This window comes from Dyella agri, from assembly GCF_044904705.1.
Taxonomy (GTDB): Bacteria; Pseudomonadota; Gammaproteobacteria; order Xanthomonadales; family Rhodanobacteraceae; genus Rhodanobacter_A; species Rhodanobacter_A agri.
On sequence record NZ_JADIKL010000016.1, the window covers coordinates 1 to 44,884 of the forward strand.

33 protein-coding genes and 2 pseudogenes are annotated in these 44,884 nt (G+C 62.3%); 14 read left to right on the top strand and 21 right to left on the bottom strand.

All coding sequences use genetic code 11. The features are described from left to right. Positions 1-946 precede the first annotated feature (946 nt). The 6 genes and pseudogenes from ISP14_RS18075 to ISP14_RS18100 form a co-directional block, all read right to left on the bottom strand. Complete coding sequence (locus ISP14_RS18075; RefSeq protein ID WP_404542630.1) at positions 947-2,221, bottom strand: hypothetical protein; 1,275 nt, start codon at positions 2,219-2,221, stop codon at positions 947-949. Then, the gene (locus ISP14_RS18080; RefSeq protein ID WP_404542632.1) at positions 2,218-2,568 is read right to left on the bottom strand and encodes a hypothetical protein; all 351 of its coding nucleotides are present in this window, start codon (positions 2,566-2,568) and stop codon (positions 2,218-2,220) included. Before ISP14_RS18080 ends, ISP14_RS18075 begins: the two co-directional genes overlap by 4 nt. After that, positions 2,568-3,134, bottom strand: a complete 567-nt coding sequence (locus ISP14_RS18085) for a hypothetical protein (RefSeq protein WP_404542634.1) — start codon at positions 3,132-3,134, stop codon at positions 2,568-2,570. Before ISP14_RS18085 ends, ISP14_RS18080 begins: the two co-directional genes overlap by 1 nt. A 744-nt stretch (positions 3,135-3,878) precedes the next feature. Then, positions 3,879-4,183: pseudogene (locus ISP14_RS18090) on the bottom strand (transposase); the annotation flags it as partial. 242 nt (positions 4,184-4,425) lie between these two features. After that, positions 4,426-4,881, bottom strand: coding sequence for a fasciclin domain-containing protein (locus tag ISP14_RS18095; protein ID WP_404542637.1), 456 nt, complete (start codon positions 4,879-4,881; stop codon positions 4,426-4,428). 223 nt (positions 4,882-5,104) lie between these two features. Further along, positions 5,105-5,320, bottom strand: a complete 216-nt coding sequence (locus ISP14_RS18100) for a hypothetical protein (RefSeq protein ID WP_404542638.1) — start codon at positions 5,318-5,320, stop codon at positions 5,105-5,107. Between the two features lie 357 nt (positions 5,321-5,677). Here ISP14_RS18100 and ISP14_RS18105 point away from each other — a divergent pair, with 357 nt between their 5' ends. Together ISP14_RS18105 and ISP14_RS18110 are read left to right on the top strand one after the other, a co-directional pair. Further along, positions 5,678-5,959 (top strand): hypothetical protein, encoded by a 282-nt coding sequence (locus ISP14_RS18105; RefSeq protein ID WP_404542640.1) that lies wholly within the window; start codon positions 5,678-5,680, stop codon positions 5,957-5,959. A gap of 200 nt (positions 5,960-6,159) precedes the next feature. After that, the gene (locus tag ISP14_RS18110) at positions 6,160-6,381 is read left to right on the top strand and encodes a TonB-dependent receptor (RefSeq protein WP_404542642.1); all 222 of its coding nucleotides are present in this window, start codon (positions 6,160-6,162) and stop codon (positions 6,379-6,381) included. Between the two features lie 471 nt (positions 6,382-6,852). Here the strand turns inward: ISP14_RS18110 and ISP14_RS18115 are convergent, their stop codons facing one another. Next, positions 6,853-7,569 (bottom strand): Crp/Fnr family transcriptional regulator, encoded by a 717-nt coding sequence (locus tag ISP14_RS18115; RefSeq protein ID WP_404542643.1) that lies wholly within the window; start codon positions 7,567-7,569, stop codon positions 6,853-6,855. Positions 7,570-8,048: 479 nt separating this feature from the next. On the opposite strand from ISP14_RS18115, the gene ISP14_RS18120 reads away from it, so the two are divergent. After that, positions 8,049-8,225 carry a CsbD family protein gene (locus ISP14_RS18120; RefSeq protein ID WP_404542645.1) on the top strand — a complete coding sequence of 59 codons (177 nt, stop codon included), beginning with the start codon at positions 8,049-8,051 and terminating at the stop codon, positions 8,223-8,225. Positions 8,226-8,314: 89 nt separating this feature from the next. On the opposite strand, the gene ISP14_RS18125 is transcribed toward ISP14_RS18120, so the two are convergent. After that, positions 8,315-9,628 (bottom strand): cation:proton antiporter, encoded by a 1,314-nt coding sequence (locus ISP14_RS18125; protein WP_404542646.1) that lies wholly within the window; start codon positions 9,626-9,628, stop codon positions 8,315-8,317. Further along, positions 9,621-10,904 (bottom strand): DesA family fatty acid desaturase, encoded by a 1,284-nt coding sequence (locus ISP14_RS18130; RefSeq protein ID WP_404542648.1) that lies wholly within the window; start codon positions 10,902-10,904, stop codon positions 9,621-9,623. The genes ISP14_RS18125 and ISP14_RS18130 overlap by 8 nt, the downstream gene beginning before the upstream one ends. Before the next feature lie 379 nt (positions 10,905-11,283). Between ISP14_RS18130 and ISP14_RS18135 the strand changes: the two genes are divergently transcribed. Continuing rightward, positions 11,284-11,442, top strand: a complete 159-nt coding sequence (locus ISP14_RS18135; protein ID WP_404542650.1) for a DUF3309 family protein — start codon at positions 11,284-11,286, stop codon at positions 11,440-11,442. Between the two features lie 95 nt (positions 11,443-11,537). Here the strand turns inward: ISP14_RS18135 and ISP14_RS18140 are convergent, their stop codons facing one another. Then, positions 11,538-11,804, bottom strand: a complete 267-nt coding sequence (locus ISP14_RS18140) for a hypothetical protein (protein ID WP_404542653.1) — start codon at positions 11,802-11,804, stop codon at positions 11,538-11,540. Between ISP14_RS18140 and ISP14_RS18145 the strand changes: the two genes are divergently transcribed. Both ISP14_RS18145 and pgm read left to right on the top strand, forming a co-directional pair. Continuing rightward, on the top strand, positions 11,793-20,303 hold the full coding sequence (locus ISP14_RS18145) for a GH36-type glycosyl hydrolase domain-containing protein (protein ID WP_404542655.1): 8,511 nt from the start codon (positions 11,793-11,795) through the stop codon (positions 20,301-20,303). The genes ISP14_RS18140 and ISP14_RS18145 overlap by 12 nt on opposite strands. A gap of 124 nt (positions 20,304-20,427) precedes the next feature. Next, positions 20,428-22,071 (top strand): phosphoglucomutase (alpha-D-glucose-1,6-bisphosphate-dependent), encoded by a 1,644-nt coding sequence (gene pgm / locus ISP14_RS18150; protein WP_404542657.1) that lies wholly within the window; start codon positions 20,428-20,430, stop codon positions 22,069-22,071. 61 nt (positions 22,072-22,132) lie between these two features. Here pgm and ISP14_RS18155 read toward each other — a convergent pair whose 3' ends face one another. The 4 genes from ISP14_RS18155 to ISP14_RS18170 all read right to left on the bottom strand — a co-directional run bounded on the left by ISP14_RS18155 (position 22,133) and on the right by ISP14_RS18170 (position 26,307). Further along, positions 22,133-23,668 (bottom strand): mercuric reductase, encoded by a 1,536-nt coding sequence (locus ISP14_RS18155; protein WP_404542659.1) that lies wholly within the window; start codon positions 23,666-23,668, stop codon positions 22,133-22,135. Next, complete coding sequence (locus ISP14_RS18160; protein WP_404542662.1) at positions 23,665-25,035, bottom strand: glucoamylase family protein; 1,371 nt, start codon at positions 25,033-25,035, stop codon at positions 23,665-23,667. Before ISP14_RS18160 ends, ISP14_RS18155 begins: the two co-directional genes overlap by 4 nt. Before the next feature lie 221 nt (positions 25,036-25,256). Continuing rightward, on the bottom strand, positions 25,257-25,715 hold the full coding sequence (locus tag ISP14_RS18165) for a hypothetical protein (RefSeq protein WP_404542664.1): 459 nt from the start codon (positions 25,713-25,715) through the stop codon (positions 25,257-25,259). A gap of 196 nt (positions 25,716-25,911) precedes the next feature. After that, positions 25,912-26,307, bottom strand: a complete 396-nt coding sequence (locus ISP14_RS18170; protein ID WP_404542667.1) for a phospholipase D-like domain-containing protein — start codon at positions 26,305-26,307, stop codon at positions 25,912-25,914. 639 nt (positions 26,308-26,946) lie between these two features. Here ISP14_RS18170 and tkt point away from each other — a divergent pair. From tkt to ISP14_RS18195, 5 genes are all read left to right on the top strand, one after another. Next, on the top strand, positions 26,947-29,007 hold the full coding sequence (gene tkt, locus ISP14_RS18175) for a transketolase (protein ID WP_404542668.1): 2,061 nt from the start codon (positions 26,947-26,949) through the stop codon (positions 29,005-29,007). Positions 29,008-29,319: 312 nt separating this feature from the next. Next, positions 29,320-30,138, top strand: a complete 819-nt coding sequence (locus tag ISP14_RS18180) for a PRC-barrel domain-containing protein (protein WP_404542670.1) — start codon at positions 29,320-29,322, stop codon at positions 30,136-30,138. Positions 30,139-30,420: 282 nt separating this feature from the next. Then, positions 30,421-30,840 carry a hypothetical protein gene (locus tag ISP14_RS18185; RefSeq protein ID WP_404542672.1) on the top strand — a complete coding sequence of 140 codons (420 nt, stop codon included), beginning with the start codon at positions 30,421-30,423 and terminating at the stop codon, positions 30,838-30,840. Between the two features lies 1 nt (position 30,841). Next, complete coding sequence (locus ISP14_RS18190) at positions 30,842-32,329, top strand: RAD55 family ATPase (RefSeq protein ID WP_404542675.1); 1,488 nt, start codon at positions 30,842-30,844, stop codon at positions 32,327-32,329. A 21-nt stretch (positions 32,330-32,350) separates the two neighbouring features. After that, positions 32,351-33,895: a diguanylate cyclase domain-containing protein gene (locus ISP14_RS18195; RefSeq protein ID WP_404542677.1), complete on the top strand. Its 1,545-nt coding sequence runs from the start codon at positions 32,351-32,353 to the stop codon at positions 33,893-33,895. A 39-nt stretch (positions 33,896-33,934) separates the two neighbouring features. On the opposite strand, the pseudogene ISP14_RS18200 reads toward ISP14_RS18195, so the two are convergent. Next, positions 33,935-34,707, bottom strand: a pseudogene (locus tag ISP14_RS18200) (transposase). A gap of 171 nt (positions 34,708-34,878) precedes the next feature. On the opposite strand from ISP14_RS18200, the gene ISP14_RS18205 reads away from it, so the two are divergent. Then, positions 34,879-35,862: an RHS repeat-associated core domain-containing protein gene (locus ISP14_RS18205; RefSeq protein ID WP_404542695.1), complete on the top strand. Its 984-nt coding sequence runs from the start codon at positions 34,879-34,881 to the stop codon at positions 35,860-35,862. Positions 35,863-36,142: 280 nt separating this feature from the next. Here ISP14_RS18205 and ISP14_RS18210 read toward each other — a convergent pair whose 3' ends face one another. Continuing rightward, positions 36,143-36,361, bottom strand: coding sequence for an integrase core domain-containing protein (locus ISP14_RS18210; protein WP_404542679.1), 219 nt, complete (start codon positions 36,359-36,361; stop codon positions 36,143-36,145). Positions 36,362-36,653: 292 nt separating this feature from the next. On the opposite strand from ISP14_RS18210, the gene ISP14_RS18215 reads away from it, so the two are divergent. After that, entirely contained in the window at positions 36,654-36,812 is a 159-nt protein-coding gene (locus ISP14_RS18215) for a hypothetical protein (RefSeq protein WP_404542682.1), read from the top strand. Here the strand turns inward: ISP14_RS18215 and ISP14_RS18220 are convergent. After that, positions 36,809-37,912: a site-specific integrase gene (locus tag ISP14_RS18220; RefSeq protein ID WP_404542697.1), complete on the bottom strand. Its 1,104-nt coding sequence runs from the start codon at positions 37,910-37,912 to the stop codon at positions 36,809-36,811. The genes ISP14_RS18215 and ISP14_RS18220 overlap by 4 nt on opposite strands. A 1,456-nt stretch (positions 37,913-39,368) precedes the next feature. Beyond that, positions 39,369-40,307: a DNA-binding protein gene (locus tag ISP14_RS18225; RefSeq protein WP_404542684.1), complete on the bottom strand. Its 939-nt coding sequence runs from the start codon at positions 40,305-40,307 to the stop codon at positions 39,369-39,371. Positions 40,308-40,416: 109 nt separating this feature from the next. On the opposite strand from ISP14_RS18225, the gene ISP14_RS18230 reads away from it, so the two are divergent. Further along, a complete protein-coding gene (locus ISP14_RS18230) occupies positions 40,417-41,574 on the top strand; it encodes a site-specific integrase (protein WP_404542685.1) in 1,158 nt (385 codons plus the stop codon). Between the two features lie 10 nt (positions 41,575-41,584). Here ISP14_RS18230 and ISP14_RS18235 read toward each other — a convergent pair whose 3' ends face one another. From ISP14_RS18235 to ISP14_RS18245, 3 genes are all read right to left on the bottom strand, one after another. Next, entirely contained in the window at positions 41,585-42,400 is an 816-nt protein-coding gene (locus ISP14_RS18235) for a sulfotransferase (RefSeq protein WP_404542688.1), read from the bottom strand. Positions 42,401-43,152: 752 nt separating this feature from the next. Further along, entirely contained in the window at positions 43,153-43,638 is a 486-nt protein-coding gene (locus ISP14_RS18240) for a hypothetical protein (protein WP_404542690.1), read from the bottom strand. A gap of 106 nt (positions 43,639-43,744) precedes the next feature. Next, positions 43,745-44,728: a peptidase domain-containing ABC transporter gene (locus tag ISP14_RS18245; protein WP_404542692.1), complete on the bottom strand. Its 984-nt coding sequence runs from the start codon at positions 44,726-44,728 to the stop codon at positions 43,745-43,747. Positions 44,729-44,884 lie beyond the last annotated feature (156 nt).

Sequence of the window (44,884 nt, forward strand, 5' to 3'; positions counted from 1 at the left end):
GGGCGTACCGTCCTCGGCTTGCTTGAGCACGGCGATGATCTGGCTATCGCTGAATCGGGACTTCTTCATGGAACCTCCTCGGGAAAGATTACGAGAAAATTCCACTTTCAGCGTCTGCTAATTTACGGGGGGATTACCAGAGGAGCGAGTTCGAAAAGTTAAGGATCGAAATGGATAAAAGGAAAGGCTGAGGATCGCGCCTACTATCATCTGTTGACTTGATTAGCAAAATTTTTGATGCGAAACTCAAGGGGCTAGGATGACCGCTCAGATTACGGCTGAACTGGAGGCAGGGTTTGACGCCGGCGATGACCTGCTCTGGCAAGCGGCGCGGGGCCAACTGGCTCGGCGAGGACCGATCCGCCTACGCCGGTCAGGCCGCATTGGTCCGGTAATCGAACTGATGCAAGCGCGGAGAATGTTCCCTGGGGAATATTCCCAGGTTTCGGCTGAGATTCCGTTTGCGCGCCAGCTACTGGCCGCGATGGAGTCGGGCCGGATCAGCGGCGGTAGCAACAACGATAGGGCAGGGGTTTTCCCATTTGCTAGGTACCCATCCGGAGTACAAGACCAAACTCAGTGGGAGCAATGGGCCCTTCACGCCCAGAACGTTGCAGTTGCCCATGGTTTGAAACGCACTTTCGTCGACGGCCTGATCGGCGCATTAGGTGAACTTCAAGACAACGTCTACGAGCACAGTGAGGCGCCTGAATCAGGCTTGGCTGCATATGCTGTGAGCGCCGGAGTATTCGAGTTTGTAGTGGCCGATGCAGGCATTGGCGTCCTCGCAAGTTTGAGGAGGAATCCTGAATTCGCAGCGGTAGCTGATTCCGGAGACGCGCTGAGGGTCGCGGCATCAGATGGCGCTTCTCGCTTCGATCGCAGTACCGGTCATGGCTTTGGCATCGGGACTCTGTTCCGAGCGCTTGCACGAGATGCGGGAGAGCTACGTTTTCGCAGCGGCGACCATGCCATGTCGATTTGCGGCGACCGACCGAGCCTGACTGGCCGAGTGGATGTTGTCCAGAAGGCCTGGCTGGACGGTCTGGTCGTATCGGTTCGATGCACGCCGAATGATGGGTTTGGAGGCCGATAGCTTCCGCTGCATGGATCTTTGGGGCAGTTCATGGAATTGCCGAACGGTAGCGGCGTTGTGCGCAAAGAGTTCGTCCAGCGGCGCGCCCTTTGGCGTCGGACAGAGAGCCCACTTCAGTTTGCAGCCATCCAGTATTCGCGCTTGGCGTCGACGATGTGTCTTAGAGAACGACTCTGTCTCAAGCAGCGTCACGCGAGGGAAGTGCTGCATCAGAATGGGTAGCTTACGGGCGCCGCCTCTAATGAAGAGGGTAAGTGGCCGGCCCAGGTCGGATGCCAACTGGCACAAGTGATCGACATGCCAGTCGATGCGTTCAGGCCGACCACAGCCTGTTGCGAACTCGAATGCCAGGGCCGCGACCTCTTCGCGGTCGGCGATCATAGCGTGCCAGTTCAGGTAGTCGCGTTCCGTACGCGCATTGACGTGCAGCGCGGCAGGCATCCCCGCAGATACCATCTCGGACCACGTCAGCGCGATTCGCTTGATTGCGTAAAGATTGTCGGTCCTCGGAGCGTCTGTCAGAACGCTGTAGTTGGGGCTCGTAATCATGCTGATGTTGAGCCTTTGCAGCTCCTGCAGTATTTCTTTCCTGTTCTTCAGCTCCCACCAGCGCTCGATGTAGGGATCTTTCTCCACGCCACTGAGCACGATCGAGGTGCTGGCGGAGATGTGAAAGCGGTCGGCGAGCTCTTCCCGCGAGTGAACATGAAGCTTCCCTTCCTTCAAGTCGACGACTCGATAGAGTGGAAGTGCGACGGCATCCGATTGGAACCTGCCTTCTCGAGCGGATTTGTGATCGACTAGCGGAACGATCTTTGGCAAGACTGGAGTATCGACGGGGGCCACTCGGGGCACCGTGCCAAGATCGAATCCACCGATATCGCGTACGCGCTGCACGAAATGCGCCGGCCTGTTGCGGCAGATTAGATCGCATTTTTCTTTGTCGACGCAGCTACACAACGCATCACAGTCGTATACGTTCGCGCTGTTGTGCATGCCGCCGCAGCGAGCGAGTTCGGGGCAGGTCAGGCAGCCGAGGGACCGGGGGTGGTGGGTGGGGTCATCCCAAAGACTGTTGGGATCCCGGAAGGTTTGGAGAGGCTGAAGGTCGAGATGCGAACTCATTTCAGACGGACCTCCGTGGTATCACCGAACAGGCTTACTCGCTCGATTACACCCTGGGCATAGCCGCCGTAGTCCGCAATTGCCGCCAATGATTCTTCGGGAGGCTTGGTGATGCGGCCAATCGGGTAAAGGCCGCGGCTGATGATCAGATCGTCGCCGGCCGGCTCAACGATGTAGCTGTCTCCGATCTTGACTCTGGCGCCAGGGAACAGCTCGGCGGTCAGAACACGCGAGACTTCGCTGATCGTGAGATCCAGCAGCGTGGGCTCCTTCATGCGATCGAGCCCGCCATTCCAACGCTTTTTCCAAGGTTTGCCAGTTTGGCTTCGGATGTAGTCGAGCCCCATTAAGAACCCTCCAGTACCGGACGAAATGTCTTGGTCTTTCCCTGGCGCGTCTCGACAAGCAAGCCTTTGGCGGCCAGTCCGGACAGCCGGTTGTTCCAGGCCGTCGTGCCGATCCCTAGGTCAGGGAAGCGATCGGCTAGCTGAGGAGCGGTGGAGCTCCCGAGCTCGCGCACCTTGTCGAAGGTTTGACGTTGCGCCGGATCGAGGTCGCCCAGGACGCGATAGCTCGTGATCTTGTCCTCGGCGTCGATCCAACAACACCAGAGGACGTCATTTCGCGCGTCGAGCAGATGCTCCAACTCCTCGATAACGGCCGGTGTTGGGTTGGCAACGATCGGATAGATGTTTTGGTGAGCCGCGCGAGTGAAGTCGCGATAACCGATGACGCTTTCCCGCAGATAGGACACGGTTGCCACATCGATCCCCGCAAAGTCGAGAAAGATCTTCTCCGGCGCAGTTACTGCGGGAGTGGACTCGATCAATGCGGCCAACAGCTTTCGTCCTGCGGCGGAGCCTGCAAGGACGTGTGATTGGCCCCCGGTGAGGGATTGGATGCTGAGCTTCACGTCACTTATCTCATTTATGTGAAGTGAGAATAGTGAGATGGCTTTGGCGTGTCAAGACGTGCAGGGGGGGGCGAACAACCAAGGCGGTCGGCACCGGGGTTGTTCAAGTCGGCAGATTCTGCCCTCGAATCCCTGCTGGCCACGCAGACTCTGTGGCACGTCGGCCACGCTGCGGCGATCGCCGCGGATGGAGAGTCGACTGGTGTCGACGTCGACGTGTTGCTGCCGCAACGTGCTTTCACCGAGCTGCTGCTTACCGTGGGCGAGCTGTTGCAGCTCCTGCCCACGCTGGCGCATTCACCAAGGCCGGCGGGTCGCACCGCTCGCACCGGCTTGGCAGGCGGCTGGTGTGGACCTGATGCAACGGGAAGTGATCGACGTCGCTACGCCGCGCGACGCGCTTTGGGCATTCGGCCAGCGAGTGCCTGCGCACCAATGTGGCCTGATTGTTTATGCAACGGCCAATGTACGACCATATCGTCGATGTGCCACGGCTACTGTGGAGCTATGCCATCGACGCGCTGGCGATCTACCGTGAGCAACGTTCTCGACAGCAACGAAGCGAGGGTGGGAACGCCACCGCTTCGCGCCGGATCAGCGTTGACGAGGGCTGCGCGCGCAAGTGGTCTCGAGGCCCATCCAGTTGTCGCAATATGGGTGCAAACATGGGTATAGATGTCGGCTAATTGCAGACTAAATGCTTTGCATTCAACGAATTGATTTTCCTAACGGGTCCTGTGCTCGGACCAGCTTCGGCTCGAATGTGCAATCGCGGTCGTGCGTGACCTCGATGGACAGTTCGCCGAACTCGCCCTTGAGCGTCTTGCGGCCGCGGCCGTTGCGGGTGTTGCCGGCCGGGTTGGCCACCGGCTCGTGCTTGTCGTGACCGAGGTGCTCGGTCATCTCCGCATCCAGGGTCTTCTCGGCCAGCAAGCAGCTTGGTCAGCTGCTTGCTGGCCGTTCTCACCGATCAGGTCTTCGGGCTTCTGGTAGTTGGCCGACAGATGGCTAAGCAGCTCGTCGGGTATATCGTGCTTGCGCAGGCTCATGGTGTCTCCGCTCTGGCGGCAGTCTCCTGTCGGTGCCCGTTTTACACAAAACCTAGGACACGCGCGGCTTAGACCGGCAGAGGGGACCGCTAACAGCAGCACGTGCCGCGTGCAGCAGGCAGTCCAGCCAAGGATCCAACGCAAAAGCCAGCACAAGGCGGGCTTCCGGATGCATGGCTGACGGTGCGAGGCGAGCGATCCGCTCGCCTCGCGCGTCAGATGAATCGACTTGCGTCAGTGGATCAGTGCTTTAAGGCCGCCTTCGGCGGCTGGATCACCGCATCGATCGCGTGGATCACGCCGTTGCTCGAGGCGATGTCTGTGCTGACCAAATGGGCACCGTCGATGGTGAAGCGGTCACCGTCCTTGGCGATATGGGTCGACAGACCCTGCATCATTTTCGGATGGCTGAGCGTGCCCACATCGGCGGCCGACGCGCGGCCGGGAAGGATGTGGTACTTCAGCACCGAGATCAGCTCGGCCTTGTTCTCCGGCTTGAGCCAGTTGTCCAGCGTGCCTTGCGGCAGCTTGCCGAAGGCTTCGTCGGTGGGGGCGAAAATGGTGTAAGGGCCAGCCCCCTTCAACACCTGGGTCAGCTCGGCGGCATCCAGCGCCTTGCACAGGGTCTTGAAAGAGCCATTGGCAGCGGCCGATTCGATGAGATTGGTGGTACGAACGTTGGTGACAGTGTTGTTCATGGAGTTGCCTATGAGTGACGGTCTGCAAGCGCAGATCCAAGGCGGCCGAAACCGCGGCCCCGGTTGGAACCGGGGGCGTGCTCAGTGGCGTTAGGGAGAGTACCGCGAGGCTGAGGCGTGACAGGAGCGACGTGCCTCCTGGTGCCCAAGCAGCATGCGCGTGGTGTTGTTAGCTGCGCGTAACGTGATGTGGCAGGCGCGGATCACCCGGTTCGCCTCGGCTTTACCTTTTCACCCTTTGAAGCAGCGCGAGCATGCGCTTTCGTTGTTCGCTCTTCTTCAAATCCTGCGCCGCCAGCAGTCGCTGCCGCAGGCTCGTCGGTACGGCGGTGACGCGCGTTGCCTCCGCGTCAGATTGCCTGAGCAGGCGGTGGAGGCGCGCGACCCAGCTGCGGACATACCAGGGAGGATGCGGGCGAATTTCGAGATGTGCGTTCATGGCGTTGACCTCAGCCACAAGCCGGGGCCACCGGGCGGCAAAGCAATTACTGCCAGCGCGATCACTTTGCACCGCTCGTTGTTACGCGGCTGTAACTGCAACCATGCACATGGACGCCAAGGCACGCGGTATGCGACGAATAACGATAGCCACCAATGCGCGATTGCGCATTACAGCCGCGTAACAGCGGCAGGCGCATGTTGTTTGTACGCCAGAGCGCCTTCGGGCCCATTCCGGACGCCTCAGACTAGGTTTCATCTTTCGACGCCACTGAGTTCCCTCCGACCGCGTCGGAGCCGCGGGCCAGCACCCGCTTATGACTTGTCGCAGACAAGTGCACACTCAAAGGCAATCACCATGTACGCCCTCAATCAGACCAACGCGCTGTACTTCTTCCCCCACAGGCTCAGCTTTGAACCGCACCCCGCCGCAATCGATGTCGAGGAGTACGATCACTGGTCTCTGCGGCATCATCCGTCGGTGGCATGGCCATGGGCACCGCAGACGAGCGGCTTTGCCCCACCTACGCCTAAGACGGACCCCGCCGCACGGCGTGAAATCGATCACCAGGCCCAGGATGCCGATCGCATGGACGACGATGGCGCCACGCCTTACGAGCCCGAGTCCGGCAAACGCTAACGGCCCGCACCGCTCCCTGCGGTGCTCATCAAGAGCCCATCGCGTCCGATCGCATGCCGCTCAACTCGCACGGAAGCCGCATCTCATCCCTTTGCGCTGCGCCGAATCGATTCCCTGCAAGCCCCCCAAGTGTGCGCCCTCCCCACGCGGCCCAACAAAGGAGCACGCTGGGCCACGACATCATTCCAAAGGCAACCATCATGACCAGCGTTTCCGGCAAGACCACCAACGGTTTCACTTATGAAGGTGAGTACGACCATGCCAACGTCGACCGTATCACCTGGAGCGCCACCTACCGACGTAACGGCCTCTTCTTCGGCATGCGCCACGGCCGCATCAATGAACTGCTCGGTATTCCGGTGGACGAAGTCGATGACGTGGTAAAGGACGACATCGAGCTGACCTGGCTGCAATCGAGCTAGGCGCATGCCTGCCGATCGAAAGCGCCATTGCACCTTCCGAAAAATTGCCCCAGCGCAGGTAATTCCAGAGCTTCCCGAGCGGTGCCTGCCTGAGACCGTTTCGGCAGCCTATTTGGCGGCTACGGACTAGTGCTGAGACGATTTTCCGCCGTCGCCGCACACGCAAAAATTACGGCGTGTCCATATGGATCTGCGCGAGCTTTGCGCGCCATTTGCCATCTGTCACACGAGTAGTTCATGGCGATGAACAGCGTCGGGCGTCATACAACTCATGACCGGCTGGCACTTGCCATTTGAGATATTCTGATGTGCCTTAGCGATCGTTGATGTCAACGGCCAGACGCAGGAAAGTGGCAGAAATCAAGCCTTGTCGCATGAGGTGTGCCCATGTTCACCTGGACGAGTTGGGCGCGTTATCTGAGTGAACCGAGCGCAGATTTTCCAACCAATCAAACGGTTGACTATGGTTGGTCACGGTGGCGCTTGTGGAAGCAGGCGGTCGTACTCTTTCTTGACCACGGCGTAGCATTCGCAGGTGCGCCGTTCGAGTCCGGCGCGATCAATGACCGTGATGTGGCCGCGCTGGTAGCGAATCAACCCGGCTTGTTGCAGGTTGCCGGCCGCCTCGGTGACACCCTCGCGGCGCACGCCGAGCATGTTCGCGATCAACTCCTGTGTCATCGCCAATTCTTCGGAATCCAGTCGATCCAGGCTCAGCAGTAGCCACCGGCAGAGTTGCTGATCCAGCGAGTGATGCCGGTTGCATACCGCCGTCTGGGACATCTGGGTAATCAGGGCTTGCGTGTATCGCAACAGCAAATGGAGTACGGGGCCGGCACGATTGAATTCCTGCAGCATCAAGTCCGCCTTGAGCCGGAATCCGCGGCCAGCGCTCTGTACCAGTGCGCGGCTTGGCGTTGATTCGCCGCCCATGAAAAGCGAGATGCCGACGATGCCTTCGTTGCCAACGACCGCGATTTCGGCGGAGGCGCCGTCTTCCATCACGTACAGCAGCGAGACGATCGAGGTCGTTGGAAAGTACACGTGGCTCAGACGACTGCCGGACTCGTAGAGCACCTTGCCGAGTGGCATGTCCACGGGTTCGAGGTGTGGCGACCAGCGTCCCCATTCGTTCTGGGGGAGGGCAGCGAGAAGTTGATTCCGTCGCGGATCGGAAGCTTCAACCATACTTTTCCTCCAAGCTTTCCGGAAGTGAATTTCAGCGTCCATCGGTGATGCACTGGTCGGCGTGACCAGTCTTCCGTCGCAAGGGCGGTGTTACTCACCGGCTCCTCCAGTACTTGGCGCCTGGTGCGGATGCATACCGGAATACCACACTGGCCCGATACAGAGTCGTCTGGCGTGGCTACCTTGTCCGGAGAGGCAGAAGCCAGCCAGCGCCATCTCCAGTGGCTTAACTTGTTGACGGTAAATGGCCGCATGTCACCATGGTGTGAATGGCTCATGTTTGCGGATCACTCTCGGCTGTTCTTGCCGATGCATGCACGAAATCCATATCGGGGAAGAAGAATCCGTGGTTGGTCAAACCGGTGCGAGCCAATTCGTATTGGTGTTGACATATGTGGGCCGGCGTACAGAGGCCAGGGCATCATGCGCGTAGGTTGTGCCATGTCACTGATGTCGCAATCCAGCGACGGGAAATGATCATGAACAAGAATCGTATCGAAGGTACCAAGCACGAGGTCAAGGGTGCAGTGAAGGAGGCCGTAGGGAAGGTCACCGGCAATCCGGTGAAAGAGGTTTCCGGCCAAGCCGAGAAACAGGTTGGCAAGTTCCAGAAGGAAGCAGGCAAGAGCCGCGACGACTACAAGAAGCACACGTGAGCCATGGCCGGCGGCAGGCTATGCCTCCGCCGCCCATGAGTCCGCTGTACCAAACGGAAGCCCCCGGGATGGAGCCCAGGGGCTTTCGCTTATGTCCCGGCGTTATCGCCAGGAGGCCTCATATACCAGCGCATCAACGGCCGTATCGTTGCACCGTGCACCAGGATGGAGACGGCCACGCAAGCCAGGGTGAGTGTGACCAGTTCCTGTGCGAGCGGACCGGTCACGCCATGCCGGATCGCGAACAGCAGATAGAACACGGAGCCGATCCCGCGGATGCCGAACCAGCCGATCATGGCGCGCTGAGGCAGGCCGACGGATTCCCCGAGGGTGCCGGCAAACACGGCCACAGGCCTTATCACCACGAACAAGAGCGGGATGAACCACCACAGATCGCGCCACGGCGTCGTGTAGGGGAGCATGGCGCCGACAAGCAGCACCATGGTCAGTTCGGCGAGCTTTTCCAGTTGTGCATTGAAGCCGCGCACGGCATGCGTCATCGTCGCGCTCGCGTGGTGTGAGTGCGTGGCCAGCGCACCGTAGGCATACCGATGGAACTGTGGTGCGATGCCAAGCGATGTCGTCCCGGCCTGCGGGCGTTCCTTTACCCGTTGCAGCGCAAGGCCTGCGGCGAACACGGCCAGGAATCCTGATGCGTGGCAAAGCTGCGCCACGCCATAGGTCACCGCCACGATGCCCAGCGAGACAAACTCGTCGAGCCCAGTTGCCTGCCGATGACGCGTGCGCAGATGTACGAGCAGCTTGCCAATCGCGGCGCTCAGCAGTGCACCGATGCCAAGCCCGCCCACGGTGGCCCACGACACGTCTATCGCCCACCAGCGCCATCCGTACGCACCGAGGGTATGTAGGCCCAGCATGCCGAGGCCAAGCAGCACGAAGGGGAAGGCGGTGCCGTCGTTCAATGCGCCTTCGCCGGCAAGGCTGAAGCGGAGGCCATCGGGATGGGTGCCGCGCTCCGTCTTGACCCCCGAGGCAAGCACGGGATCGGTAGGTGCCAGGATGCCGCCGAGCAATACCGCGCCACCCCACGAGAACCCCAGCCCCCAGGCCGCCGCCGCGGCGATGAGTCCGACCGTGATCGTCATGGAGACGAAAGCCAGCCGCAGTGAAAGTATCCAGCGCCGGTCGAACAGTGGCACCTCCATCCTCAGGCCGACGGTGAACAGCGAAATGAGCAGTGCGATTTTGGCAATTCGCCCCAGCAGGTCCGAGCTGCTGTGCGGATCGGGAGCTATCAGGCCAAGCCAGGCAGGCCCCATGACGTAGCCAATGGCGAGGTAGATCATCGCGCTGCTGAGAAGGATGCGGGCGAGCAGCGATCCGGTCAGCACCATGGCAATGAGCAACACGCCAAGCAGGAGCGACCACAACGGGTCAGACATGGCGGTCCCGCGTTTGGGGGGCGGCCGCGATGCCCGTCGAGCGATGGATGGACGGGAAAGCAGTGTCGGCAACTCCGGCTTGAGAGCTTGGCATGGCCATGTTGGCGCCCATGGAGAGGGCGAACCCCTGCAGCGCGTCGATGCCGCTGGCCACGGCCGCACGCACCCATTGCATCATCGACTCCGCCACGCGATCCGTACGGCGGCTTTCCATCAACGCGGCAAGCTGTTCCCGGAACTGGCAGATGGTGCGCAGGCGCGGCCGGGCATCGACCCAGGCGTCGAGGCGCTTGCGTTCGTCCGTCGACAGCCAGCGCCCGCCATCGGCTAGCGCTCGGCGCAGGTGCATCGAAAGCGGCGGGGTATGGAGATCTCTGCGCCGGATTTCCTCGCGCACGGCTGGCATGGTGACCTTGCGGAAGAATTCCGTCATGACTTTCACCCGTGGTGCCAGAGTCACCGGGTGTGCCATGTGGATGGCGAGGCGGTTCGTCATGTTTGCCTGTTCGATGACGGCGATGCGTCTGACGTGGGCGAGCCCGAGCCTGGAAAGGGCCTGGATGACGAACCATCCCAGATCGAATTCGAAGCGGCGTACTGAGAACTTCGCCGAGCCGGGAAAGGCGTGATGGTTGTTGTGCAACTCCTCGCCACCGATCCAGATACCAAGCGGCATGACATTGGCGGATTTGTCCGCGGTCTCGAAATTGCGATAGCCCCACCAATGGCCGATGCCATTGACCACGCCGGCGGCCCAGAAGGGAATCCACATCATCTGGATCGCCCATATCGCCATGCCACCGACGCCGAACAGGGCCAGGCTGATGAACGCCAACAGCGTCGGACCCCAGTTGCAGTGAGGTGTGTACACATGGCGTTCGATCCAGTCGTCTGGTGTGCCACGGCCATACTTGGCCAGCAACCCTTCATCGTGACGTGCCGCGGCGTAAAGCTCGGTGCCTTCGCGCAGCAACCGGCGGATGCCGACGATGTAGGGGCTGTGCGGGTCTTGCGCGGTATCGGCGTTCGCATGGTGCTTCCGGTGCACAGCCACCCATTCCCGGGTGACCATCGCAGTGGTCAACCAGCTCCAGAAGCGGAAGAAGTGCGTGAGCGCGGGATGGAAGTTGACCGAGCGGTGCGTCTGACTGCGATGCAGGTACAGGGTCACAGTGAATATGGTGAGCTGGGTCGTCACCAGCAGATAAAGCAGCATCGCCCCCGGCCCTGCATGGAGCAGACCGTGCGAGGCCATGACTAGCAGCTCATTGAACATGAGGTCCTCTGCATGGAATCGGAGACGCCTTCTGCCGTGTCACCACGCATCGCGGACAAGACAGAGCCGCCGACGGTTGCATCGGGCGGTGGAAGGCTTCCAGCCATCAAGTGCATGGAGCGATCCATGCCTTCCTCTCGATGCACTGGCGCAAAGTCATGATGCAGCGAGGCATGCATGCCGTCTGTACCCGACCGCACACAAACCACGGTGTCCATCGCCAGGGCTCCTACGGAGGCCCAGCGTTCGCTATCGAACAGAGATTGACCTTCCGTCTGGATAAAGTGATCTGCAACAAGGCACGCATGAAGAATCCTGACGCCCGAGGTCGAGGTTCCCGAGTGCGGTGCGTGCCTCACCGATTCCAAGGAGAACCGAAATGACCATCGGCACCATTATCTTGGCGGTACTCGTCCTGCTGCTGATCGGCGCGATCCCACGCTGGTCGTACAGCCGGCAATGGGGCTATGGCCCGACCGGCGGCCTGGGTCTCGTCCTGCTCGTCGTCGTCGTATTGGTCTTCATGGGGCGAATCTAGGCTGCCCGATACATCCCGATACGGGCGCGCCACGCGGCTGTGCGGAAGGTTCGTCCGGTTCGTGGCGCGGCCCATCGACGGATGGCAGGCCGCAATCATCGTACTGGCATGCCCGCGCGTCCGCGCGGCAAAGCGCATGGCGTTCCGGTCGGCGCCGAAAGGCGATCGGCATCGGCATCGGCATCGCGCAAACACCCCAGAAGAGAGTGTGAACCTTGAAAACCGGCGGATCGCCAGCCCTGTTCCACCTTCATCGCCTCAGAGCCATCTTTCGGCGGAAGGCCCTGCGGCGGCGCTCCGGGCACAAGGCCGAGTCGAACCTGTGCTCGGAGCTTTTCAGCGCCGAACAGATGGATCTGCATGGTACGGCGCTGGCGGCCGCGCACCGGCCGGGCACGCAGAAATCGCGGGCCAATGATTTGCTGGTGCGCCTGGTGGACAACAAGGCCGTGCTCGAACGCGCCTGCGAAACGTTCGCGCTGGCCATCCGCGCGGGACGCCGCATCACGCCGGCGGCCGAGTGGCTGCTGGACAACGGTTACCTGATCGAAGAGCAGATACGCATCGCCCAGCAGCACTTGCCGAAGGGATACAGCCGCGGATTGCCGCGTCTGGCCGCCGGGGCATCCGCCGGATTGCCGCGCGTCTACGACATTGCGCTGGAGACCATCTCGCACGGCGACGGCAGGGTGGATAACGAGAGCCTGTGCCGCTTCGTCGCTTCGTACCAGACCGTCACGCCGCTCACGCTCGGCGAGCTGTGGGCCATTCCGATCATGCTGCGGCTGGCACTGATCGAGAACCTGCGCCGTGTGGCTTCGCGCATCATGGTGGATTGGAACGACCGTACCCTCGCCGCCCGCTGGGCGGATCGGATGGCGGAAATCGCCGAGCGCGACCCGAAGAACGTCGTGCTTGCGGTAGCCGACATGGCCCATTCCGATCCGCCCATGGCCAGCTCGTTCGTCGCCGAATTGACGCGGCGGCTGCAAGGGCAGGGGCCGGCACTGGCGCTGCCCTTGAACTGGGTCGAGCAGCGGCTCGCCGAGTCGGGGCTGGGCATCGAGCACCTGGTCCAGATGGAGGCGCAGCAGCAGGCCGCCGACCAGGTTTCCATCAGCAGCAGCATCGGCAGCCTGCGCCTGCTGTCGGCGATGGACTGGCGTACCTTCGTGGAGGAGACGAGCATCGTCGAGCGCATCCTGCGCGGGGATCCCGCGGGCGTCTACGCCGACATGGATTTCGCCACGCGCGATCTTTACCGCCACGTGGTGGAGCGGCTGGCCAGGCGAAGCGAGCTGTCCGAGGCCGACGTGGCGCGTGCGGCGATCGCGTTCGCCGGAGAGGGCAAGAGTGGCACCGAGGTGGAGGCGCATGTCGGCTTCTGTCTCGTGGGCAAGGGCCTTCCCGTGTTGGAAGAACGCATCGCCGTGCGCTGGAGCTTCGCACTGGCGTGGGCACGGCTGATCGCACGCGTCCCCCTGAAGATCTACCTCGGCCTGATAGGGTCGCTTGCATTGCTGCTCGCGTGGCCGATGCTACGCACGCTGCAAGGCAGCGGTATGCACGGGGCGCTGTTCTGGCTGGCCGCCATACCCGTCGCGCTGCTGGCGAGCGAGCTGGCGATCGCCGTGATGAACCGGCTGGCGACCCTCGCGATCCCGCCTCAGATGCTGCCGCGCATGGATTTTTCGGAAGGGCTGTCAGTGCGCGAGCGCACCCTGGTGGTGGTTCCCTCGCTGTTGTCCGGCATCGACGACGTGGAGGAACTTGCTGCGGGGCTGGAGGTTCGCTTTCTTGCCAATCGCGATGCCTGCCTACACTTCGGCCTGCTGACGGATTTCGCGGATGCCGAGGCGGAGGTCATGGCGCCGGATGCGTCGCTGCTCCAACTTGCGCGGCAGAGGATCGATGCGCTCAATGCGCTTTACGGTGATGCCGGCGCCGACCGTTTCTTCCTCTTTCATCGGCCGCGGCGCTGGAATCCGCGCGACAAGGTGTGGATGGGGTACGAGCGCAAGCGCGGAAAACTGGCCGAACTCAACGCATTGCTCCGGGGCGAAGGCCACGATCGCTTTTCCCTGATCGTCGGCCGCATCGAACCCCTGCGCGAGGTGAAATACGTCATCACTCTGGATACGGATACCCAGTTGCCGCGTGGCTCGGCGCGCCAGTTCGTCGGCGCCATGGCGCATCCGCTCAACCGCGCCGTCTGCGATCCCGGCAAGCGTCGGATCGTCGCCGGCCACGCCATCCTGCAACCGCGCGTCGGCATCAGCCTGCCCAGCGCGGCCCGCTCGGCCTATGCACGGCTGTTCGGCAGCGATGCCGGCATCGATCCCTATACGCGGGCCGTTTCGGATGTCTACCAGGATCTGTTCGGGGAGGGCTCGTTCATCGGCAAGGGCATCTACGCCGTGGATGCCTTCGAGCAGGCCATCGGCGGCCGCTTTCCCGAGAACAGCATCCTCAGCCACGACCTGGTGGAAGGTTGCTACGCGCGCTCGGGCCTGATCAGCGACGTGCAGCTGTATGAGGAATATCCATCCCGCTACAGTGCTGACGCCAGCCGCCGCCACCGCTGGATCCGCGGCGACTGGCAACTGCTGCCCTGGCTGCTGCCGTGGACGCCCAAGGTGGGCGGGGGGCATGAACGCAGTCCGCTGTCGGCGTTGTCGCGCTGGAAGATCTTCGACAACCTGCGTCGCAGCCTGATTCCGGCGGCATGGCTGGCGTTGCTGTTGCTGGGCTGGACGGTTGTTTCGCCGATGTTCCGGTGGACCCTGGCGGTGCTGTCCGTCGTTTTGGTACCGCCGTTGCTGAACTCGTTGCTGGATCTGGTCCGCTGGCCGCGCGACGTGCCGCCCGAACAACACCTTCGCATGGCGATGCGCACGGCCGGGCAGCATTTCCTGCGCGCCGGTCTTTGGCTGGCATGGCTGCCGCATGAGGCGCTGTACAGCCTGGACGCAGCCGTGCGCACGCTGTGGCGTGTCGCCGCAAGCCGGAGGCATCTGCTGCAATGGAGCGTATCGCGGGACGTCGAGCGCACCAGTACCGGCACGCTGGCGGGGCTGTATCGACTGATTTGGATCGCGCCGTGCCTTGCCGTCGTCACCGTCGCCGGATTGTCCTGGTGGCGGCCGGAGGCGCTGGCGGTGGCAACCCCGTTCGCGCTGCTGTGGCTCGCGTCGCCGACCATCGCCTGGTGGACAGGCAGGTCGCCCCGGCACACCACGTATGTGCCTGCCGCGAGGGAGCGGCGATTCCTGCGGACGCTGGCGCGCAAGACCTGGGCGTTCTTCGACGCGCATGTCGGGCCCCAGGAGAACTGGTTGCCTCCCGACAACATTCAGGAATGGCCTGCGGCGGCCGTCGCCTATCGCACGTCGCCGACCAACATGGGCCTGTCGCTGCTGGCGAACCTGGCGGCCTACGATTTCGGCTACCTGACCGCCGGGCGGCTGCTGGAACGGACGGACCACACCTTGCGCACGATGCAGCGCATGGAGCGGCATCGCGGGCATTTCTATAACTGGTACGACACGCTTTCCCTGCAACCGCTTTCCCCACGCTACATATCCGCCGTGGACAGCGGCAACCTCGCCGGCCATCTGCTGACGCTGCGCGCCGGCCTGCTGGCCCTGCCGGACGAGCCGCTGTTCGATGCACAGTCGCTGGAAGGGCTAGGCGACACGCTCGATGTCCTGCGCGATGCAATGTCGGCGGCCGATGCCGATACGCGTGCGCTTTCCGACCTTCAGACGCAACTGGATGCCGTTCGCGCCACGCCGCCGGCGACACTTGTCCTGGCGGATGCCTGCGTACGGCGATTGCTCAAAGGAAGCGAAGCGGTCGTGGCGACGCTCGCACCCGCTGCCGGCGGCGACATAGAGTTTTGGGCGCATGCGCTCGTCATGCAGTGCCGTGATGCATGCGGATATCTGCGCCGCTTCCATGCCGAACCCGTGGCTGGCGCGGTCGGCATGCCCACGTTGCGTCGATTGGCATCGATACATGCGAAAGCGTGCTCCATCGGTACGCCGTCCGGTACTGACGAAGTGCAACGATCCGCCGTGGCACTGATGGCACTTGTCGGGCAATTGGTACGGCAGCTTGGCGAGCTGGCGGTCATGGAATACGGCCTGCTCTACGACACCCGCCGCGACCTGCTGGCGATCGGCTACCACCTGGAAGAGCGAAGGCTCGATGCCGGGTTCTACGACCTGCTCGCATCGGAATGCAGGCTTGCCAGCTTCGTCGCCATCGCGCAGGAACAGCTTCCGCAGGAGAGCTGGTTCGCGTTGGGTAGGCTGTTGACCACGACCGGCAACGGGCCGGTGCTGCTGTCGTGGACGGGCTCGATGTTCGAGTACCTGATGCCGATGCTGGTGATGCCGAGCTTCGAGGGAACCCTGCTCGACCAGACCTGCCGTGCCGCGGTTGCCAGGCAGATCGAATACGGCCATCAGCTCGGCCTGCCCTGGGGCGTCTCCGAAAGCGGCTATAACGCCATCGATGCCCACCTGAACTATCAGTACCGAGCATTCGGTGTCCCCGGCCTGGGCCTCAAGCGCGGCCTGGGCGAAGAGCGCGTGGTGGCGCCCTACGCCGCGGTGCTGGCACTGATGGTGGCCCCCGGGGCTGCCTGCGCCAATCTGCAACGGTTGGTCTGCGAGGGCATGGAAGGGCGTTTCGGCCTCTACGAAGCGATCGACTACACCCCCGCGCGCGTGCCGCGCGGTCAACCCGCGGTGGTGGTGCGCTCGTTCATGGCCCACCACCAGGGCATGAGCCTGCTGGCGCTGGATTACCTGTTGCGGGATCGGCCGATGCAGAAACGCTTTGCGTCCGATCCCGGCTTCCAGGCGACGCTGCTTCTTCTACAGGAACGCATGCCCAGGAGCGCGGTGGAATACCTGCACACCACCGGCTTGTCGGCATTCGACGCGCCGCCGCCCGCAACGGCGGACACGTTGCGCATCTTCACCGACCCGGATCGGGCGCGGCCGGCCGTGCAGCTCCTGTCCAACGGCCGCTATCACGTCATGGTAAGCAGCGCCGGCGGCGGCTACAGCCGCTGCCGGGACATGGCCGTCACGCGCTGGCAGGAAGACATCATCTGCGACAACCGGGGCATGTTCTGCTACCTGCGCGACGTGGCGAGCGGCGAATGCTGGTCGGCGGCCTGCCAGCCGACCCTGAAGAAGCCGGCGCATTACGAGGCGGTGTTCTCCGATGCGCGGGCCGAGTTCCGCGTGCGCGAGCGCGACTTCGACGCGCACACCGAAATCGTGGTGTCGCCGGAGGACGACGTCGAGCTTCGGCGCCTACGCATCACCAACCAGGCGCGCGTGCGTCGCACCATCGAGATCACCAGCTATGCCGAGGTGGTGCTGGCGCCGCCCATGGCCGACGCGATGCAACCCGCCTTCAGCAACCTGTTCGTGCAGACCGAGTTGGTGCGGCCGCTGCAGGCCATCGTCTGCAGGCGGCGCCCCCGTCTGGCCAGCGAGCAGGTGCCGTGGATGTGCCACCTGATGGCCGTGCACGACGCCGACATCGATGCACTGTCGTACGAAACCGACCGCGCGCGCTTCATCGGCCGCGGCCGCAGCGTGGCGGATCCCGCGGCGATGGCCGCCGATGGCGATGGCCGCCTGTCGGACAGCGAGGGTTCCGTGCTCGACCCCATCGTCGCCATCCGCTGCCGGATCACGCTCGACCCCGGTCAGTCAGCGCTGGTGGACATGGTCACCGGTGTTGCCGACAGCCGGGACGCGTGTCTGCACCTGATCGAGAAGTACCGCGATCGTCACCTCGCCGACCGCGTGTTCGACCTGGCCTGGACGCACAGCCAGGTGCTGCTGCGGCAGTTGAACGCGAGCCTCGCCGACGCGCAGTTGTACGAACACATGGCCACCTCCATCGTCTACGCCAACGATTCCCTGCGCGCGGACGCTGCCATCCTGCGGGCCAACCGCCGCGGGCAATCCGGCCTGTGGGGCCTGGCCATCTCGGGCGACCTGCCCATTGTCCTTCTGCATATCGCCGACCCGGCCCACATCGAACTGGCGCGCCAACTGGTCCAGGCGCATGCGTACTGGCGCCTCAAGGGACTGGCGGTGGACCTGGTGATCTGGAACGAGGATCGTGCCGGCTATCGCCAGCAGTTGCAGGATCTGATCCTGGGACTGATCACCTCGGGAGCCGAGGCGAGCCTGATCGACCGTCCCGGCGGGATTTTCGTGCGCGCGGCCCAGCAGGTTTCCGCCGAAGACCGCATCCTGGTGCAGGCCGTCGCGCGGCTGGTCATCGCCGACGACAGGGGCAGCCTCGCCGAGCAGGTCGGACGCCGGCGTTTGCAGACGAAGCCGGTGCCGTTGCAGACGTCCGAAAGTCACACCGACGGCCCGGATTCCGCCCATGCCGCCTCCGAACCGGTGCCGGATAGGTTGCTGCTGGGCAATCCCTATGGTGGTTTCAGCGCGGACGGTACCGAATACGTCGTGGTGCTGCGAGCCGGGCAAACGACGCCCGCACCGTGGGCCAACGTGCTGGCCAATCCGCAGTTCGGCACGGTCGTGTCCGAAAGCGGCGGCGCCTATACCTGGGCCGAGAACGCGCACGAAATGCGGCTCACGCCGTGGCAGAACGATCCGGTCACCGACGCCAGCGGCGAGGCGTTCTACCTGCGCGACGAACAATCCGGCCACTACTGGTCGCCGACCCCGCTGCCGCGGCGCGGGGAGGGCGTCTACGTGACCCGGCATGGCTTCGGCTACAGCGTGTTCGAGCACCGCGAGGGCGGCATCCACAGCGAGCTGCAGGTTTACGTGTCGCTCGACCTACCGGTGAAATTCATGGTGCTCAAGGTGCGCAATGCCAGCGGCCGCGCGCGGCGGCTGTCCGCTACCGGCTACGTCGAATGGGTGCTCGGCGATCTACGCACCCGGTCGGCCATGCACGTAGTGACCGAGTCCGACCCGGTCACCGGCGCGCTGTTCGCACGCAATGCCTACAACACAGAGTTCCCCGACCGTGTGGCATTCTTCGACGTCGGCAACCCCGCCCGCAGCGTCAGCTGCAACCGCAGCGAGTTCATCGGCCGCAACGGCAGCCTGCGGGCGCCGGCGGCGATGACCCATGCGCGCCTGTCGGGACAGGTGGGCGCAGGGATGGATCCTTGCGCGGCCATCCAGCTCGCCTTCGACCTGGACGACGGCGACGAATACCAAATCATCTTCCGACTCGGCATGGCCGGTGACGCCAAGGCGGCGGTCGAGCTGGTCAAGCGATGCCGTGGGCTCGGTACCGCCGGAGCTGTCCTCGATGCTGTGCGCACGCATTGGCGCTGGACGCTGGGCAAGCTGCAGGTGAAGACGCCGGATCCGGCGGTCGATGTGCTCGTCAACGGCTGGCTGATGTACCAGACCATCGCGTGCCGCTTCTTGGCCCGCAGCGGCTATTACCAGTCCGGCGGCGCGTTCGGTTTCCGCGACCAGTTGCAGGATTCGATGGCGATGGTTCACGCCGCCCCTTATCGCGCGCGCCAACATCTGCTGTTGTGTGCCGCGCACCAGTTCCCCGAAGGCGACGTGCTGCACTGGTGGCATCCGCCGCAGGGCCGCGGCGTGCGCACTCACTGTTCCGATGACTACTTGTGGCTGCCACTGGCCGCCAGCCACTATGTGCTCACCACCGGCGACCGCAGTGTGCTCGACGAAAGCGCGGGCTATGTCGAAGGCCGGCCCCTCAAGCCCGACGAAGAGTCCTATTACGACCTGCCGACGCGTTCCGACCTGCACGAATCGCTCTACCGGCACTGCGTGCGCGCGATCGAGCACAGCCGGCAGCGCGGTTCGCATGGCTTGCCGCTGATCGGCTGTGGCGACTGGAACGACGGCATGAACCGGGTCGGCGAGCAAGGCCGCGGCGAAAGTGTCTGGCTCGGCTTCTTTCTCTGCGACGTGCTGTTGCAATTCGCCCCGGTCGCGCGCCTGCATGACGACGAAGCGTTCGCCGGCCGTTGCGAAGCCGACGCCGCCGAACTCCAGGCCTGCATTGAGCTGCATGGCTGGGACGGCGCCTGGTACCGGCGGGCGTATTTCGACGATGGCACGCCGCTCGGTTCGGCCGGCAACGACGAATGCCAGATCGACTCGCTTGCCCAGAGCTGGTCGGTGCTGTCGGGGACAGGCAGCGGAGAGCGGCAGCGGCAAGCCATGGATTCGCTGGATCGGCGGCTGGTGCGGCGCGACGAGGGATTGATCCAGTTGCTGGATCCGCCGTTCGACCGCTCAGCGCTCGACCCGGGCTACATCAAGGGCTACGTGCCCGGGGTGCGCGAAAACGGCGGCCAGTACACCCATGCGGCGGTCTGGGCGGCGATGGCGTTCGCCAAGCTGGGCGACGGCGAACGGGCGTGGGAACTGCTGCGCATGATGAATCCGGTCAACCACGGCCGAACCGCCGAGGCAATCGACATCTACAAGATCGAGCCATACGTGGTCGCGGGCGACGTTTATGCGGCCGTGTCGCACGTGGGGCGTGGCGGCTGGAGCTGGTACACCGGATCGGCCGGCTGGATGTATCGACTGTTCGTGGAATCGCTGCTCGGCCTGCGGCTGGAGGGCGAGCGCCTGCATATCGAGCCGCTGCTGCCCGCCGACTGGCAATCGTTCGAGCTGGACTACCGCCATGTCGAGACGGATTACCACATCACCGTGCTGCGGACGGACGATGCGCTCGAAGGTTGCCGCGTCAGTCTGGATGGCCAGCCGCCGGACGGCCCTTCCGTCCGGCTGGTCGACGACGGCATGAATCACCGGATCGAAGTGCGATGCCCGGCAGTTGGCTAGGTTCACTTCGCGCTGCGGCAAGGCCGCCCGCGCACGCGCCTGGCGAGGAAGTCGGCGGGCACCGCCGCGGCAATGCCGTCGGCCGCCCGGCGCGGCGATGCCGTCGGCCGCGGGCGAGTCGGACATGAACACCACGGTCAGCCCGCTCGCCGGCAAACTGGCGCCGGCCTCGCTGCTGGTCGACGTATCCCGGCTGCTTGCCGCTTACGTCGAGCTGCGCCCCGATCCTGCCGTGCCGGCGCAGCGCGTGGCGTTCGGTACCTCCGGCCACCGCGGCAGTTCGTTCGAGCGCAGCTTCAACGAATGGCACGTGCTGGCGATCAGCCAGGCGATATGCGACTACCGCAACTGCAACCACGTCGATGGCCCGCTGTATGTCGGCATCGACACCCATGCGCTGTCGCTGCCGGCGTTCGAGAGCACGCTGGAAGTGCTGGCCGCCAACGGGGTGCAAACCCTGATCGCCAGCGGCGGCGAATTCACCCCGACGCCCGCCGTCTCGCATGCCATCCTCGCGCACAACCGCGGGCGCGCCGCGGGGCTGGCCGACGGCATCGTCGTCACCCCTTCGCACAACCCGCCCGACAACGGCGGCTTCAAGTACAACCCGCCCAGTGGCGGTCCGGCCGGCCTCGACGTCACCGACTGGATACAGGATCGCGCGAACGCGCTGCTCGAAGACGGACTCAAGGGTGTGCGGCGCATGCCGTTCCCGCGGGCGCGCCGGGCATCGACCACCCGCGAATACGACTATCGCGAAGCCTATGTCGGCGATCTCGGCAGCATGATCGACTTCGACGCTATCCGTGGCGCAGGCATCCGCATGGGCATCGATCCCCTTGGCGGTGCGGGTGTGCATTACTGGGCGCCGATCGCGGAGCGGTACAGGCTCGACCTTACCGTGGTCAGCGAAGAGGTCGATCCGCAGTTCGGCTTCATGACAGTGGACTGGGACGGCAAGATCCGCATGGATCCGTCCTCGTCCTACTCGATGCAGCGGATGATCGGCTTGAAGGACGCATATGACGTCGCCTTCGCCTGCGACACCGACCACGACCGCCACGGCATCGTGACGCACGCTGGCTTGCTGGTACCGAATCATTACCTCGCTGTGCTGATCGACTACCTGTTCCGTCGCCGCCCCGAATGGAAAGCCGCTGCGGGTGTGGGCAAGACCGTGGTCAGCACCGCGCTGATTGACCGTGTGGCGAAGCGGCTGGACCGCAAACTGTACGAGGTGCCTGTCGGCTTCAAGTGGTTCGTCGAAGGCCTGTCCGACGGTTCGCTAGGCTTCGGCGGCGAGGAGAGCGCGGGCGCCGCGTTCCTGCGCCGCGACGGCAAGGTGTGGACCACCGACAAGGACGGCATCGTGCCGGCGCTGTTGTCGGCCGAGATCACCGCTCGCTGCGGCAAGGATCCGGGCAAGATGTACCGTGAGCTCGTGCATGAGTTGGGCGAGCCGGTGGCCGATCGCGTGGAAGCGCAGGCGACGGCTGCGCAGAAGGCGCGGCTGGCGAAGCTTTCGCCCGCGCAGGTGAAACAAGCCACGCTGGCCGGCGAGAAGATCAAGCGCGTGCTCGACCGTGCGCCCGGCAACGATGCGCCGATCGGCGGCATCAAGGTCACCACCGCCAGCGGCTGGTTCGCCGCGCGCCCCTCCGGCACCGAGGACATCTACAAGATCTACGCGGAAAGCTTCAGGGACGAGGCGCACCTGCGCGCTATCCTGCAAGACGCGCAACGAATCGTCGACGACGCACTCAAGTAAACGTGGCGTTCCGGCGCAAGCCACGGTGGTGGCGACCATCGCGACAGGCGAGGGCGCGCGATCACCCGGCATCTTCGACGCACCGGCCCGCGCCGACGTCTTTCCTGTATGCCTGGAGGGAAGCGGTGCGGCAATAAGCCTGTGCAGCCTGCTGGATCGCCGCTGCCCGTGTCGGGTAGGCATGGATCACCTTGGCCAGCGTGCGCAGGCCGATGCCGGCCACCATCGCCAGGGTGATTTCGTTGATCATGTCGCCCGCGTCGCGGGCAACGATGGTGGCGCCGAGGATCTTGTCCGTCCGCTCCCTGACATGGATCTTCACGAAGCCGTTTTCCTCGCTGTCGATGACCGCGCGGTCGACCTCGTGCATGGGAATGGTGAAGGTCTTCACCGGAATATCCATGTGATTGGCCTCGCGAACGTACAAGCCGACGTGCGCGATCTCGGGGTCGGTAAACGTGCACCACGGAACCACCAGCGCGCTCAACCGCTCGTGGCCGCCCAACAGTGCGTTGCGCACCACGATGCGGGCCGCGGCTTCGGCGGTATGGGTGTATTTGTGTGCCAGACATACGTCGCCGGCCGCATAGATGCGTGGGTTGCTCGTGCGCAGGAAGTCGTCCACCCGGATGCCGTCGGCAGCATCGACATCGATGCCTGCAGCCTCCAGACCCAGCCCGTCGACATACGGCGAATGGCCGACGCCGGTCAGGATGGCGTCCACCGGGACGGTATTCCTGTAGTCGTCGCTGAGCAGGTCGACCTGCTTCACCCCGGCGTCCACGCGCACGGCGGTGGCGATGGTATTGAGCCGGATATGGATGCCGTCACGCGCAAACGCGTCCGAGAGAATCTGTGCGGCATCGCGTTCTTCCTTGCCAAGGAACAATGGCAAGTCCTGCACGATCGTGACTTGCGCACCCAATCGGCAGAGTGCCTGGGCCAGCTCACAGCCGAGAGGGCCGCCGCCGATCACCATCAGGCGGCGTGGCAGTTCCGTCAGGTCGAATACGTTCTCGTTGGTCAGGTAACCTGCTTCCGTAAGGCCGGGAATGGAGGGAACCTTTGGCCGCGCACCGGTTGCCACCAGCGCCCTCTCGAAGCGCAAGGCCTCGCCATTGACCATCAGCGTGCCCGGTCCGGAAAAGCATGCTTCACCGAGGAACATGTCGATGCCGGCCGTCGCCAGGCGGCAAACCGAATCGCCCGCGCCGAGGTGGGTGCGAATGCGCCGCACACGCTCCATGACGGCAGGGAAGTCGACGTTTATGTCGTCGGGGATCTGGCCACCGTAGCGCTTCGCATCGCGCATTTCGGCATACAGCTGTGCTGTCCGGATGATGGTTTTCGACGGAACGCTGCCGTTGTTCAGGCAACTGCCGCCCGTCCGATTGCTCTCCACCAGCGCAACCCTGGCGCCGAGCGCAGCAGCCATTTTGGCCGCAGCGATACCGGCCGGGCCGGCACCGACGATCACCAACTGATAGCATGCTGCGGGGCGCGGGTTGCTCCACGCGCGTGAACCCACTTCGGCGATGCGATCGCGCTCATGCGCATCCTGCGGCATGGCGGGCGGGGCGTCGTCCGAGTGCGTCATCCGCGTGCTTCCCTTTCATCGGGAATCGAGGCTTGCAGCCATCCGCCCTGGAACCCAGCGCGATGCAGTCCCTCCCTGATGTACGGGCAACGTCGCATCAATCGCCATATCCAGCCGGTGCGATGGTTTTCGATCATCATTAACACGATGCCCTGATCCAATCCGTAGTGGCCCGCCGATACCCACAGACGCCCATCTGCACCGGCCAGGCCTGGATTGAAGCCGCTCGCCAGGCGGCCGTCAGACAGTATCTCCGGATAGCGCGCGAGCATGCTGCACGCCGCATCGAAGGCGATCTCGGGCGCGAAGGGCAGCGAAGCCAGGACGCATGGCGCGGACAGCGTGCCATCGTCGGGCCCGTACGGCACGCCGCGGGCGGCGTAGCCGAACAGGCGTCTTACTTCATGGGATACCTCCGACTGCTCGTCGCTTGGGCCGTCGCAAGCCGTCAACCCCCATCCGTTTTCGTCATAGCCGGCGAACCCATGCGGATTGCGCCACGCATACTCGCGCTGGATATAGGCGGCACGCCGGCTGTTCTCGAAATAGTCCGAGTGCTTCTCGCGCATGAAAGGGTCGCGGATGCCGCAAAAATCAATCCACGCGTGCGAGAAGTGATGGACGAACAGCGGGCCCGCGTAGAGATAATCGTAGTCGTACAGGTTTTCCCACTGGTAGGTGGCCGTCCACGACCTGTAGCCATCCGCGGCGATGGGAAGGGTTGGCGAGCCGAGCGCCAGCACGTAGAGCAGGATGGCTTCGCTGTAGCCTTCCCAGCCGTAGTGCAGGAATCCGCATTCGGGTTTCCAGCCTTGCCGGATGGTCTCGCCGTCGTTCTTGGCCCATTGCCAGTCGATGCGGCGATAGAGCGCGTCAGCCAGTTCGCGCAGTTCGGCTTCATCGGCCGTATCCGCCGTGAAGTACATGCTCGCGGCAAGCATGCCGGCGACGAGCAGGGCGGTATCGATCATCGACAGTTCCGAACGCCACACGCGTGTGCCGGCATGGATGTCGAGAAAATGGTAGTAAAAGCCCTTGTAGCCGGTCGCTGTGGGGCTGCCGCTCTGGTCGCTGTCACGGAAGAAACGCAACGCCGCAAGGCTGCGCCGGGACGCGTCGGTTCGATCCATCCAGCCGCGCTCCACGGCCACCGGATACGACGACAACGCGAAGCCGACCACGGCGATGCTGACGGGCGACCCCTGTCGGGAGGTGTCGGCCACCAATCCGTTGGCCGGGTTCGCGGTCAGCAGGAAATAGTCGAAGGCCGCATGCTGCAACCGGTCGAGCATGGCTTCATCCGCAAGTGGGTTCATCGATGCCATTGTCGACGCGGATATTTGCCGCGGCAGGATCGGCAGATTCATAAGCAGGTGCCGATGGGCGCGCGATCGATCGAATCGGCACGCCCCCCGCGGAAAGGCGCCTGAGCTCGATTCGCAGTGACTCGTTTTCCTGCATGAGCCGTTCATTGTGTCGCAGCAGAATGCCGAAATCCCTCTCAAGATGGCTGTCGCCGCTACGAGTTGTTCTCATGGCTTTCTCGATGATCCGCACGGATGTGGAAAGACGGACTTTCGCAATCCAGTCACTTCTTCGCCCGTGATAGCGTGACCTCTCCTATGTCGACGCCAAGATCGATGCCTTCGCCGGTGCCGGACAGCGCAAGGGAAACCTTTCCCTTGGTGAGAACCTGCGCCTCGCTCGCCTTGCCGGCTCCCGCATGAACCTCGGCGTCGCCGTAGTGGCCGAGAATCTCCGAGATCGAATGCACGTCGGTGAAACGGCCCGTTCCGTCGTCGATGTGGGACTTGCCAACCGTCAGGCCACCGCCCCTGGCGACGATCTTGACGTGCATGGACTGACCGTTATTGCAGGTAACAAGCCCATGTCCTTCCGACTGCTTGTAGATAAGCGACCAGGTTGAAAGAGAGAACTGCATCTTGCAGCCCAGGTCGGCGGGATGTTGGGCGCGAGCCAGACCAGGATGGACGGCCATGGCCGCGACGATCAAGGTCGAATTCAATGCGAGAAGATTGCGTTTCATGAGGTGTGTCCTGTGTCCGCGTTGCCACTTGCCACACCCGTGCGCGCGGAAGCTGTGACAGAGGGCGATCGATGTATGTCCGAACCGGGCCGCTTTCGTGGCGTACCGACTTACGGGAGGTATCTGTCCCAGGCGAACCGCACGAAGTTTGAAGGTCGCCGCCAAGCCTCGCCGGGATAGTGAGTGCGCACAGGAATCATCGAACATCCCATGCCGGCTGTATGTACGATGCGACACACAACCTGCGCGGACAGATGCGCGATGTGGCGGGACGAGCGAACCGATTGCGGACAGCACGATGGAGCTTGGCTGCATGCTGACGCCGGGATCGTGGTCGTAGCTCACTGCTTGCCGTCGTCGCTCGCCATCCATCGCATCCGGCCGGCGTGCGGTAGGCCTCGCGCGACCAAGACACCCGATAGGCGTTCGCCGGTCGGGTGGCATGGTCGAAGAACCGTTTCACCGTGGCCGCCAATGCCGGATTGTCGACGATCATGCCCATCTCGATACCGACGAGATAGCGCACTTCCTGTTCGTCGGGCACGAAGTACGGTGAGATCAGCAGCAGTTCTTGCCGCGCGCGGTCGGTCATCGCCTTGATCCCCGACCGATGCGCAGCGCCGGATCGTCCTGATGCGGCGCGATCTTGGCGAGCTGGTCGGCAATCAGCAGCACCGCCCCCCAGAACCGCGCGTTGCATCGGTCGCTCGTGGTAATCGGGTGAGCCGCGGCGACTTACATAGAAAATCACCGGATTATCCGTTCGGTCGCGCACAGACGACCGAGGTGTGCGCGGTGCAGTTTGGGTTGCCGAAGCCGGAAACCGCTCTGCACGGGAGTGCGCGGTGGTGGGTTTGACCTGTGGCCGTGTTTGCGCATCCGCCCTGCAACATCGGGGTGACGGCACCACGGACGCAAGTCTTCATCGGGTCGACTGATCTGCCACCAAGGCAGCAACCCGTCGCGCAGCCTCCGCCGCAGCATCTAGAGACGCGGGCTGGTCTGCGGGAAGGTCGGCGGCATGGCCGATCGCGCGCCCGACAACCGTGGCCGACCGGCGACATCAAGGTGGCTTCCGTCAGTGGCGGGTTGGTCGCATGGCTGACCGGCATCGGGAACACCGATCTGTGCCGGGACTTGCCATCGCCACGCGCATCTTGCAGGCGATCTTCAAAGAAGCGCAGCACGTTGCCCGCGATGCCAAGACAAACCCCTCCACCAGGAAGTAGCCATGTCCGCCGAACTCGATCAGCTATGCGTCAATACCATCCGCTTCCTGTCGGTGGACATGGTGCAGAAGGCCGATAGCGGTCATCCGGGCCTGCCGTTGGGCGCGGCGCCGATGGCCTATGCGCTGTGGACGCGCTGGCTGAAGCACAACCCGCACAACCCGCACTGGGACGACCGCGACCGCTTCGTGCTTTCGGCCGGCCACGGCTCGGCGCTGCTCTACAGCCTGCTGCACCTGACGGGCTACGAACTCTCGCTGGACGACATCGGGCAGTTCCGCCAGTGGGGCAGCAAGACGCCCGGACATCCCGAACGCGGCCACACGCCGGGCGTGGAAACCACCACCGGGCCGCTGGGGCAGGGCATGGCCAACGCGATCGGCATGGCGGTGGGCGAGGCGCAACTGGCGGCGCGATACAACCGTCCCGGTCATGTGGTGATCGACCACAACACCTACGCCCTCGTCAGCGACGGCGACCTGATGGAAGGCGTGGCCTCCGAAGCCGCCTCGCTGGCCGGGCACCTGCAACTGGGCAAGCTCATCTGCCTGTACGACGACAACTGCGTGACCTTGTCCGCCGGCACCGATATCACCTTCTCCGAGAATCGCGCCGCGCGCTTCGAGGCTTATGGCTGGCATACGGCGATGGTGATGGACGGCAACGATCTCGCCACGATCGACGCCGCCCTGCAGGCCGCGCGCGCGGAGACGGCGCGGCCTTCGCTGATCCTGGTACGCACGCATCTCGGTTACGGTTCGCCCGAGCAGGATAGCTTCAAGGCGCATGGCTCGCCGCTGGGCGTGAACAGCGTGCGTGCGACCAAGCAGAAGCTGGGCTGGCCCATCGAGCCGGCTTTCCTGATTCCCGATACGGCGCTCACCCATTTCCGCGAGGCAGTGCAGCGCGGCGCGCGGCACGAAGCAGCCTGGAACGAGCGCATGGCCGCCTATGCCAAGGCTTTCCCCGAATTGACGCGCGAACTGCGAGGGCGCCTGCGCGGCGAGTTGCCCGCGGACTGGGATACGGACATGCCGGTGTTTCCCGCCGACGCCAAGGGGCTGACTATGCGCGATGCCTCGGGCAGGGTGATGAATGCCATCGCGCCCAGGCTTCCCGCGCTGTGCGGCGGCTCGGCCGATCTCGATCCATCCACCAAGACCGCGTTGAAGGGACAGGGCGATTTCAATCCATCGCCGTTGCAGGGCGAGGATCAGCAGGGCTCCGACGGCGGCGGCTGGAGCCGCGCCGGACGCAACCTGCATTTCGGCGTGCGCGAGCACGCGATGGGCGCCATCGCCAACGGCCTAGCTGCACATGGCGGCTTCGTCCCGTTCACCGCGACCTTTTTGATCTTCTCCGACTACATGCGCCCGTCGATGCGCCTGGCCGCACTGATGGGCCTGCACGTCGTCAACGTGTTCACCCACGACAGCATCGCGCTGGGCGAGGACGGTCCCACCCACCAGCCGGTGGAACAACTGGCGAACCTGCGCGCGATCCCCGGGCTCATCGTGATCCGGCCCTGCGATGCGAATGAAACCGCCGTCGCCTGGAAGGTGGCGGTGGGGACGCCCTCCCGCCCGGTGGTGCTGGTGCTGACCCGGCAGGCGCTGCCCACGTTCGACCGCAAACGCTATGCGTCGGCGGACGGCCTGCGCCACGGCGCTTACGTGCTGAGCGATGCACCCGACGGCAAGCCGGACCTGATCCTGATTGCCTGCGGTTCCGAGGTGAGCCTGATTGCAGCCGCGGCGGAACGCCTGCAGGCGCAGGGCATCGCCGTGCGCTGCGTGTCGATGCCGAGCTGGGAGCTGTTCGAGGCACTGCCGCAGGCCGACCGCGACGCGGTGCTGCCGCCGTCCGTCGGCGCGCGGCTGGCAGTGGAACTGGGCGTGCGACAAGGTTGGGAACGCTACATCGGCGCACACGGCGACATGCTCGACGTAGAGCGCTTCGGCGCCTCCGCGCCGGCCGACGTGTTGCTGCGCGAATATGGGTTCACCGTCGACAACGTCTGCAAGCACGCCGAGGCGTTGCTGGCCCGACACGCATTGCACTGAATCCGGCAAGGAAGCGCGCCGTTGCTTCGCGGAAGCGCTTGGAGAGATGGTCGGCGCGGGGCAAGGCCCTTCATCGCAGGCTTGCGTGCGCTGCCGCACCGACTCCGGCAAGAGATACACGTCAATCTGCAGCGAAGCTTGGAAAGACAAGCCGTCGCCCAGCCGAGAATCGTGATTCGATCAGGTGGCCATGGCCTGTCATGCAAGGTGCCAAGCTGGGCGGTTTTCCCGCCGGAACATCGCCACCGTCGGACATGCCTCGTTCTTGAAGGCGCGGATGGCTGTCGGTTCTTGGCCACGCAGGAGAAAGGTATGTTGCGCAGCATGAACGACCTGGAAAGCTATGCCATCCGTGCAATGGACGGCGACCTTGGCCACGTCAAGGATTTCTATTTCGACGACCAGGCATGGGTGATCCGTTATCTGGTCGTGGACACCGGCAACTGGCTCTCGAACCGGAAGGTGCTGGTCTCACCCATTGCGGTCGATCGCCCCGACTGGATCGGCAAAGTGCTGCCCGTGTCGATCACCAAGGAACAGCTGCGGAACAGCCCCGGCATCGACACCGACAAGCCTGTTTCGCGGCAGCATGAAATGGATCATCACGATTATTTCGGCTATCCGTATTACTGGGGCGGCAGCGGGTTATGGGGAATGGATCCGTCCCCGTCCTCGATGATGACGATGGGTCATAACAGGCCAGGCGGCAGTCGTCGCGAACCGCGCGACAGGACGAGACTCGGATCCGGCCTGGATCATGACGATCCGCACCTGCGCAGTTGCCAGGAGATACTGGGTTATCGCGTCAAGGCGGCCGACGGCGACATCGGCCATGTGCAGGGGATGCTCGTCGAAGAAGACACCTGGGCCATCCGGTACATCGTTGTGGAGACGAGCCACTGGTGGAGCGGACATCTGGTTCTGATCGCGCCGGAATGGATCCGACACGTGAGCTGGTCGGAGGACACGGTCGCCGTCAATCTTCGCCGTCAGGCGGTGAAAGGTGCGCCACCGTACGACTCGGCCGTGGAGCTGGGCCGCAGGTGGGAGATGGACATCTACAAGCACTATGGCCGCAACGGCTATTGGGCGGAGCATGAGGAACCCGAGTTCATGATATCCAAGCGATAGCTCCGTAACAGGTTGCGGTGCGCTGCGCAGCCTGCCTTATCGGGAGGCGTGTACCACCACGATGCGTGTGCATGAGTTTTCCTGTTGCCCGCCGTCGCAGTGACACAGGCAGACCAGGAGGCGCATCCTGCAACTCCCTCGGATCGCTTGGCCATTTGACCCCACGCGAGTACGCAAAAAGAGGTCAGAATCCATTTCATGTCGTTCGCTGATGTCCATCGTTGCCAACAAGGGCGATGTAGACTGCGCAAGCCCATACCTGCGGACGCTCACGGATCACCGATGCAAGCTGAAGCGCAAGGGATCCAGCCGATGTTTGCGCATCTCGCAAGCGAGAGCGTCGATGCCGTGCGGATCGCGGAGATAGCCGTCTCGATCTGGAATGCCGTGGGCGATGCATTGGCGCCGATCATCGGCCAGTCCGGCGTCGACGCGCTGATCAAGCGCAGTATTCATATGACGCGTACTGCGTATCCATGTCTGCAGACCATCAACGATAACGCGTTGCCCTCCGATGGCTTGGCGGCATTGGGGGCGGTGCTGGCGCAACAGGACTGCACCGAGGCGATCGCAGTGAATGACGCGCTGCTGCAGAACTTTCATAAAGTACTGAGCACATTGATTGGCGCATCGCTCACCGAGCGACTGCTGCGTCCCGTATGGGAAACCCCTCAAGCGCCGATGCCGCGCAGGAAAGCATGACATGACCACTGCCAAAGCCACCATCAACCGGCTGCGCACCGGCGTACCCGGACTGGACGAGGTGCTTGGCGGCGGCCTGCCGGAGTTCTCATTCAATGTCATCGCAGGACCACCCGGCTGCGGCAAGACCACACTGGCACACCAGATGATGTTTGCGCTGGCCACGCCTGTGCGCCCGGCGCTTTACTTCACCGTGCTGGGCGAGCCACCACTGAAGATGCTGCGCTACCAGCAGCAGTTCGACTTTTTCGACAACGACAAAGTCAATCACTCGATCCACTTCGTCAATCTTGCCGAAGAGACCGCCACCGGCGACTTGACCCGGGTACTTGCGCGGATTGTTGCCGAGGTCGAAGCGCACGAGCCTGCCCTGGTGTTTGTCGATTCGTTCCGCTCGGTGATCCTGGCCGGGCAGGGGGGCGGCAAGGGCTTCATCAGCCTGCAGCAGTTCGTGCAGCAACTAGGCATGCTGATGACCAGTTGGCAAGCGACCACCTTCCTTATCGGCGAGTACTTCAGCGACAGCGACCCCAGCCCGATATTCACCGTGGCCGACGGTCTGATCTGGTTGCGCCAGAGCGTTCAGCGAAATTCGATGGTGCGCAAGCTTGACGTCCTGAAGATGCGCGGCCAGTCCACGTTGCCGGGTTTGCATACGTTTCGCATCGGCATGGCGGGCCTGCAGGTGTTTGCGCCTCCGCCGGTGGCCGACGTGTTGGCGAATCTTTCAAATTCGCCGCCCACCGAGCGACTGTCGATGGGCGTGCCCGGGCTCGACGCGATGATGGGGGGCGGCCTGCCGCGTGGCTACTCGCTGCTGGTGGCTGGCCCATCCGGGTCGGGCAAAAGCATCCTGGCGGCGTCATTCCTGGTCGAAGGTGGTTGCCGAGGCGAAACTGGCGTGATTGCCGCCTTCGAGCAGCGCGCCACGCAGTCGCGTGGCCAGCAAGTGGCCAAATTGATCGAAAGCGGCCGTATCGGCGTGGTCGACACCAGCGCACCGGGCCTGTCGGTGGACGAGGTCGCCACTGTGCTCACCGCTGAAGTGAAGAGGCTCAATGCCAGCCGCGTGGTCATCGACTCGCTGTCGGGCTTTGAACTCTCGTTGGCGCCCACTTTCCGCGAGGATTTCCGCGAAGCACTGGCGCGAATGGTGTCCGCGTTGGCCAGCACTGGCGTCACCGTGCTGATGACCTCCGAGCTTGAAGACCGCTACACCGAACTGCGCTTCAGCCCCTACGGCACGGCTTTCCTGACCGACGCAATCATTGTCCAGCGCTACATCGAAGTGGAGAGCCGGCTACAGCGCATGATGGCGGTGCTCAAGATCCGTGCCAGCGTGCATTCGACCGAATTGCGCCTGTTCCACATCGACGACGACGGCATCAAGATCGACCAGATGCTGGCCAACTACGAAGGCCTGTTGGGGAGCAGCCCCACGCGCAGCCAGACTGGAACTCGGCAGCGAAACGGCCCTGACGATGGTTGAGCGCCGCGCCAGTACTCTGCCATGACCGACCAGGCAAAACCGACCAATGCTGCCACTGAACACGCGCTGGCATTGCTTGAAAAGAAGGCCGCCCGGCTGCGTCATGAACTGGTGGAACTGCGGCGAAAACTTTCTCACGCGCGCCGCGCGCTCAGTGAGAACCACGCCATCCAATTGCGGGAAGCCAACCAGAAACTGGTGCTGGCGGCATTGCATGCTGACGATATCGCAGCCATGGCCGTTGCCGATCTGGCTGCCTTGACTGCGGCTTTCCAGCGCGATGTAGTGACCGGGACGCTCAGCCGCGCCTGCATGTTGGATCGGCTGGAACACGCCCTGCTCATGGCCCGACGCGACGGGCGGTGCCTGGCGCTGGTGTTTGTCGATCTCGATCATTTCAAGCCCATCAATGACCACCTCGGCCATGCGGCGGGCGACGAAGTGCTGCAAATCGTGGCGCGCTCGTTGCAATCCGTGTTGCGCGAATCGGACTCTGTGTGCCGCTATGGTGGTGACGAGTTTCTGGTGCTGCTGCCGGCAATCGCGGTGCCCGCCGACGCAGATCGGATCGCCGCGGAGATGCTGACGGCGCTCGGGACGCCTGTCAGCGTTGGGGGCGAGATACTGAAGCTCTCGGCAAGTCTTGGCATCAGCATCTACCCGGATGACGGTGAAGACTCGGTTACGCTCATCAAGCACGCCGACGAGGCCATGTACCGGCGCAAGCGCGCCGGATTCGGCGATTTCCGACCCCACCTGGGAGCATGGTTCCAGGAGCGAAAACCATCGCTGCAAGACCTGCGCGATGCCAACACGCAACTGGTGCTGGCTGCATTGAAAGCGCAAGAATCCGCGGCGGATGCAACCGAGGCGCATCGCCGACAGTTGAAGCACATGGCGATCGTGGCGCATGAGTTGCGCAATCCGCTGACTCCGCTACGCATTGCCGCCAGTCTGCTGATCAACCGCAACAGCACCGGCGAAATCCCGATCGAGCGGCTTCAGGTGATCATCAATGGTCAGGTCACCTACATGACCCGATTGATCGACGACCTCCTCGACGCCTCGCGCCTGAGTACCGGCAGGCTGCGAATCGAACGCAGCAGCCTCGATCTGGGCAGTATTCTCAACCAGGTAGCGGCGTCATGCCGGCTTGGCATGGCGCTTCGTCAGCAGCATTTTAGTGTGGACGTACGATCCGAGCCGATCCACATGCTCGGCGATCCGATGCGGTTGGCGCAGATCTTCAGAAACCTGCTGGACAATGCCAGCAAGTACACGCCGGAGAAAGGCGAGATCGCCCTTGAGCTATTGTTGCAGGATACCTGTGCCGTGATCACCGTGCGCGACAACGGCATAGGCATTTCTGCCGAGGCACTGCCGACGATATTCGACCTGTTTGTGCAGGATGCCGGCGCATTGCCGCATTCCAACGCTGGCCTCGGGATCGGCCTGTCGGTGGTGCGTGATCTGGTGAAGGCACATGGTGGCAGTGTAATTGCGCACAGCGCTGGCCAAGGTTGCGGCAGCGATTTCGTGGTAACTCTACCTCTATCAGACTGGTGAGAAGTGGACTTCCCCCAGATCCACAGACATGTCCGAGCCTCACGCCGCAGCCTTGTTTTCGAAGGCTCCGGGGCTGACACCACCCAGGTGGGTGTGACGTCGGATGCGATTGTAGAAGACCTCGATATAGTCGAAGACGTCGGCGCGCGCCAGGTCGCGGGTTTTGTAGACGCGCTTGCGAACGCGCTCCTTCTTCAGGCTGCTGAAGAAGGATTCGGCGACAGCGTTGTCCCAGCAATTGCCTCGTCGGCTCATGCTACTCGTGCTCCCGCATCAGGCGCGCCACCCGGTGCTTGCCGCAGGTCTCGCCAGCCTCACGAAGATCGCCAAACACACGGGGCGATCCGTACACGCCACCGCTGGCCGCGTAGGCATCGCGGATCAGTCCCAGTAGACGTTCGTCCTCGATTGCGCGTTGCGATTGCGGATGGTGCAGCCACTGATAGAACCCGGCACGTGATGCTCGCAGCACCCGGCACATCGACATCACACGGTATATCTGCCGATGATCGTTGATGAAGCGGTACTTCACTCGGGCTCTTTGGCGAAGTACCGCGCTGCTTTTTTAGGATGTCGCGCTCCTCTTCCGTGCGGCGGAGTTGTGCGCGCAACTTGAGGATTTCGCTCTTGGCTTCCAGCAGCTCGCTCACCTGCTTCTCGGCCTTGTCTGGCGTAGCTGCCTTGACCCACTGATAAAGGCTGTGAGCTGACACGCCGAGGCGCGCTGAAACCTCCGAAACCGAATGGCCGCGATCGACGATCTGCCGAACGGCTTCCTGCTTGAACTCCGGGGTAAACCGCTTGGTACTCATGGCGTCCCCCTATGCTCAAATCATAGGCGAGGGATGCCTGGCGCACCGGGGGGAGTCCACTCTGGATGCCCCGCGGAGCGGTATGCGTTGTCCGGTTTTGGCCATGAGGCGGAGGCGTCAGGGAGGGGCGATTAGGGGAGGTTATCGGGGGTAGGGGACGGATCGCGCTTGGTGCTGGCGAGCGCCTGGCAGCTCGGCTCCCCGTCGAATGCTCGCGTCGGTGAAACACCCGCTCCGCTCGCCATCCGCGGCCCGAGCGAAAAAGAGCTGCGGGTGGGAACGAGCACGCGCGACTATGTCTGGATGGACGGTATACCCGTCGCCAACGTGGATACAACGGGTACGACAAGTACGATTGCCTATGTCACTGCCGATCAGTTGGGCACCCCTCGGGCGATCGCCGACAGTAGCGGCACCACGGTCTGGCAGTGGGCCTACCAGAGCAATGCGTGGGGTGAAGCGGCGCCGACAGGCACTGGATACGTCTACAACCTGCGGTTCCCGGGTCAATATGCAGATGCAGAAACGGGGCTAAGCTACAACGTAAACAGGGACTATGATTCAGACACCGGGCGGTATATGCAGTCCGATCCACTAGGGTTGAAAGGTGGCCAGTTGAACACCTACGCCTACGTAGGCAACAATCCTTTGGAGTTTATAGATCAACTTGGCCTATACGATTTCTACGTTACAGTGTGGAATGGCAATTACCTCGCTGGCGAAGTTGGTCATGTTGGAACATTTACAGGCGATGGAACTCGCCTAACTAGCCAATTTCCTGATCAACATAGAGCGTGGGGCGACAATACGTCACCAGATTGGCCGACCACAGTGAATTTGGAGGACGGTCGGCAGCCGGATGAGGTATACAAGGTCCATGTGCCGGATAATAGAGAGGGTGCTATTAAAAATGCTGCTCAGAACGCTAGGTCGGCAAAACAGTGGTTTTTTGTTCCCGTGAAGCACAATCAAACGAATTGCGTAGATGCCGCCCTGGGAGTTATGAATGCTGCGGGGTTTCCGATAGAACTGATGAATGGACCAATCCTCACTCCAAATGAAATGAATGATGCGATGGAGCAAATGGCTGCGTTAAGTTTGTTAGCAAATTCCCCTTCTGCATCTATCACACAGGTGAGTCATGTCCCTTGGTAAAAATCTAGGGAGGATAATTCAGATCACTCCGTTGTGTTTTTACGCCCTTTTCTCCACGCGAATGGCATATTTGCTGTTCGTGAAAGCGAAGATTGGTGCCGTTGCTGTGCAAGATTTGTTTAGTTTGCCATCTTCGATTTTGGTTGAGCTAGGTGAGTCATTCATTCCCGGGGCGATTCAGTACAGGGATCTGCGAGTTGAGTTCGTGTGTGTCGTTTTTCTGGGAGCCATTCAGTATCTAATAGTCGGCTTAATTCTTAAGAGGATTTTTATTTCTTTGTCAAATAGGTGAGGCATCCTCATTTTTCCAAATCGCGTAGAAGTAGAATTTGCGGATGATGCCATGGCGTAGGCGACGGGCGAGAGTCCGCCGAGTGCACGATGGGGTCGTTGGTCGTTGGTAGTTGTAGCGCTGGCGCCAGTCTTCGGTCATGCGCCGGACTTCGTACAGGCTGGTGAAGACATAGCGATCCAGGAACGGCATGAGTTCAGAACCCATGAAAAGATACAAAATAGACAGATGGGGCCAGCTGCCATATGGAGCCAAGCCTACAGATGAAAAGGGGCCATGGACTGTGCGGTCAATTTTTCTGACTCTGATTCCGATAGTGATGCTGATTGGCTTCCTCTATAGCATCTTCCATCATGGCTAAACGATGCCACAGGAACGAGCCATCAACGGAGTCAGGCGGCCGATAGTCCTGTGACCTGGTGCTGGAACATCACGCGCTGAAGGACGTCCGGTCGCGAAAAGGCTGAGCCAGGCGCGGCGACTCGAGCTGAGTCTAGCGATGCAAACCGATCACGGCCTGGGTGCCCAGCGTGCCGACCGCACGCTAGGCCTGTCGCGCTCGGCGCGGCATTACGTCCCGCACCGGCGGGACGACTCCGCGCTGATCGAAGCGATCGAGGCCCGCCTGAGGCCCACCCTATCGAACCGCATGCTTTAGCGCTTGGGGCGCCTGCTACCAAATGGCGCTGTCGACAACGTGCTGATCCTCAGATGAAAAAAGGGTGCATCCAGCAGGCGGCCGGCCGGGTTTTGGTCGGCGGAGCCCGTATGGAAGTACCCCATCACACTGGATACGGCGCGATGTTCGGTCATCGCCATGATTGCCGGCAGCGGCACGCCCTGGCGGCTGGCCTCGGTCACGAAGCCCGACCGCAGACTGTGCCCACCAAAATCGCCCTCGAGGCCGGCGAGCTTGGCGCGTCGCTGCACGATCTCGCCCACCGCGGCCGGAGACAGGGCAGGGCCGACGTGCTGCTTCCATAGCCGTCGAAAAATCGCCCCCTCGGTAATGCTGGCTGTGGCCAGCCAGGCCTCGAGTGCTTGGGCGGCCCGATCTAAAACCGGTTTGTCGGGTGTCGAGGTCGCGCTCACGCCGGCCTGCTGGGTCTTGCTGTGCTCCAGTCGGTAGATAAAGCCCTGGGGACCGATGCGGCGCAGATCGCGCAGATTTGCCGCGGCGACCTCGCTGCGGCGCCGGCCGCCGCTGGCAAAGCCAAAGCAGAGCAGGGCGCGGTCGCGTAGCCCTTCAAGGCTGTCATCGCAAGTCGCCAGCATGGCCTCGAGCTCGGCCAAGGTAATCGCGGTCTTCTTGCGCGGCCGTTCGCCGCGCTTGACGGCTGCCCGGGCGGCTCGACTGAGCACCGTGCGGATGGCCGGTTGCTCGCAGGGATTGGTCACGTGCTTGAGTCGATGCGCCGTGGACAGCACCGCAACCCGATGCCGAACCGTCGCCAGCGTCCACGGGCCGAGCTTGGCCTTGAGGCCGGCGGTCACCAATGCCTGATCGACCACCGGCGGCAGCTCCCAGGCCAGCTCGCCGTCGACGGATCGGCGTACGACGTGATCGACCACGAACTGCAGCACGGTGGCTTCAGGCACCGGCAACGCCAGCTCGACGCCGTAACGCGCCGCATGCCAGCCGGCCCAATAGCGCAGGGCGCTGGCGTAGCTACGAGTGGTGTTGGCGGCCGCCGCCTCCGCGAGCAATTCGCGCACGGCGTCGGCCGCCTGCTGCGCCAGTTGGATCGGCAACGTCAGGCTGGCAGCAGGTTGCGCAAGAGTCGAAATAGGACCATGCCACGACGACTGAGAGCAAAGACAACATCGAGCTGATGATGGATAGTCTTCACGCGATTGCCACTGGCACCGCAGGATTTGGTTCACCAAAGCGCGACTCAAATCCGCGCGCGGCCGACGACATCCGCGACCGCGCCACAGCTCTCTTGAGCAGTCTCACCGACTTGAAACTGCAGCCCAAGAAGTAGCACAAGATCCCGCCCCAGGCTGCGCGCAAATAGGTTCTCGATGGGCCGAAGCAGATTCGACTGAAGCCGGCGTGTCACGCTGCACCGGGGGCAAGGGCGTTCATTAGGAGGCGTTATCGCGGGGGCTGAGCGTTCGGAGATCGCGCGATTCACTGCTCAGATCGTTATGCACCAGTCGGCTGTGGCCAGCTAAGACTCGGGTGGCGTGGGAACGGCGGCCGGCCGTGAACGTCAGGAGCGCTGGGGGGCGTATCGGCGCTGCCTGGATGTAGCGAAAACCATTCAGTCTAAGGAGCGATGTATGGCGACCAAGCTACCTCGAGGACTGGATGGGCGGACCCGCGACCAAGACCCGCCGAAGGCCGGCGAGATCCGTCGGAGGCGAGCCCATCTCGGTGGCACCTTGTTCGCGGCCAGGAGGCGGTTTCTTCGGCCGGGCGGTGGCAGGTCGTTGTTCTTAGACAGCCGCCATGATCAAGACGCAGTGAGGTAATCAACCGACCTTTGTTGCAGAGGTTTCTCTGCACTGCATCCTTCGATGTAGAGGTTTGTCTGCGTTGCATTCCCCAGTGCCGAAGTTTGTGTGCGCCATTTGCAGAGGTTTACTGCCGTGGGCGTAGAAGTTTCTCCGCGGAGAACAGCTCCTGAACAAGAACAAGTGCCGATTGCAGCCGAGAGCAGTGGACGACGGGGCTCTTTAAGTGCAGCCGTTGCAACATGAGGGTGATTGCCCGCGCCGTTTGTGGAGAGGTAGCGCGTTGGTTGGGGATATTTCGCTGTGGTCAACAACGATCCGCCGCCGCATTGCCCGGTTGATCAGCGACAAGCGCTTTTCCAGCTAGAAAGTGACGGGGTAAAGGGGGATGACGGGGTTAAGGGCCAAATGACATGGTTAAGGGCACAACGACAGCCGCGAATAGGAGCATAAGCAGCAACCCTGCATTGCGCATAATGTATATTATGTAAAATACGAAATGGGGTCGGCACGGCAGTAGTCAGGCATTGGTGTCACCTTGATTTAGGTGCAAATAGTGACACCTCTTCACTCCGCGTATCTATCTGATTTTGCGATGAAAAATCCTTCGCTATTTTGAAAACCTCTTTTGCATCAAATAGTTGCTGCTACCCTCTTTTCAGCCCACAATTTGGGCTAAACGATGGTGGCGCGTCGCGACTTTGCTGCAAATAGTGTCACTTCGCCTCAGCGACGAATGGCCAGACCTTCCAAGTCAGCGCGGGGAACGAGTGCGAGATCGGGAGGATTTCGTGGCTTTCTTCGCTGGACTCGGTCGCTTGATCTTCATGGTTTGCCCTTGGGCTCGAAGTATCGCCGGCAAATCGCCCAGCGTGATCCATTGCTGTTCCAGCGTCTCAACCCGTGCCCGATAGGCGGCCACGTCCTGTTGCGCTGTCGCCAAACGCGTGCGGAGCGCGACAAGTTCCTGCTGATGACTCTCGCGTTCGGTGGCGCGCTCCTTCTCCACGGCGGTGAGCCGGGTGCGCAATCCCTTGCTCTCCTGGCGTGCGCGATCCACTTCGGCGTGGCTATGATCTTCCGCGGCGCGCAGTTGCTGGGCCAGTGTTTCGCGTTCGGCGGCCGCAGCGGCCTCCTGGGTCTGCAGGCGTGCCGTAACACTAAGGAACTCCCTTTCTAGCCGCTCATTGCGCGTTTCCAGCGCCTCCCGCTGTTGCGCCAGATCGGCCAGTTGTGCCGCTTGCTGTTCTACCAGGCGTTGGATGTCGATCAGCCGTGCGGCGGCGGTGGCTTCGGCCTGTTGGGCCTGCACCAGTGCTTGCCGTTGACGCGTTTGCTCGTCCAGGCAAGCCGCCCGTTCGCGTTCCAGCGCGAGTCGAGCATCGGCCAACTGCTGACGTTCGACGGCCATGTCGACCTGCACGGCCTCGCGCGCCTGCTGCCAAGCTTGCGCCCACCATTGCCCGGCCAGCGCCGCGATTTCGGCCGGCACGTCGGGGATCGATGCCATCGAGTGTTGCGCGGTCAATCGGGCACCCAGCGCCTGCCACCAGGTGTCCAGCAACCGCGTGACGGTGTTCGGCGAGCCGGTGCCGAGATGGGTGCGGATGCGCTCCACTGTGGGTCGCTCACCGGCGACGACCAAGGCGTCGGCGGCAGCGTGAACCTGGTCTTCAGTGATGCCTTTGGCCATAGCGAAGCTTTCCCATGTGCGAGGTGAACCGGTTGGGTGGTATACAAGCGATAATGGATGCTTATCGCAAGTAGGCGATTTAAATCATTAGATAATTTACATACTACATATGAAAAAGTACGGTGATTTGCGGATCCCCATCCTGCCTCCCCTCTGCGCGCCGGAGCAATTGGCCGAGGAAGCAGCCGCGGCCGTGCGCGAGATCCTCGCCGAAGCGGCCTCGGCGAATACCGCACGCAGCTACGCCAGCGCCTTGCGCTATTGCGCGGCCTGGTACCAAGGGCGCTACGGGCAACCTTTCACCTTGCCGCTGCCGGAAACCGCGGTGATCCAATTCATCGTCGACCACCTCGCCCGGAATCGTGCATCGGCGCTGGTATGGGAGCTGCCGCCGGCGCTGGATGCCGCCTTGGTCGAGGCCGGGCTCAAGCAACGCCCGGGCCCCCTTAAATTGAGTACCGTTAGTCATCGCCTCGCCGTGCTGTCCAAGGCGCACCAGTGGCGTCGCGTAGCCAACCCGTGCGAGCAACCCACCGTCCGTCACCTGATCGCGCGTGCCCGGCGCGCGGCCGTCAAGCGCGGGGAACGCCCTGCCAAGAAGACCGCGATCACCCAAGCGGAATTGGCGCGCATGCTGGCCACCTGTGAGGACACGCTGACCGGCTTGCGCGATCGCGCGCTGCTGTTGTTCGCATTCGCCAGCGGCGGGCGCCGGCGTAGCGAAGTGGCCAACGCCGAACTAAGTGATCTCCGGCGGGTAGGCGAGCGTGCGTTCGTGTACCACTTGGGACACAGCAAGACCCAGCAGGCCGGACCGAGCGCCACTTCTACACCGGACAAGCCCCTCCTCGGCCCAGCGGCCGAGGCGCTCGCCGATTGGCTCGCTGCAACCCAGCTCACCGAGGGACCGATCTTCCGCCGGCTGTGGCGACACCGGGTCGGCGACAGACTCTCGCCGGCGTCGGTCGCCATGATCGTGCAGCGCCGTGCTCGTTTGGCCGGGCTAGAGGGGAACTTTGGCGGCCACAGCCTGCGCTCGGGCTTTGTCACTGAAGGCGCCCGCCAGGGCATCGCGCTGCCGGCCTTGATGGCCATGACCGAGCATCGCTCGGTGGGCAGCGTGGTCGGATACTTCCAGGCGGGCGGCGTCACCGACAACCCAGCGGCCCGCTTGTTGGGTGATGCGATACTTGTATCTTCGCCGCCGCGACCCGAAGATATGCCCTGCGAGCAGGTTGCGGATGCATCGGCAGATCCGTCTACCTGACTGCTCTTGATTACACGATGCGAACTCCCCGCGGATTCACCTTAGGGTTACGCCAGAAGGCGTCATCCTTGAAGCGCGCGGCGAGGTCTGGTGGCAACAAGGTCTTGCGCTCATTAGCTTCAACCCGGGGGCGAATCTTGTGCAAACCAGGAGTGCCAGCGCGGGCATCAAACTCGTCGTTGTCGAGGCTGACGTTCTCGAAGTCGTGGTCGAAATAAGGTTCGCCAATGAAGTCATACACTGCCGCGAGTGCACGGGGCGGAGTGCTCACCAGCGTTTCGTATTGCAGCAGCATCAGGTTGGCAGTGTCTTCACCGAAGTACGCTTCTTTGAGCGCATTGTAGGCGAAACCCACCAAGCCCTCACCACTGAGCAAGCTCTCCACTCGTGAATACACGGTCCCTCCAGCCTTATAGCTGAAGATCGACGACGGCTGGAATGCGTTGCGGCGAACCAGTCGCTCGATGCTGTCAAGCACCCAAGGAAGCTGACGGACACAGGCAATAACACGGCTACCCGGAAGCAATGCGTTTAATGCGCCTAGCCTGGTACACCAAGAGCGATGAGTATCGAACACGACCTCGGCATCGACGAGTTCATCGTAGTAATTGCAAAACAGGCCGCGCAGGATACGCTGGCGTTGGGTGTCGCTGATGAATAGAGAAAACTCATTGCGGCCGCTCATTTCGCCAAGCATAGTACTGAACATGCTCGCAACAGGGCTGCTTATATTTGCGTGGAAGCGTGGATTCTGCCGTAAGATTGCAGAAAGAAGACTTGATCCAGATCGCGGCAGTCCAGAGATAAAGTGAGTTTGGCGATTCATCCTATCGCTCCATGCTTCGTGCCATATATATGGGCAAGCTATTGCGGGATCAGTATGTTGAACAACATCACCGCACCTTGGACATTCATGTAAAAGTGAAACGCCATGGCGATGAAAAATAACAACATCCTTCCGGCATAGTTGTACCTGAACGAATTTACGCAAAGCAATCCATTTGTGGAGTGAACAATCACTGACCCAAGTCGAGCCACAACGTACACACCAACGGGCATGTTTCCGCTGAAGTCATAAAACGTCACGAATTCTATTGCGATCGCTAACAACGAAAATAATATCTGCGATCTAACGATATTTGCCGAATATCTTGCGAAAAACCATCGCGCCTGTTCCTCAATAAAAACTGCGACAAGCATAATTACCGCGGACGTGATGTACTTGTTTGCACCAAAGAAACTTAGTGTAACCCAGATCAGAGCCGACAAGCACCACGTCAATAGAAAGCATCGCAGTACAAGTAGGCGTACAAACAGCGCAATACTAGAATGCTGCTTAGACTGGTATCGTCTCTTATAGAATCCGCCCTCGAGCATTAGCTCGCATATATACGGAATCCAGGCGAGCCCTCCTCTTGGCGGTTGACTGTGAACGCTTGACATTTGATTTCCGCAACTATGCTTTTGCATAAAGCCATGTATAGATCATTCGCGCTTTATTGCCGCGCGTTTGTCTACATTCGCATTTAATTGGTGAGCCTGAACGTTTCAGGCTCACCAGTTTTCAGGCCCTCCCTCTCAGGGCAGCATTCCCCATTTTGAACCATTTGCCAAACCCTGCCCGAGCCGTTCCCAATAGTTATGGGACGCTGTTGTTGTTTCTAGTATATGTGCAAGGCCGCTGCCAAGGAATGAGCATCCTACTGCTCCAGTCCATCTCTTTGAGGCGGAGGTACACAACGCAGTAGCGGCATTTCCGACAGCGGCCGCGGTTTCGGCGCTCATGATTGGATAGTTAACATCATCCGTATTGATTTTCACGTCAACGTGGATAGGCCCAACGCCTACATCACTAAGATCGAGAGTGGTATCAAATCCGCCGATATCAATCGGGGCCAGCTGAATGTCGATGGGAGGTAGGTAGCCGCCGCCGCCACCACCGTAACTTCCCTCGTACCCACCGTATCCCCCGCCACTACCTCCGGTAACAGGCGGCATAAGGTCCGGCTGCATCATTCGACCACCGGCCACCAATCCTTGTTCATTCAATGTCAAGATACGCATATCTTCATCCTCGTCCGTAGTCTGAATTATGTGGGCTGCCCGTGCTGTGTTCGGGTTCTCGCGTATCCGTGGGCAGGTAGGTCCGGGTACACGAAAGCTCTTTTGTCTAGATGGCTTCTGCCAACGCCTGGGGCGGTGTTTCACCGCTGCTGTCAGCGGATTTACTCGCACGAACTTTCCCCTTGTGCATCGTCAGAACACGTTCGGCACTTGCGATGGTCTCTGGTCGATGTGCAATTACGACTCGTGTTACATGCAGTTGTCGCACCGTTTCGGTGATCTGCCGTTCTCGCGCGATATCCAGATGGCTCGTGGCTTCGTCCAGCACGAGGATTTGAGGCTTGCAGTAGAGCGCCCGCGCCAACGACAACCGCTGTTGCTGACCGCCGGATAGCGATGAGCCCATGTCACCGACCAAGCTGTGGTACCCCATCGGCATGGCGACGATGTCCTCGTGCAGCTCAGCCTGCCGCGCCGCGTTTTCGATGGCTTCCTGCGTTGCCGACTCGTCGAAGAAGGCGATGTTGTCCGCGATGGAGCCGGCAAACAGCTGATCGTCCTGCATTACGCTACCGATCATGGTTCGATAGCGGTTCTTGCCCAGATGCTTGATATCAATACCGCCGATGGTGATCTTGCCTTCCTGCGGATCGAGCAATCCGAGGAGCAGGCGCGCCAGCGTGCTCTTGCCGCAACCGGATGGCCCGACGATGGCAACTGACTCGCCAGCCGCCACCTCGAATGTGCAGTCCTTGAGGATCCACGCCTCGCCCTTCGCATACCGGAAGCTCACCTTCTCGAAGCGTATGGATGGCTCCGGCATGGGCCCGACATAACTGCCTTCTGCAAACGCCTCGGTGGGGGGCAGCACGATGTCGGCGAGGCGATCACCCTGGATACGAAGAAGACGGATCTCGATGGCGTAGTCCACCAAGTTGGAGGCGCGACTGCTGAACTGATCGGCGTAGGCGGTGAACGCCATCAACATACCGGCGCTGAATTGCCCCTTGAGCGCCAACCACGCGCCCAGCCATAGCACGCCGATGCGCTGGCTGCCCGAGACGAGCCCCTGAACCGTGCTGAAGCCCAAGCTGAGCCGCTGTACCGGGTAATCCCCCCGTAAATTAGCAGACGCTGAAAGTGGAATTTTCTCGTAATCTTTCCCGAGGAGGTTCCATGAAGAAGTCCCGATTCAGCGATAGCCAGATCATCGCCGTGCTCAAGCAAGCCGAGGACGGTACGCCCG

Bases quoted from the DNA above. Each gene is read 5' to 3' on its own strand.
- ISP14_RS18075 (WP_404542630.1), bottom strand. From the start codon at position 2,221: ATGAGTTCGCATCTCGACCTTCAGCCTCTCCAAACCTTCCGGGATCCC.
- ISP14_RS18080 (WP_404542632.1), bottom strand. From the start codon at position 2,568: ATGGGGCTCGACTACATCCGAAGCCAAACTGGCAAACCTTGGAAAAAG.
- ISP14_RS18095 (WP_404542637.1), bottom strand. From the start codon at position 4,881: ATGAACAACACTGTCACCAACGTTCGTACCACCAATCTCATCGAATCG.
- ISP14_RS18100 (WP_404542638.1), bottom strand. From the start codon at position 5,320: ATGAACGCACATCTCGAAATTCGCCCGCATCCTCCCTGGTATGTCCGC.
- ISP14_RS18105 (WP_404542640.1), top strand. From the start codon at position 5,678: ATGTACGCCCTCAATCAGACCAACGCGCTGTACTTCTTCCCCCACAGG.
- ISP14_RS18110 (WP_404542642.1), top strand. From the start codon at position 6,160: ATGACCAGCGTTTCCGGCAAGACCACCAACGGTTTCACTTATGAAGGT.
- ISP14_RS18115 (WP_404542643.1), bottom strand. From the start codon at position 7,569: ATGGTTGAAGCTTCCGATCCGCGACGGAATCAACTTCTCGCTGCCCTC.
- ISP14_RS18120 (WP_404542645.1), top strand. From the start codon at position 8,049: ATGAACAAGAATCGTATCGAAGGTACCAAGCACGAGGTCAAGGGTGCA.
- ISP14_RS18125 (WP_404542646.1), bottom strand. From the start codon at position 9,628: ATGTCTGACCCGTTGTGGTCGCTCCTGCTTGGCGTGTTGCTCATTGCC.
- ISP14_RS18130 (WP_404542648.1), bottom strand. From the start codon at position 10,904: ATGTTCAATGAGCTGCTAGTCATGGCCTCGCACGGTCTGCTCCATGCA.
- ISP14_RS18135 (WP_404542650.1), top strand. From the start codon at position 11,284: ATGACCATCGGCACCATTATCTTGGCGGTACTCGTCCTGCTGCTGATC.
- ISP14_RS18145 (WP_404542655.1), top strand. From the start codon at position 11,793: ATGGATCTGCATGGTACGGCGCTGGCGGCCGCGCACCGGCCGGGCACG.
- ISP14_RS18140 (WP_404542653.1), bottom strand. From the start codon at position 11,804: ATGCAGATCCATCTGTTCGGCGCTGAAAAGCTCCGAGCACAGGTTCGA.
- pgm (WP_404542657.1), top strand. From the start codon at position 20,428: ATGAACACCACGGTCAGCCCGCTCGCCGGCAAACTGGCGCCGGCCTCG.
- ISP14_RS18155 (WP_404542659.1), bottom strand. From the start codon at position 23,668: ATGACGCACTCGGACGACGCCCCGCCCGCCATGCCGCAGGATGCGCAT.
- ISP14_RS18160 (WP_404542662.1), bottom strand. From the start codon at position 25,035: ATGAATCTGCCGATCCTGCCGCGGCAAATATCCGCGTCGACAATGGCA.
- ISP14_RS18165 (WP_404542664.1), bottom strand. From the start codon at position 25,715: ATGAAACGCAATCTTCTCGCATTGAATTCGACCTTGATCGTCGCGGCC.
- ISP14_RS18170 (WP_404542667.1), bottom strand. From the start codon at position 26,307: ATGACCGACCGCGCGCGGCAAGAACTGCTGCTGATCTCACCGTACTTC.
- tkt (WP_404542668.1), top strand. From the start codon at position 26,947: ATGTCCGCCGAACTCGATCAGCTATGCGTCAATACCATCCGCTTCCTG.
- ISP14_RS18180 (WP_404542670.1), top strand. From the start codon at position 29,320: ATGTTGCGCAGCATGAACGACCTGGAAAGCTATGCCATCCGTGCAATG.
- ISP14_RS18185 (WP_404542672.1), top strand. From the start codon at position 30,421: ATGCAAGCTGAAGCGCAAGGGATCCAGCCGATGTTTGCGCATCTCGCA.
- ISP14_RS18190 (WP_404542675.1), top strand. From the start codon at position 30,842: ATGACCACTGCCAAAGCCACCATCAACCGGCTGCGCACCGGCGTACCC.
- ISP14_RS18195 (WP_404542677.1), top strand. From the start codon at position 32,351: ATGACCGACCAGGCAAAACCGACCAATGCTGCCACTGAACACGCGCTG.
- ISP14_RS18210 (WP_404542679.1), bottom strand. From the start codon at position 36,361: ATGGGTTCTGAACTCATGCCGTTCCTGGATCGCTATGTCTTCACCAGC.
- ISP14_RS18215 (WP_404542682.1), top strand. From the start codon at position 36,654: ATGCAAACCGATCACGGCCTGGGTGCCCAGCGTGCCGACCGCACGCTA.
- ISP14_RS18225 (WP_404542684.1), bottom strand. From the start codon at position 40,307: ATGGCCAAAGGCATCACTGAAGACCAGGTTCACGCTGCCGCCGACGCC.
- ISP14_RS18230 (WP_404542685.1), top strand. From the start codon at position 40,417: ATGAAAAAGTACGGTGATTTGCGGATCCCCATCCTGCCTCCCCTCTGC.
- ISP14_RS18235 (WP_404542688.1), bottom strand. From the start codon at position 42,400: ATGAATCGCCAAACTCACTTTATCTCTGGACTGCCGCGATCTGGATCA.
- ISP14_RS18240 (WP_404542690.1), bottom strand. From the start codon at position 43,638: ATGCGTATCTTGACATTGAATGAACAAGGATTGGTGGCCGGTGGTCGA.